The following is a 56,151-nucleotide window of genomic DNA, read 5'->3' on the forward strand; positions in this document are numbered from 1 at the left end:
TTCCGCCGACGCAATCTCGTCGACGCAATCGCAGAGCGGTTCCGGTGAATTATCGTCCGTTCGGCGCGCATGGTTCTGCGCATAGCCCTGGCCCGCGCCTGCTTCCGACAGCAGTCTTGCGAACGCCGTCCCGAACGTCTCGCGCCACCATTCGCGGAATTCGCCGGGACCGACCTTCGGGTTGCGCCGGACCTTCAGAAACAGTTTCCGCCGTTCGCCGCCGAACGGGACAAGCGGATGTTCTTCGGTGAGGACGGCGAAGGCGCGGACCGGGCGGGCGAAGGTTTCCCGTTCGTCGCGCTTGAGGACCGGCCCGGCGCTGCGGTCGGCGATGTGGTTCAGGCGGTGTTCCTCGTCCCTGTACCAGACCGCCGCCACGCCGTCGCACGGGATCGTCGGCATGCGCAGGCCCGGCAGCGCGACGGCGTCGCACTGCACATAGCGGTGGATGTTGCGCCAGCGCGGCATGGACATGCCGAGCCGGGCGTGTTCGCGCCAGCGTGCCCGGAACGCCTCGCGGCTCATCTCCGGCCGGCGCTCGGCGAAATAGATCAGTTTGGGCCGGCCGCTCACCGTGGCGGAAGCGATGCCGCGGCCTTACCGTCGGCGGTCATCGCCGGTGCAGGCGGTTGTCGAGGACCAGCAGGAAACCGTTGATCGAGACGGCGAAGACGCCGATCAGCGCGGTGATCGCGATCATCATCGAGACGTCGTTGACCTCGATCCCGCCCATGATCAGGTGGCCAAGGCCGCGTACCGAGGCGAACATCTCGCCGATCATGACGCCGAGGAACGTGATCGAGAAGCTGAGCCGCGTCGCGGTCACGAGTTCCGGGATCGTGGCGGGAACGTAGATCAGCGGGAAGGTCTGCAGCGGGCCCATCCGCATGCTCTTCGCCGTCCGGAGCAGCGCCGGATTGATCGAGCGCACCGCGTTGTAGGTGATCAGCGTCATCGGAATGATGCCGTGGATCGCGCCGAAGGCGACCTTGGCCGCGAAGCCGAGGCCGAAGAACAGCAGCATGACCGGATAGAGCGTGACCTTGGGCGTCGCCTGGAGCGCGACGAACATGGGCGCGAAAATTTCGCCGGCGCGCCGGTTGAGGCCGAGGATCATGCCGATCAGCGCGCCGCCCACGATGGCGATGACCAGTGCGACGCCGAGGGCCCGCAGCGTCTCCTCGGCGTGTTCCCAGAAGCGGGCGGTCGCGAACATGATCTCCGCCCGCGCCAGGGTTTCGCGCGGCGAGGTCAGTGCCTCGCTGCCGACCAGATAGTGTAGGAACTGCCAGATCGCGAGCAGGGCGACGATCACGATGCAGGCGTCGAACGTCTTGCTCAATGCCCCGCCTTCGATCGTGATCTTCTTCGCGGTCGAGACCGTCCAGGCCGATCCGGCGGTGAATTGCGAGCGGCGCTCAAAGACATGGACGCCGGTCAGCAGGATGGTGACGAGGAGAATGACGAAGAGCAGAAGCCCGTACATCTTCTCGCTCTCGAAGCCGTCGTAGGCGAAGGCGATGGAGAAACCGAGGCCGGAATTGGACAGGATGAACTCCGACCCGATCACCCCGGCCATACCGTAGCCGAGAACCAGCTTGATGCCGGTGAAAATATAGGGCGCCGCCGCCGGCAGCTGGATTTTCACCGCCGTCTCCAGCCGGCCCATCCGGAAGCTCCGGCCCGTCTTGGCCAGCACCGGCGGGATCCGGTCCAGCCCGCTCAGCGTGTTGGTGATCATGGCGACCAGCGCGTAGGCGAAGCCCATCAGGATGATCGAGAAATCGTTCATCCCGACGACGACGATGGCCAGCGGGTAGAGCACGAAGAAGGGCAGCGCGTAATAGCTGGCGATGACCGGCTCCATCGCCCGGCGCAGGCGCGGCAACCGGTAGAGGATAAGCCCGATCAGGAATCCCAGGACCGTCGCCAGGATGATCGCGATGAAGATGTTGCGGATGGTCTTGGTAGTCTGCTGCCAGAAACCGGCCTCGCCCATCAGGCCGGCCAGCGTCGTCGCCATGCGCGAGGGCGCGGTGAGCTGCAGCGGGCTGATCGCGCCGGCCTGGCACAGGATCTCCAGCAGAAGGACCGCCGAGACGAGCAGCCCGATCCGGATGTTGGTCGAACTCCGCCTCACGGGCCGTCGTCTCCCATCGCCTTCATGGATTCGCCGCGCAGCAGCTCCCAGAGATGGGTGGTGACCTGGCCGAATTCGTCCTTGGAGGCCATGCGGCTGTCGCGGTCGACCGGCCAGCCGGTTTCCACGACCTCGATGAAGACGCCGGGCCGGGCCGACATGACGCCGATGCGGTCCGACAGCAGGGCCGCCTCGTCGAGCGAATGGGTGATCAGCAGCACGGTGGCGCCGGTCTCGCGCCACAGGCGCAGCAGTTCGTCGCCCATCAGGATGCGGGTCTGCTGGTCGAGCGAGCCGAAAGGCTCGTCGAGCAGGATCAGCCGCGGCTCCATGACGAAGGTGCGGGCGATGCAGACGCGCTGGCGCATGCCGCCGGACAGTTCCGACGGCCGCGCCTTCGCGAAACCCTGGAGCCCCATGAAGTCGATGGCGAAATCGACCCGGTCGCGGACCTCGGCCCCGGCCATGCCCAGGCGGCGCAGACCGAAGGCGATATTGTCGAACACGGTGAGCCACGGAAAGGAGGCGTCGTCCTGGAAGACGATGCCGACGCCTTCCGGCACCGAACCGCGGACCGGCCTGCCCTCGAAAACGACCTCGCCGCCGGTCGGTTCGGTCAGCCCGGCGACGATATCCATCATGGTGGTCTTGCCGCAGCCCGACGGGCCGATGGTCGCAAAGAATTCGCCCTGGCGCAGAGCCAGGTCGATCGGGCCGAGCGCATGCACGGTACCGCCATAGACATGCTCCACGGCGTCGAGCGTGACGGCCGCCTCAGCTGCTGCAGCGGGCCCCTCGGAATTCGTTTCGGCGTGCGATTCGGGTGACATTGATAGCCGATATGGCGAAAGGCGGCGCCGGGGATGCGGCACCGCCTTTCTCTAACCGGTTACGAAAGCCGGGTTACATGCCTTTCTGGTCGTCCGGCAGGAACGAATCGTCCAGAATATCCTTCCAGTTGATTGGGCCCTTCCAGGCACCCTGGTCGCGCAATCCGTCAAGCATGGCATTGAGCGCCGGGAGATCGAACTTACCGCGGCCCCAATAGTTGATCTTGACCATATTCTTGACTGCGCTGATCGCGACCTCTTCCGAGACCTTCTTGCCATAGGCCTTGGAGACCAGCTTCGCCGCCTTGACCGGTTCGCTGTAGAGATAGTCCACGGCCGCCCGCCGCGCCGCGATGATGTTGCGCAGCTTTTCCGGCTGTTTCTTGGCGAATTCGGCGGTCGTCACGCCGACGGTCTGGGTCATGCGCGGCAGGTTGCTCAGATCGAAGGCGATCTGATACTTGCCTTTCCGGCCGCTCCAGATCGGCTCCAGGATGAGGGCGGCCTGGACATCGCCGCGCTCCAGCGCAGCCAGCCCGGCGCCGACCTTGCCCAGCGAAACCAGCTCGATCTCGTTCGGCTTGATGCCCGCTGCCGCGACCGCCATCTTGGCGAGCGTCTCGCTGGTCGAGCGCGGCCTTGTGTAGGAGACTTTCTTGCCCTTGAGATCGTGGATCGACTTGATGCCGCTGCCCGGCATGGAGACCCAGAACAGGTCCGCCAGGGTCATGACGTTGGCGCTGACGATCTTGACGTCGTGGCCTTCGCGGAATGCTGCGAGCACGGCCGCCGTCCCGACAACGCCGTAGCCGGAGCCAGAGGCGATCTGGTTGCGCATCGTGGTGCCGCCGCCGGACGACGAGATCACCTGGGTGATGTCGATGCCGCGCTTCTTGAACTCGCCCCGTTCGATCGCGACTGCGATCGGCGCGGTATTGAACAGGAAGCCGTAATGCGACGCGACGATCGTCTCGGCCTGGGCCGGGACGGACGCTGCGGCAAAAACGAATGCGATCGCGCCTATGCGTGTATTGCGCCAAAACTTGGACATGGCCGTCTCCTCTTGATACCCCGCGTTTCAAACGGCGGGTATTTCCACTCGGGATGGTGTCGGATCGTTGTGCAGAAGGGGTCGGACTGCCGTCTGATCGTCTTTATTGCGCTACCCTTCCCCCGATCCGCTCCTGTTCGGCGGCGCAGCCGCAGACCGCACCGGCACAGTTGCCCGTCGCTCTGTCGACGACATTAGCGAAAGTCGGTTTTGCACTCCAAACCCGCGGGCAGTATATGAAGCGCCCTCATGCTGTCAACGGAACGGCGGCGGCAGCCGACACCGGCGGAACCCACCAGGTATTCCCGAATTCGACGGAATTCCGCCAATTCTGTCGGTGCGGTTGCACTGAGGCGGTATGCTACGCGTGCATGGCAACCAATCGGGATGATCGAAGGATGTTCGAGAGGCTTGGCGCTCCTTTCGGCGCGGAAACCCGGTCGGTCGATCTTTCCCGGCCGCTCGACCCGGCTACGGCGACAGCGATCCGTTCGGCGTTCCTGGAACACGGCGCGCTGGTCTTTCGCGGCCAGAGGCTCGAGGACGACCATCTCGCCGCGCTGGGCGAACTGTTCGGTCCGCTGGAGCGGCATCTGATCGAGAACAATGACGGCCGCATCATGAGCGCCGTCCACTGCATCACGAACTTCGATGCCGAAGGCCGGCCGTCCAGCCGGCCCTACATCAATACCAACTACTTCTGGCACACCGACAAGTCGTATCTCGCCGTTCCGTCGCTGGCGACGATGTTGCATCCGGTCGAACTGCCGCCGGCCGGCGGCGATACCCAGCTTGCCCATATGGGCCTGGCCTACGCGGCGCTGCCGGACGCAACCAAAGAGAAGATCGCCGGTTGCCGTGCGGTCCACAGCCTGGAATTCATGCGCGAGAGCCTCGACAACCCGCCGCCGACCGAGGCGCAGAAGCGTAATGCGCCGCCGGTCAGCCACCCGATCGTCCGGCCGCATCCGGAAACAGGCCAGCCCTGCCTCTATATCGGCATGTATGCCTCCCATCTCGAAGGCCGCCCGGTCGCCGAGGGCCGCACGATCCTCGCCCGCCTCCAGGAACAGTCGACCCAACCGCCCTTCGTCTATTCCCACCGCTGGCAGCCCGGCGACGTGATGATCTGGGACAACCGCTGCCTGATGCACCGGGGCGTCGCGAATTACGAAATGGAGCGCGAACGCCGGGTCATGAAGCGGGTCTGCGTGCAGGACCCGGCCGGGCCCGCTTCAGACGCGGTCCAGTAACCGGCGCGTTGCCGCCACGGCGCGGGAAACGCGCCCGGCCGCATCCATACGCGTCGCCAGCGCCGTCTGCGGAATTTCCAGCGCCAGCGGGATATTGCCGGGCAAGGCGCGCAGGATGCCGGCAAGGTCGATATCGCCTGCGCCGGGCAGGAGCCGTTCTTTCGTCGCTTCGTGGATGAGCCGGTCTCGCGATGGCGGTGTTCCGTTCGCCGGAGCGTCGCAGATCTGGGCGTAGCGGAACCAACGCTGCGGCAGGAGGGCCAGCGCTGCGATGGAACTGCCCGAGCGATGGAAGTGGAGGGTGTCGACAGCAATGCCGAGGCCTTCGCGGTTGCAGGCCCCGACCATGTCCGCTGCCGCCGCGAGATCGTTGAGCGCCATCCAGGGCACGAATTCGAGATCGACCGTCAGGCCGCGCTCGGCCGCCAGATCGCAGAGACCCGCGATATTGTCGAGCGACCGGTCCCTTTCAGCATCGTCGACAGATGCCATGACGTGCCGGGCCCCGAGCCGGGCGGCGGCATCGAGGAAGGGCATATAGTCGGCCAGCCGCGTTTCGGGGACGATCCGCGCCGTGTTGGCATCCAGCGCGGCTATGCCCGCATCCGCCATCGCCTCCAGCATTTCCGCCTGGAGCGCAGCGTCGAGCAGCAGGGGCATCTCCCCGCCGCCGGGCTGGCCGCCGAGCAGGCGCAGGCCGACATGGCTGCATCCGGCCTGCGCCGCGACTGCGACCGTCTCAAGCGGCGACAATTCGGGCACCGTGTAATAGGAGAGGGAAAGCGGGCGGGTCATCTTGACGGCGGCCGACGGCGATACGGACAGAAGGTGCCGGCACCTAGCATCCGCCTTGCGGCCCGGCAACGCCGCGAATCCCGCCGCGAATTCCGTCGGGGAAGGACGAAGCGAGCGATGACGGCGGCGAAATCCGATGAGCGATGAGCAGGGCCGGCCGGTCGCGGCCGTCATCGGCGGCGGCAACGGCATCGGCGAGGCGGTCTGCCGCCTGATGCACACGCGCGGCTGGAGCGTTGCCGTTGCGGACATGGACGGTGCGGCCGCCCGGCGGGTGGCCGGCGATACCGGCGGCCTTGCTCTGGAACTGGATATCGCCGACGAGGCGGCGGTCGCACGGGCCGCCGGCCGCATCGAGCGCGATGCCGGGCCGGTCGCCGCGCTGGTCGTGGCAGCCGCGGTTTTCCAGGACATCGTGCCGACCGAAGACCTGGCGCTCGCCGAGTGGGAGCGCGTCCTGCGGATCAACCTGACCGGCACGCTGATCGCCGACCGGGCGTTCGGCCGGCGCATGGTTGCGCGCCGGCGAGGCAGCATCGTCAACATCGCGTCAATCGCCGCATTCAGCTCGATGCCCGCGGAGGCCTACGGCGCGAGCAAGGCCGGAGTCGTCCACCTGACCCGGAACCTGGCCGGCGAATGGGGCCGCGCGGGCGTCAGGGTGAATGCCGTTTCGCCGGGCTCGACGCTGGTTCCGCGGGTCGAGGAACGGCTGGATTCCGGGCGCTACGCCGCGCATCCCGGCGAATTCACCGCGCTCGGCCGGATGGTCGAGCCGAACGAGGTCGCCGAGGCCGTGGAATTCCTGGCCTCCGGCCGTTCGTCGGCGATTACCGGACAGAACATCGTCGTCGACGCCGGCTGGGAGGTGGCGTCGACCTGGGCCCAGTTCGGCGGCGTGCGGAAATTCTGAGTCCGTCTTCCGGTCTGCCTTAGCCCTGCCGCAGCAGCCGCCGCGCATTGCCGGCCCAGGCCGGGTCGATCTCGCCGTGCGCGCCGTCCTCCGGCTGGTCCCATCCGGCGAAATTGGTGCCGTAGACGATGCGATCGTTGCCGACCCATTGCCGAAGCAGGGCAAGGGCCGAGGGATCGGTGACATGGGCGTCGTACCACAGCCGGGTAACGGCTTCCTCGAACGCGCCGTCCTTGCGGATGTCCTCGCCGGCCCACGGCCGCTTGCGCGCCGCCTGGGCGAGCCGCCCGGCCAGCATCGGCAGGCCGCCCCCGCCGTGGCTGATCCAGATGTCGAGGTCGGGATGGCGGTCGAGGACGCCGCCGAAGATCAGCGTGGCCACGGCGATCGATTCCTGCGCCGCAAAGCCGATGACGACGTCGAGGTCGAAGCGCTTCAGGTTCGGGTCGCCCGGCGGCCCGTCGATGCCCGAGGGCGCCGGGTGGAAGAACAGCGGCACGTCAAGCGTGACGAAGGTCTCGTAGAGCGGGTCCAGCGCCGGGCTGTGCAGCGGTTCGTTGAATTCCGTGCCAGTCGCCGCGCCCCACAGGCCGAGCTCGCCGACGGCCCGGTGCAGCTCCTCCACGGCGGCGCCGGCATCCTGCATCGGCAGCGAGGCGAGGCCGCCGAGGCGGTCGGGATAGCGGCGCACCAGCTCGGCGCAGGCGTCGTTATGCTTGCGGCAGAAGGCGACCGCTTCAGCGGTTTCGATATGGTGGAAATAGGTCAGCGGGCTGGGCGACAGGACCTGGAAATCCGTCCCGTCCCGGTCCATCCGGTTCAGCCGCAGGTCCGGATCGGTGAACGGGCTCGCCTTGTGCCGCACGCCGACCAGCTTGTAGTTGCCGACCCGGTACCAGAGCGTGCCGTCCGCGTCCTCGCCGAATTCCGGGCCGTGGCGTCCCGCCGCTCCGGTCGTCGAATTGAGCCGGACATGGGCGTGCACGTCGATGACTGAAGCTGTTCCAATTCCCGTCATCGCGTGCTCTGTTCTCAATCGTCCGAAAAGTCCTGCGCATTATGGACGGCGCTGCCGATGGGTCAAATCCTGCGGGGCGTGACCGGACATTCGGAAATTTGCGCCCCAAAACCAACTGTGCCAGCATCGTGACCGACTGTTCATCCCACGGGAAATCCGGATGCCCGCAGGCCTGCCGACGCAGATGACGGTAAGGGAATGCGCCGAAGCGGTGATCGCCGCGCAGCGCAGCCACGGGTCCGCACCGTCGGCCCTGCTGGCCGCCATCGAACGGCCGATTGCCGCCCTGCTCGAACGGGACGATCTGCGCGGCCTGGGCATTCCGCGGCAGGGCAACAATGTCGACTGGTCGCAATATCTTTATTTCGACGGCGACCTGTCCTTCCTGCTGTTCGAGGTGCCCGAGGGCGGCCGGGTCCAGCCCCACGATCACGGGGTCTGGGAGCTGTTCGCCGTCTATCGCGGGCGCATGCGCCATACCGTCTACCGCCGTACCGACGACGGCTCGGTTGCGGGATACGCGAAGCTGGCGGCGACCGACGACAGGGTGATGCACGCCGGCGAGGCGGCCATCGTTGCGCCGCCGGCGGACATTCACGGATTTTGCGCGCTGGACGGCGGCGCGATGGGGCTCACGGTCGTTTCCGGCACATACAAGGCGGACCGGCATTACTACGATCCCGAAGCGAACAGCTATGTCGTCAAACGCGCGGCCAACCTGCGTTAGCGCGGCCAGCGGGGGATCGGCGTGAGCGGAGACGGAGGCAGATCGGCGCTGGTGACCGGCGCGGCCGGCGGGCTCGGCCTCGCCATCGCCCGGCGCCTGGCGGCCGACGGCTGCCGCGTTGGGCTGGCCGATATTGACGGTGATGGCGCGGTGCGCGCCGCTGCGGAGCTGGAGGGCGCCGCCGGCTTCCCCTGCGACGTGACCTCGGAGGATTCGGTCATCGAAACGCTCGGCCGGTTCGAGGCGACGTTCGGCGGGCCGCCGGACATTCTGGTCAACAATGCCGGCATCGTCCGCTTCGGCGACCTGCTGAAACATCCTGTCGAGGACTTCCGGAGAGTTGTCGAGGTCAATCTTGTCGGGGTGTTCCTGATGTCCCGCGAGGCCGGCGCGCGCATGGCGGCGCGCGGCAGCGGCGCCATCGTCAACATCACGTCGCTCAACGCCGTGCAGACCAGCCCGGATGCCGGCGCCTATCCGGCGACCAAGGCCGCGGTCGCGAAGCTGACCGAACAGTTCGCGCTGGTACTCGGCCCCAGGGGCGTGCAGGTCAATGCCGTCGGCCCCGGCTTCATCGACGCCGGCATGTCGGAACCGATCTACCGCGATCCGGAGGTTCGTGCAGAGCGCGGCCGGGCCGTGCCGGCCGGGCGGATCGGAACGGCCGAAGACGTTGCCGCCGCCGTCGCCTTCCTGGCCTCCGACGAGGCCGGTTTCATCCACGGCCAGCATCTGATGGTCGACGGCGGGGTTTCCTTCAGCCTGAAGAACCAGCTATCCCGCAAGGCGCCGAAGGAAGCCGAGAAGTAGCGACGTGCGGAATCTGATTCTCTCCGGCGGAATCCGGCACGACTTCGCCGACAACGCCGCAGCGCTGGCCGCGCAGCTTGCCTTCGACGGGTTCGAGTCGGAGATCGAAACCGATATCGAGGCCGGGCTCGCGCGCCTCGAACGCGGCGGCTATGCCCTGCTCACCGTCATGGCGCTGCGCTGGCGCATGGAGGGCGACCCGAAATATGCACCGGACCGGGCCGAATGGGCGTTCAGCCTGTCGCGGGAGGCGCGCGCCCGGCTCGGCGGCTTCGTCCGCAGCGGCGGCGGCCTGTTCGGATTTCACACCGCATGCCTCTGTTTCGACGATTGGGACGAATGGCGGGACATCCTGGGCGGCGTCTGGGTCTGGGGCCGGTCCTGGCATCCGCCGCTCGGGCCGGCCGCCGTTTCGAAAACAGCTGAAGATCATCCGCTGACAGCCGGCCTCGGCGGGTTCGAGATCGTCGACGAGGTCTACAGCGGCCTCAGCCTCGCGCCCGGCGTCCGCCCATTGCTTGAAGCCAGGTCCGGAATGCTGGAGGGGGCCGAACCCGTCCTCTGGGCGCGGCGCTACGGCGAGGGCAGGGTCGTCTTCGACGCGCTCGGCCATAACCGGGCGTCTATCGAACAACCGACCCATGCGCAAATCGTCCGGCGCGCCGCCCGGTGGGCAGCAGGCGATGCAAGCGTCACACCGGATATGCCGGCCTGACAGGCAGGCAAAGGTCCGAAGCGGGAGATCGGCGCTGCTAGATATTTGCGTTTGCAATCGTTTTGGGGTGATCGCCCGCGGCGATCTCGGATTCTCGGTCCCTCCCGGCATTGCGCGGCCCCTTGAATTACTCTAGGGTAGAAGCAGACTAAGGGTTTCTACCCTAAAGGATTAGGCATGGGCCTCAACATCAAGAACGAAGAAACCTGCGCGCTTGCCCGCGAGCTGGCCGACCTGACCGGCGAGACCATGACCGGCGCGATTACCGCTGCCCTGAGTGAGCGTCTTGAGCGGGAAAAGCGGGAGCGGGACAAGGAAGCGCTGCTTCGGGATGTCCGCGCCATAGCAGAGCGCTGCGCGGCGCTTATGGGGCCGGGGCCGTCTTCCACCGAGATCGGAGACCTGCTCTACGACGAACGCGGACTTCCGAAGTGATCGTAGACAGTTCGGCGATCGTTGCGATCCTCAACCGTGAACCGGACGCGGAACGCTACGAAGAAGCGCTGGCTGCCGCTCCCGAACGTCGCATATCCGTCGCTAATCTGCTGGAAGCATCCATCGTGGTTGAAGGCAGGGGCGGCATTTCGGCCGGATACGAACTCGATCAGCTTCTCAACCGATTCGGCATCGAACCGGAGCCCGTCACGACCGAACAGCTGGAGGCCGCCCGGCGGGCGTGGCGGCGGTTCGGCAGGGGCAACCATCCGGCCGGGCTGAATTTCGGCGACTGCTTCGCCTACGCCCTCGCCGAGACGACCGGCGAACCCCTGCTGTTCAAGGGCGCCGACTTCGCCCTGACCGATGTGGCCGCAGCGGTGGCGGAAGACGGGGCGGGAGGCCCATGAGCATCGACCGGCTCTTTCCGGGCGGTCTCTTCTCCTACGATCGCCCCGGCGAGGCGGTTGCCGAAACGCACGATTGGCAAGCGGTCGACGATGCGGCACCGGATGGGCCGGAAGCATGGCGGTCCGGCCGCGCAGCGCGGCGATTGCGGGGATGCTCCAGGGGATTGGGTAGACCGCCGCAATCCGGGCTACTCGGCCTCGCCAAGGGCTTTGTGAAGCAGGGTTCGAGCAGGCGCCGGGGCGCGGTGTCTGCGGCGGCAAGGCCCAGCCTCCAGCCGGTCGCACGGTGCCATCAATTCATCGACCTTCGGGACCATGCGGCGCTCTTCGGCAATGGGAGGTGGGCCAAGATCAATTTCGGCAGAATCGACTGGCCCTCCCGGGGGCGCTTGACTTGATTGCGAACCGATGCCCACACTCAATTTCCGGTTCCGAAACAACGCAAAATCGGGAGGGATAAGATGTATCGACGATATTTCACCTTCGCCGCGTCCATACTTGCCGCGGGGGCGCTCCTTGTCGCCGGGCTGGTCAATCCGGTCACTGCGCAGGACAAAACCGTTCGCGTCGCGCTGAGCTGGATTCCCAACGTAGAATATGGCGGTCTCTGGCTCGCCATGGACAAGGGCTACTTCAAGCAGGAGGGGCTGAAGATCGAATACCAGCCGGGCGGACCGAATGCGCCGAAGTCGCTGGTCACGCTCGCCGCGGGCAAGGCCGACATCGCCTACGGTGTCTGGCTTCCGTTTCTCGATGCCGTCGGTCGCGGCAACGACTTCGTCATCGTCGCTGCGACGTTTCCGGTGTCGCCGCTCGGTGTGATCTCGCTTGCGGACAACCCGATTCGCCAACCGGCCGATCTTGTCGGCAAGAAAATTCTCGCTCAGGGCGTGGCCGAGCGAACGGCAATCGATGCGGTTCTCACCCTCAACAATCTGCCCAAGAATTGGGAATTCGTTCCAGCAGGGTATTCGCCCGAGCCGCTGCTCGCCAAGCAGGGCCACGGGTACACCGCTTTTGGCACCAATCAGGCGGTGGCCCTCGAGTTGCGCGGCATGAAACGGGGCAAGGACTTCCATTTCGCATCGTTCGATTCGCTTGGGTTCAAGCAGTACGCCAGCGCCGTTTTCACCTCGCGCAAGTTCCTCCAGAACGACAGGGCGACCGTGGTGAAGTTTCTGCGCGCGCTGACTCGTGGCTGGCAGGACAACGAGAAAGACCTGACAGTTGCGCCGAAGCTGGCGGTCAGCAAGTACGGCGCGGATCTCGGCCTGAATCTCAAGCAACAGCTGCGCCAGAACGAGCTCCAGATCAAGATGATGCGCAACCCCGACAAGCCGAAGCAGCCGATCCTCGTGCTCGACCGAGACACCATTGCGAAGATGTATGCGGCGGCCCAGGCGACCGGGCGCAAGAATATTCCGCCGGTCGAGAAGATCGCGGATTTCGGCGTCATGGAAGAGGCGCGCAAAGGCATCAAGTAACCGCGCGGGAAAGTTCGCCGCCATGCCGGAGCAGGGGTCGGCACAGGGGCCGGAAAAGGTCGATCTCTTGATCTCGGGCTGCGAGGTCGTGTGCCTCGACGCCGCCGATACCATCATCCGCAACGGCGCGATCGCGGTGCGCGGCGACCGGATCGCGTGGATCGGCGGTGCCGACGACGCCGCATCCCGGTTCATCCCGTCGTCGCAAATTGGCGGCGACGGGCAGATTGCCATGCCCGGAATGATCGACGGTCACGTCCACACCGGACAGCAATTGCTGCGCGGCAAGATCGCCGAGTTCGCCCGCCGCGGCCAGGTCAAGATTCCGGTTTGGAAGAACTACTACATCCCGTTCGAAGGATTGTTGGACCCGGAAGACGTCTATCTCAGCGGCTTGCTTTGCTATGCTGACATGATCAGCGTCGGCACTACCTGCTTCGCCGAGGCGGGCGGTCCGCACCCCGACGAGATGGGCCGGGCGGCGCTCGAAACCGGCATTCGAGGGTTCATCGCGCTGAGCACCATCGATCATGGCGCCGGTGTGCCGGACTCCATGATGATGACCACGGACCAGGCGCTGTCGCGCAACGTCGATCTTGTGCGCCGATGGAACGGTCAGGACCAGGATCGCGTTCAGGCATGGTTGTCGCTGCGCCAGATTATGGTCTGCACAACCGAACTGGTGCGCTCGATGGCAGACGCGGCGCGGGAGTTGGGCACGCGTATCCATACTCATCTGTGTGAGGGCACCTATGAGATCGACTACGCGCTCGAACATTTCGGCAAGCGCCCGACCGAATATCTTGAGGAGATCGGGGCGCTTGGGCGACATCTCCATTGCGCCCATTCGGTGCTGCTATCGCCGGACGAGACCGACCTCTATGTGACGCACCGGCTGACAGCGTCTCACTGTGCGTTCAACAACTATCACATCGGCCCGCACGCCTTGCTGCACATGTGGCGGCGCGGTATCGACATTGGCCTGGGGACCGACGGCGCCGCAGCGTGGGGTCCGCTCGACATCTTCCAGGTCGCGCACGCCGCCCGGATTGGACAGCAACTCGTCGCCGGCACACCGATTCACTATCGTGACGTAATGTCGGGCGAGGAACTGCTGCGTGTAGCAACCCGGGGCGGCGCGCGATCGCTCGGCATGGAAAACCGGATCGGTAGCCTCGAAGTCGGCAAGAAAGCGGACATCCTTCTCGTCGAATGCCGTGAACTGGACCAGACGCCCCATGTCGATCCGATGTTCGCCGTAGCCAACACGGCGGTCGGCCGCGACGTGCGGACCGTGGTCATCGATGGCCGTGTGGTGATGAAAGACCGCACGTTGTCGACCATAGACGAAGAGGCGTTGCGCCACGACCTGGACCGGCGGCTGCCTCGGATCATGGAAAGGTTCGAACAAGCCCGGCGATGACCGGCGAGGCGCAATTCGACCCTGATGGCCCGGCGATCACCGCCGCAGATGTCACGAAGAAATTTGCCCTCAAAGGCAGCGACGATGGCGTGCTCGCCCTGCAAGAGCTGTCCCTTGCAGTAGCGACCGGTGAGTTCGTGGCGCTGCTGGGCCCGAGCGGCTGCGGCAAGAGCACGTTGTTGCGGCTGATGGCATCGCTCGACCGGCCGACGACAGGGAGCGTCACCGTGCGCGGAGAGCCCCCCGCCGCAATTGCGGCGCGGCACGCCTTCGGTGTCGCGTTCCAGGACCACGCACTGCTGCCGTGGCTAACCGTCTACGAAAATATTGCCTTGCCGTTCAAGCTGGCCGGCCGAACGCCGGATGATGCGGCGATCCGCGAAATGATCGTCCTCGTCGGGCTGGACGAGTTCGTGTCGGCGCGCCCGCGCCAGCTTTCCGGCGGTATGCGCCAGCGGGTCTCTATTGCGCGGGCGCTGATTCTCGACCCGGAGGTGCTGTTGCTCGACGAGCCATTCGGCGCGCTCGACGCGGTGACGCGGCGCCAGATGAACATAGAATTGCAACGCATCTGGTTGCGCGACCAGATTACCACGGTGCTGGTGACGCACTCCGTGGACGAGGCGATTTTCCTGGCCGACCGCGTGTTGGTCTTGAGCGGGCGGCCGGGCCGGATCATTCTCGAAGCGACAGTGCCGTTCGACCGGCCGCGCGATCGTTCGGTCATGCGAAGCAAGGAATTCCACAGCCTGGCGGACGAGTTGTCGCTCGCGCTCGAGCCGTCGGAGGACTGAGCCGGTGGCGACCGGTACGAGCTGGGTCGGCCGCACCCTGTTGGGCGCCGTCGGTCTGTTCATATTCTTCGGCCTGTGGCAGCTGATCGGCCATTACCGGCTGGCCGGCCTGTCATGGCCTCCGCTCACATCGGTGATCGACATGCTGACCGCCGCGAGCCACAGGCCGCTGTTCGGGCGCGCCATCGGTGCGACGCTCAGTTCCACCGGCATGGGTTATCTGTTCGGGGCCTGTCTAGGCCTCGTTCTGGCGTGGGCCACGCACTTGCTGCCGCCGATGCGCCGCGGCGGCGACCGGTTGGCGGCGGTGCTGAACTCGGTGCCGTCGATAGCTCTCGGGCCCATCTTCCTGTTGGTGCTGAGCCGCGATGCGGCGCCGGCCGCGGTCGCCTCGGTCCATGTGTTCTTCATCGTCTACGTGTCGGTGACATCGGGATTGGCGAGTGCGTCGACGGCGCATCAGGACCTTTTCTCGGTGTTCGGCGCGCGCCGGTTCACGCGATTCCGGCGACTGGAGATGCCGTCGGCCCTGCCGGCGCTGGCCAGCGGTCTGCGGCTGTCGTGGCCGGCGGCATTGATCGGCGCCATCATCGGCGAGTGGTTCGGCGCGCCCCGCGGACTGGGGATCCTGATCATCAATGCGATGCAGAATTTCCAGATCGTCCTGTTGTGGTGCGCTGTCTTCCTCGCGGTTATCGCGTCCCTGACGTTCTACGGTCTCCTCACCGGGCTCGAGCGTGGCATCTACGGGCGGTTTCGATGAGGACGGGGCGGCGCCTGATCCAGGACTATTGGGGAATCCTGCTGATTCTCGTGGCATGGCAAGCCTGGGTCATCGTCAATCAGTTCAATCCCATCGTCATGCCGACCCCGATCAGCGTGTTTGACGCGCTGGTCACCGATCCGGTCCTGTTCCTCGAGAACACCGGCATCACGTTCGCGGTGGCGCTGGTCGGCATGACCGGCGGCATGATCATCGGGACGTCGCTTGCGGTCGCGACCTGGCTGTCCCCCCTGCTGAGCGGGCTGGTGAGCCCGCTTGCGGTTCTGTTCAGCTCGGTCCCGGTCGTCGCTTTGATCCCGATCATCGCCCGGCTGCTGGGCTACAACGTGTCGACGGAAATTGCGATTGTCGTGATCATCACCTTCTTTCCGTCCTTCGTCTTCGCCTCGTCGGGACTCCGCGCCCTGCCGCCGGGAAGCGACGATCTGTTTCGCGTGCTCGGCGCCTCGCGGCGCGCGACGCTGTTTCGCCTCGCGTTACCCGCTGCGATGCCGAATTTGGCAATTGCGCTCAGGCTCGCCGCGGCGCACGCTATCCTCGCCGCAATGATCGCCGAATTTCTGATGGGCACCTCGGGCCTCGGATATCTGTTTGCCAAGACCAACGACGAGTTCCAGACCGAGCAAGCGTTTGGAACAAGTATCGTCGCGACCGCGATCTCGGTCGCTGCATTTTTGCTCGCGAGCTTCGTCGAACGCCGCGTGCGCGCCCACTTCAGCTGAACTTGCGCCATCGTGCCCCATCCCGACATCATCGTCGTCGGCGCCGGCAACGCCGCCTTTTGCGCGGCCCTGGCGGCGCGCGAGGCCGGCGCGTCGGTGCTGATGCTCGAACGCGCGCCGGAGGCCGAGAACGGCGGCAACTCCCGCTTCACTGCCGGCGCCTTCCGCTTCGCTTACGGTGGCGTGGACGATATCCGCGCCCTGTGCCCGGACCTTTCCGAAGAGCAGATCGCCATCACCGATTTCGGCGACTATCCCGAGGATCGCTTCTACGACGACATGTTCCGCCTGACCCGCTACCGCACCGACGCGGACCTGTGCGAGCGGCTGGTTACGGAATCGCGCGGGACGATGCGGTGGCTGCACGGCAAGGGCATCCGCTTCATGCCGATCTACGGCCGCCAGGCCTTCAAGGCGGCGGACGGCCGCTTCCGCTTCTGGGGCGGGCTGACGCTGGAGGCCTGGGGCGGCGGCCCCGGCCTGGTCGACGGCCACACGCGGATCGCCCGTGCGGCCGGAATCGACCTCCGCTACGGCGCGCGGGTGCTCGGCCTGATCCATGACGGCCACAGGGTCGAGGGCGTCCGGCTCAAGCACGATGGCAGGATCGAGACCGTGCGCGCCGGGGCGGTGGTGCTCGCCGCGGGCGGCTTCCAGGCCAACCCGGAATGGCGCACCCGCTATCTCGGCCCCGGCTGGGAGCTGGCGAAGGTGCGCGGCAGCCGCTTCAACACCGGCGATGGCATCCGCATGGCCCTGGAGGCCGGCGCGGCGTCCTGTGGCAACTGGTCGGGCGGCCACGCCGTCGCCTGGGACTACAACGCGCCGGAATTCGGCGACCTCGCGGTCGGCGACGGCTTCCAGAAGCACAGCTATCCCTGGGGCGTGATGGTCAACGCCCGGGGCCGGCGCTTCGTCGACGAGGGCGCGGACTTCCGCAACTACACCTACGCCCGCTACGGCCGGGTCATCCTGGAGCAGCCGGACGGCTTTGCCTGGCAGGTCTTCGACGCAAGGGTGGCGCACCTGCTGCGCGACGAATACCGCATCCGGCAGGTCACCAGGGCGAAGGCCGATACGCTGGAGGCCCTGGCGGACCGGCTGGAAGGCGTGGATCCGGAAGGTTTCCTCGCCGAGATCGCGGCCTACAACGAAGCGGTCGATACCGATACGCCGTTCGACGCGACGGTCAGGGACGGGCGCGGCACGCGCGGCCTGGCCGTGAACAAGACCAACTGGGCGAACCCGATTGCCGAGCCGCCCTTCGAGGCCTACCGCGTCGGCTGCGGCCTCACCTTCACCTTCGGCGGGCTGCGCATCGACCCGGCGAGCGCGCAGGTGCTCGACAGCGACCTCGCGCCGATCCCCGGCCTTTACGCCGCCGGCGAACTGGTCGGCGGCCTGTTCTGGTTCAATTATCCGGGCGGCACGGGGCTCACCAGCGGCGCCGTCTTCGGCCGCCTTGCGGGGCGTTCGGCGGCGGCCGCAGCCGGTTAAGTCAGCCGGTCTGGTCGTTCAACAGCCGGCGCACCGCCTCGCCCGGATCGGCCGTGCCGGCCCGGACCCGCTCGACAAGCGCGCGCCGTTCGTCGTCGGGCAGCGCGTTCAGCGCATCGCGCACCAATGCGCCGGCCATGGTGGCGAGACGGTCGATCGCCTGCCGTTCAGCCCGGGCGCTGCGCGCTTCGGGCGTCACGGCCGCACTGAGCTCCAGGGCTGCTTCGACCAGTTCGGCGACGCCGTCGCCGGTCGTGGCGACCGTGCTGATGACCGGTGTCTCCCGGCGAGCGGCGCTGCGCAGTCCCAGCATCGCTTCCAGCTGCCGGGCGGTCTCGTCGGCGCCGGGCAGGTCGGCCTTGTTGACGACGAGGATGTCGGCGACTTCGAGGATGCCGGCCTTGATTGCCTGCAAATCGTCGCCCAGGCCCGGCGCGCCGACCACGACGGTCACATCCGCGACCTGCGCGACCTCGATCTCGGACTGGCCGGCGCCGACGGTTTCCAGCAGGACGATGTCGAAGCCCGCGGCGTTCACCACGTCGATCGAGGCCTGGATGTTGAGGGCGAGGCCGCCGAGATGGCCCCGCGCCGCGATCGAGCGGATGAAGACATGCGGGTCCGAGCCATGCTCGCCCATGCGCGCCCGGTCGCCCAGGATCGCGCCGCCGCTCTTCGGGCTCGACGGATCGACGGCGAGCGCCGCCACCCGCATGTCCCGTTCGCGCAGCGTCCGGATCATGGCGCTGATCAGCGTGGACTTGCCCGAGCCGGGTGGGCCGGTCATGCCGACGACCGGGGTCTCGCGGCGGTCCCTGTCCAACGCCTGCAACAGCGCACGGGCTTCCTCGCCGCCGATATCGGCGACCGTCAGCGCCTTGGCGAGCGCGCGGGTCTCGCCCTTGCGCAGCCGGGCGGCCAGGCCGGCGGTATCGGTCCGGCGCGGATCGGTTTGCGGACTCACCAGCCCGGCATCCCTTCCGGCCCGACCGCCTCGACCAGCGCGCCGGCGCGGGCGAGATCGACGGCGGCCTCGATGTCCGGCGCCATGTAGCGGTCCTCTTCGAGCGGCGGCACGACGGCGCGCAACCGCGCGATCGCGCTGCCGAGGCGCACGCTGGTCTTCAGGGGCGCGCGGAAGCCGATGCCCTGGGCGGCGGCGAGCCATTCGACGGCGACGATCTTGGCCAGATTGTCGTTCATCTCGGCGAGGCGCCGCGCGCCGTGGGTCGCCATGGAAACATGGTCCTCCTGATTGGCGCAGGTGGTCAGGCTGTCGATGCTGGCCGGTGTGGCGCGCTGCTTGTTCTCCGCCGCCAGCGCCGCGGCGGTGATCTCGGCCGCCATGAAGCCGCTGTTGACGCCCGGCTCGGGCGTCAGGAAGGCCGGCAGTTCGCTCATCGCCGGGTCGACCAGCAGGGCGATACGCCTCTCGGTCAGGGCGCCGATCTCGCTCACGGCAAGCGCGATCTGGTCGGCGGCGAAGGCGACCGGTTCGGCATGGAAATTGCCGCCCGACAGAATCTCGCCGCGCTCCGCCAGCACCAGCGGATTGTCGGTCGCCGCCGCCGCTTCGATGGCCAGAACAGAACCGGCCTGGCGCAGCAGGGTGAGGCAGGCGCCCATCACCTGCGGCTGGCAGCGCACGGAATAGGGGTCCTGCACCCGGGTGCAATCGATATGGGAGGCGCGGATTTCGCTGCCCGCGAGCAGCGCCCGCAAGGCCGCCGCCACGTCGATCTGGCCGGGGTGGCCGCGCAGCGCGTTGATCGCCGGATCGAACGGCGTGTCGGAGCCCAGCGTGGCGTCGACCGAGAGCGCGCCGGTGACGAGCGCCGCGCGCAGCAGCCGCTTGGCGTCGAACAGGCCGGCCAGCGCCAGCGCGGTCGAGCACTGGGTGCCGTTGATCATCGCGAGGCCTTCCTTGGCCCGCAACGCGACCGGTTCGATCCCGGCCGCCTGCAACGCTGCGCCGCCGGGCAGGCGCTCGCCCCGGTAGTGGGCTCTGCCTTCGCCGATCATCACGGCGGTCAGATGGGCGAGCGGCGCCAGATCGCCGGAGGCGCCGACAGAGCCCTGCGCCGGCACCGACGGCGTCACGCCCGCCGCCAGCATCCGCTCCAGGGCCTCGACGATGGCCCATTGCGCGCCGGAGGCGCCGCGGCCGAGGCTGAGCAGCTTCAGGGCCATCATCAGCCGGACGATGCGTTCCGGCAAATCGGGCCCGACCCCGGCGTTGTGGGAGAGGATCAGGTTGCGCTGCAGGCGCGCGGTTTCTTCCGGCGAAATGCGAGTGCTGGCCAGCTTGCCGAAACCGGTATTGACGCCGTAGACAGCCGCGTCGCCCGCCGCGGCCTGCTCGACGACCGCCTCCGCGCGTGCCATGTCCGCCCGGCAGGCCCGGTCCAGGACAACCGGTGGGCTATCGCGATACAGCGCTTCCAGGGCCGGCAGGCTTATCGATCCCGGCGTCAGCGTGACCGCTTCGGACGTCATAGCTCTTGGACCAGTTCTGTCATGGTTTCCCGGTATCGCGCACGGATTGCGTTCTCGCCCGGATGGCGGCCGTCCTCGACAACACGCCGCCCGGCGACCCGGACCTCCCTAAGCGCCGAACCGGCGTTTGTGAAGACCCAGGCATCGAGCAGCGTGTCCGGGCCGTGCGCCGCCAGCGTCGGATGATCCGGGTCGAGCACGAGCAGGTCGGCCGCCCGGCCTTCGGCGAGTGCGCCGCAAGGCTGTCCGAGCGCCTGCGCGCCGCCGGCCGCTGCGCCGAGCCACAGAGCCGCGCCGAGGGAGAGCGGCGATGCCGCTGCACCCGCGGCACCGGTCGGCGCTGCATCGCCGGCAACGAGCCGGCGCTTCAGGATCAGCCGCTGGGCATATTCGAGCCAGCGCAGTTCCTCGCGCGGGTCGAGCGAGACGTTGCTGTCGCTGCCGACGCCGAAAGCGCCTGCCGCGGCGAGCCAGCCGGGCAGGTCGAAGATGCCGTCGCCCAGGTTGGCCTCGGTGGTCGGGCACAGGCCGGCAACCGCGCCGCTCGCGGCGGCGCGCCGGGTCTCCTCTTCCGTCATGTGGGTGGCGTGGACCAGTGTCCAGCGGCGGTCGACCGGCACGCCGTCGAGCAGCCATTCGACCGGCCGCAGCCCCGACCAGGCGCGGCATTCGGCGACCTCCTTTTCCTGCTCGGCAATGTGGATGTGAACCGGGCCGTCGGGGCTTATGGCGTCATAGGCCGCCAGCGCGTCCGCCATGTCCGCCGGCAGGATGGCGCGCAGGCTGTGCAGGGCGGCGCCGGCAGTCTGCGTCGGGGATGCCCCTGACAGGGCCGATATGACCCCGGCCCATTCGTCGATCTCCAGCCGGAAGCGTTGCTGGGCCGGCGCAAGTGGCCCGCCGCCGAAGCCGCCTTCGCGGTACAGCACCGGCAGCAGCGTCAGGCGGATGCCGGCCGCTTCTGCCCCTGCCGCTACACGACGCGCCAGTTCCGCCGTGTCGCCGTAGCGGCCGCCGCCGGGCGGATTGTGCAGATAATGGAACTCGGCGACACCGGTATAGCCGGCCTTGAGCATCTCGACATAGAGATGGGCCGCAATCGCTTCGACCTGCTCTGGCGTCAGGCGGCCGACGAAGCTGTACATGGTGCGGCGCCACGACCAGAAATCCGACCTCTCCTCGCCGCCCGCCCGTTCGGTCAGACCCGCCATGGCGCGCTGGAAAGCATGGCTGTGCAGGTTCGGCATCCCGGGGATGACCGCGCCCGGAAGCTGCGTATTCCCTGCTGCCGGTGCGCCGGTCTCGATGCGCCGGATCGTACCCGTGTCGTCTACGTCCAGCAGCACGCCTTCCGCCCAGCCGGACGGCAACAGGCAGAGCGGGCACCAGAGGCGGTCGGCGGCGGCGGTCATCGCCGTGGCACCTGCGGGGGACCGGCGAATGTGGCAGCATCTTCGCCCGTTCGGCGGTACAGTTCCGCTGCGTGCTGTATTGCGACGAACCGCGAGACAAGATCATGACCGCCTGGGACCGCCTGTGGACCAACGCCCGGATCGCGACTATGGCGCCGGCAGGTTACGATTCTTCCGGCGACGACCCCTACGGCGCGATCGGGGAGGGCGCGATCGCCGTGGCGGGGGGCAACATCGCCTGGATCGGCCTGGCGGCAGAGCTGGACCGGGTTCAGGCTCAGGGCGTGCCGGTCCACGACGCCGGCGGCGCCTGGATCACGCCAGGGCTGATCGATTGCCACACCCATATCGTCTACGGCGGCAACCGGGCCGCGGAGTTCGAGCAGCGGCTCAACGGTGCGACCTACGAAGAGGTCGCAAGGGCCGGCGGCGGCATCGTCTCGACCGTGCGGGCGACCCGGCAGGCTTCCGTTGACGAACTGGTCGAAAGCGCCCTGCCGCGCGTCCGCGCGATCCTGGGCGAGGGCGTGACGACCATCGAGATCAAGTCCGGCTACGGCCTCGACACGGCGACCGAGCGCCGGATGCTGCAGGCGGCGCGGCGGATTCCCGACCATCTTCCGGTCGATGTCGAAACGACTTTTCTCGGCGCTCATGCCCTGCCGCCGGACTATGCCGGCGACGCCGACGGCTACATCGACCTGGTGTGCCGCGAGATGATCCCGGCGGTGGCCGAAGCCGGCGAGGCCGATGCCGTGGATGCCTTCTGCGAATCGATTGGCTTCACCCGCGGCCAGACCGAGCGCGTGTTCCGGGCGGCGCACGACTGCGGCCTGCCGGTCAAGCTCCACGCGGAGCAGTTGAGCGACCTGGGCGGCGCCGCGCTGGTCGCCGAATATGGCGGCCTGTCGGCCGACCATCTGGAATATGTCGGCGACGCCGGCGTGCGTGCGCTGGCGGAGGCCGGGACGGTGGCGGTGCTGCTGCCCGGCGCCTTCTACTATCTGCGCGAAACGCAGGTGCCCCCCGTCGACCTGTTCCGAGAACACGGCGTCAGCATGGCGCTGTCGACCGACTGCAACCCGGGCAGTTCGCCGGTCACCTCGCCGCTGCTGATGCTCAACATGGCGTGCACCCTGTTCCGCCTGACGCCGGCGGAAGCGCTCGCCGCCGTGACCCGCGAAGCGGCGCGCGCGCTCGGCCTGCAAGACCGGATCGGCACCCTGGAAGCGGGCAAGGCGGCGGATTTCGCCCTGTGGGATATCGGCAGCCCCGGCGAACTGGCCTATCCGGCGGGCTTCAACCCGTGCCGCGCGGTTGTGAAGAACGGGGTAACGGTGGCCGGCTAAGCCCGTCGCACAGCGTCTGTACGGCGTCTTCAATAATTCCGCCTTAAATCTTCCGGTGTCACCCCGGACCGGGCGACGCAGCGTCCGGCCGGCTTTGTAGGGGAGGGTTTGAAACCCTCCCCTACGGCCCGGTATCCGCAAATTGCGGCCGCACAAAAATTTGCGCAACGCATTCCGAAAAATACACGCAGTGCTACCCCAGACGGAGCGCAGCGACGATCCGGGGTCCAGAGCCGACCCGAAGACCTGTACCTCTGACTTTGGACTCCGGCTCTCCCTCCGGTCGGACGGGGTGACAAATTGGGCGATGTGGAGCAACGCAGACCTTGGCCGGGCCGGCAGAACGTGGATGGCGGTCGACATGATCCCGAACCGCCTCAATTGTGCTCCCGGGCCCAGGCCAGCGCGGCTTCGAGCATGGCGCGCAGGGCGGGGCGGACCTCGGCGGCCTTGTCCGGCAAATAGCTCCACGGCGCGGCCTCTTCGCAATAGGTCGCCATGGAAAGTTCGAGCTGGAAGGCGTGGATGCGGTTGTCGGGGTCGCCGTACTGGCGGGTAATGAAGCCGCCCTTGAAGCGGCCGTCGACAACCAGCCGGTCCTCGCCGAAGTCGCCCAGCGCCTCGGCCAGATGCAGGCGCAGACCGGCATCGCAGGCGCCGCCGGCCGCGCTGCCCAGGTTGAAGTCCGGCAGCCTGCCCTCGAACAGGCGCGGCACCTCGGAGAGAATCGAATGGCAGTCGAACAGGATCGCAATGCCGTGTTTGCGGTGTATCGAGGCGAGTTCCCGTTCCAGCCGCTGATGGTAGGGCAGCCAGCAGGTCTTCAAGCGCTCAACCTTCTCTTCGTCGTCCGGCTGTGCGCCGGAAAGGTAGAGCGGATTGCCGGCAAAATCCTGCACGGGGACGAGGCCGGTCGAGACCTGGCCCGGATAGAGCGGGGCGTCATCCGGCGGCCTGTTCAGGTCGACGACATAGCGCGACCACACCGCCTGGAGCGTCGGGATGCCGAGTTCGTTGGCGAAATCGTACAGCCGGTCGAGATGCCAGTCGGTATCCGGCCGCATCAGCGCGCGTTCGGTCAGCCGCGCTTCGACCGCTGCGGGGATGGCTGTCCCGACATGGGGAATGCTCATCAGCAGCGGCGCGTCCCCCGGCGTAAAGCGGTAGGGGTTCATGCGCTCCACAGCAGGGGAAAATCGTCGCCGGCCAGCGGCTCGCCCACTTCGAGGCCGAGATCCGGGAAGGGCGGCGAATGCACGCCCTTTTCGGCATAGACGGCGTCGTCGCCGACGAAGCGGATCGAGAAGGCGCGCCGCCGCTCGGCCGAGTTGTTGGCCGGTGCGCCGTGTACTGTCCGGTAGGTAAAGGCGACGGCATCACCGGGCTCCATCGCCCAGCCGCGGATGTCGTAGTCGCTGCGGTTCGCGGAAATATCGGGTATCCGCTCGCGGGTGTCGCCCGGAGTGAGCGACGTGCCGTTGAACCGTTCGGGCCGGAACTCGCGGCCCCACCGGTGGGAGCCGGCGACATATTCGATCACGCAGTCGCGCGCCACCGGATCGAGCGTGATCCACAGGCTGCAGTTCATCCTGCCCTCGACGCAGTAGTAGGGCATGTCGTGATGCCAGGGTGTGACGACCGACGAACCCGGCTCCTTGACCAGGATGTGCTCGTGGAACAGGCGCGCCGTCTTCGATCGCATCAGCCGGGCGGCGGTTTCAGCGGCTGGCGACTCCTTCACGAATCGGTTGTATTCCGGAATCTTGTCCCAGTTGCAGAAGTCCTGGAAGAAGGGCGCGCTGCCGTCGTCCGGCTCGATGCTGCGCTCGCGCCAGCTCGGCGCGGCCATATTGGTTTCCATGCCGCGGCGCAGGTCGTCGACCCAGTCGGCGAAGGCACCCCGGAGCAGCAGGACGCCGTCCCGCTGGAACTCGTCCACCTGCCGGTCGGTGATGGTCGGGCGGCCGGCGGCCATCTCGTCCTCCTCGTCGCGCCTGCTCCGGCGGGCCCTGCCGCCGGTTTCCGGATCCGCCGAATGTATGTCAAATCGGGCGGAATTGCATGGCCCTTGACTTGTATATATAACTTGATTTCCATTGCCAAGACGCCCCGGCGCGGGGTCGGTGGCGCGACGTGGTGATAATCGGGTGCGGGATCGCCTGCGCTCGCCCAAGGGAGGAGTACCATGACGTCCTGGAAGTTCAGCATCGCCGCCGCTGCGGCCGTCGCGCTGGCGGCATCTGCGGCCTCGGCGGAGACCATCAAAATCGGCTTCAACACACCCCAGACGGGCTTTGCGGCGGCTGACGGCAAGTCGGTCCTGACCGGTGCGCAGATCGCCATCGATACGGTGAACGCGGCCGGCGGCGTCAACGGCAAGAAACTCGAACTCATCGTCTACGACGACCAGGCCAAGCCGAAATTCGCGGTGCCGATCGCGACCAAGCTGATCCAGCAGGACAAGGTCGCGATGAGCATCTCGGGCAGCTATTCGGCGCCGACCCGCGCCTCGGCCGGCGTCTACCAGAATGCCAAGGTGCCCTACATCTCGGCCTTCGCCGTTCACCCGGACATCACCCGGGCCGGAAACTATGTGTTCCGGACCGGAATCCTGGGCAGCGTGCTCGGCAGGGCAGCGGCCAAGCTGGTCGGCGACAAGCTGGGCAAGAAGCGCGTCGTCATCACCATCATGAAAAACGACTACGGCAAGGCGCTTGCCGCCGGCTTCAAGTCCGTGATGGCCAATTACGGCATCGAGGTCGTCAACGAATACCAGTATTCCCTGCGCGACCGGCAGTTCGGCCCGATCGTGTCGTCGATCAAGGGCGACAACCCCGACGCCATATTCGACACGGGCTACTGGTTCGTCGCCGCGCCTTTCGTCAGCCAGCTTCGCGCCGGCGGTGTCACGGCGGTGGTTGTCGCCCAGGAAGGCTATGACGGCGTCAAGTTCATCGAGATCGCCAAGAAGGCGGCCGAAGGCGTGATCATCGTTACGGCGCTCGATCGCGACAGCAAGGAGCCGGCAGTCGTCGACTTCATGACCGAGTTCAAGAAGCGTGCCGGCTACGGCGCGGACATGGTCGGCGCTTCCGGCCACGCCGCGGTGATGGTCGCCGCGGCGGCGCTGAAGAAAGCGGGTTCGACCGACCGGGCCGCGATCCGCGACGCGCTCGCCTCGATCAAGGTCGACGCGATCACCGGCACGCTGTCGTTCAACAAGCTGGGCGAGGTCCAGAAGTCGCTCAAGGTCCAGGAGGTCCGGGGCGGCGGCTGGCATTATCATTCGGAAATCACGGATGCCAAGCTGCTGACGCCGCCTGAAAAGTAAGGCCTGCATCGGCTGCGGGCCGGGCGGCGCCCCGTTTTGCGCGGGCGCCGCCCGGTCGCGTGCGGCCCGATTTTTCGTCACGATAATCCCGCGCCCAACAGCAACCGGGGCTTCCCGCGTTGAGCTATTCCGATCTTCTGGTCCAGGGGCTGGTCGAAGGCTGCATCTATGCCCTGATCGCCGTCGGCCTGACGCTGGTCTACGGGCTGCTGCGCATCCTGCATATCGCCCATGCCGGCATTTTCACGCTGGGCGCCTATGTCGGCCTGCTGCTGACCAACGAAACCGGCAGCTTCGCCGCCGCCTTCGTCATCACCGTCGTGGCGGTCGGCTTCTTCGGCATGGCCTTCTACCGGCTGTTCTACGAGCCGATCCTCAACAAGCCGCCCCATGTCGCGCTGATCGCCTCGATCGGCCTGTTCGTGGCGATGGAGGAGATCTACCGGCTGATCTTCGGCGCGACGAGCATCTCCTTCCTGGCGCCGCCGTTGAAGGACACCGTCGAGGTCGCCGGCGTCCGGCTGGAGGAAGGCCGCATCGTGGTCGTCGTACTGGCGGTTGTATTGATCGGCGGGCTTGCCGTGCTGGCCGGCCGGACCCGCATCGGGGTTGCCTGGAGGGCGACGGTCTCGGACGCCGCGATGGCCGAATCCTTCGGCATCAACCTGGAGAGGGTGCGCTACATCAACTTCTTCGTCGCCTCGGCGCTTGCCGCCGCTGCCGGCGTGATGGTCGCCCTGCTGCTCAACCAGGTGATCCCGACCATGGGCGGCGTGCCGGCGTACAAGGCGCTCGCCATCATCGTGCTGGGCGGACTGGGCAACGTGAAGGGAACCCTGATCGCGGCCCTGGCGCTGGGCGTCATCGAATCCTTCGGCACCATCTATCTCGACCGGGTGCTGGACCGTGACGCCATCGCCTTCGCCTTCCTCATCGCCGTCCTGATGATCCGGCCCCAGGGCCTGTTCGCCCGGCGATAGGGACCGAGGAGCGCCGGCATGTACGAAATTTCGCTTCTGACCGTGATGAGCTTCAGCGTGATCTTCGCGTTGAGCCTGAACCTGATTACCGGATTCTGCGGCCAGATCAGCCTCGGCCACGCCGCCTTCTACGGCATCGGCGCCTATTCGGCTGCCCTGTTCACGACCGATGGCGGCTCCTTCTGGCTCGCCCTGCCCCTCGCCATGGCGATTGCGGGTTTCTTCGGCTTCATCGTCGGCTTCGCCTCGCTCAGGGTGCGCCACGATTTCCTGGCGATCACCACGATGGGGGTCGGATTCCTGTTTACGGGCTTCGTCCGCCAGCAGGAGTTTCTGGGCGGCGAGGAGGGCATCGCCGGCATCCCGGACCCCGGCATCGGCCAGATCCCCTACATGCTGCTGTGCGCCGCCTTCGCCGCCGCGGTCATCGCCTTCAGCCTCTACATCAAGCGGTCGTGGATGGGCCACGCCTTCGACGCGATCGCGACCGACGAGGACACGGCCCGGACGCTGGGTATCGACGTCGCGCGCTACAAGCTGACGGCCTTCGTGTTCGGGACGGCGCTCGCCGGGCTCGCCGGCGCCCTGTTCGCCCACTATGTCAAGTTCGTCGAGGTCGAGAGCTTCGATTTCATCGAATCGATTTCCGTTCTCGCCATGGTGATCGTCGGCGGAATCGGATCGGTCTGGGGCGTCGTCGTGGCGGCGGCCTTCCTGAGCGTGCTGCCGCTGCTGCTCCAGGTCTTCGCCGACTACAAGTTGCTGATTTACGGCGTTCTGCTCTTCACCGTCATGTATTTCGCACCCGGCGGCATCGACAGCCTGATGCGGATGTTGTGGCGGCGGATTTCGGGCCGGCGGACGGCGGGGTAGGGCGAAGGCGATGGATGCCCTGCTCTCCATTACCGGCGTCTCGGTGCGTTTCGGCGGCGTCGACGCGCTCACCGATGTCGGATTCGAGGTTCCGCAGGGCGCCCTGCTCGGCCTGATCGGCCCGAACGGTGCCGGCAAGACCACCATGATGCGCGCGATCACCGGCATGGTCCGGCCGCAGGCCGGCAGCATCGTGCTCGACGGCGCCGAGATTTCCCGCCTGTCGACCCATCGGCGGGTCAGGCTCGGCCTCGGCCTGTCGCAACAGATCGTCCGGCCGTTCGCCGGGATGACCGCGATCGACAATGTCGCGCTCGCCGCCGGCTACGCCAAGACGGCGGACCCGCTCAAGGCGCTCGCTACGGCCTCGCGCCAGGCGGAACGCGAGCGGGCGCGCGACCTGCTCGATCTGGTCGGCGTCGCCGACGCCGCCGATTCCCTGCCGGCCGAACTGCCGCTCGGCACCCTCAAGCGGGTGGAGGTGGCTCGGGCCCTGGCCCTCGATCCGAAGCTGCTGCTGCTCGACGAGCCGCTGGCCGGCCTCAATACCAGCGAGGCCACACGGTTGGCCGAAACGGTCGTGGACCTGAACCGCCAGGGCACGACCGTGGTGTTGATCGAACACAATCTGAGCGAAGTCATGCGCGTCTGCCGGCATCTCGTGGTGCTGGACAACGGCCGGAAGATCGGCGACGGCGACCCGGCGGAAGTCATGGCCGATCCGGCGGTGCGCGCCGCCTATCTCGGCGCGGCGGGGAATGAGCATGCTGCAGCTTGACCGCCTGACCTGCGGCTACGGACCCTTCCGGGCGGTCACCGACCTCAGCCTGGAGGTCCCGGACGGCAGCGTGCTGGCGCTGATCGGCGCCAACGGCGCGGGCAAGTCCTCGACCCTGATGGCGGTCGCCGGCCATGTCGCCGCGATGGACGGCCGGATACTATTCGATGGCGCGGACATCACAGGCGAGCCGGCGCGGGCCCGGGTCCGCCGGGGCATCGCGCTGGCGCCGGAAGGCCGCCGCCTGTTCCCGGATCTGACGGTGCAGGAAAACCTGACCGTCGGCGGCTACAGCCGGTCGCGCCGCGCCGAGGCGCAGAATGTCGAGCGGGTCATGGCGCTGTTCCCGCGGCTGGAAGGGCGACTGAAGCAACTGGCCGGTTCGATGTCCGGCGGCGAGCAGCAGATGCTGGCGATCGGCCGCGCGTTGATGGCGGAGCCGAAGCTCCTGATGATCGACGAGGTTTCCCTCGGCCTGATGCCGGCGGTGATCGACGTGTGCTACGAGGCGCTCGACCGGCTGCGCGACGACGGGCTCGCCATCCTGCTGGTCGAGCAGAGCACACAGCGCGCGTTCGATATCGCCGATGCCGTGTGTGTCCTCGAGTCCGGCAAGGCGGTCTGGACCGGCAGCGCCGAAGCCGCGCGCGAGGATCCGGCCCTGGTCGAAGCCTATCTGGGACTGGCGGGATGAGCGGTCAGGCGCCCGCAGCGGCCTTCGATGCGGCCGGCCCGACGCCGCTCTATCAGCAGGTCAAGGACTATGTCCGCCGTTCGATCCTGACCGGCGCCTGGCCGGTCGACCACCGCATCCCGTCGGAGAACGAACTGGTCCGCCTGTCCGGCGCCAGCCGGATGACGGTGCACCGCGCCCTGCGCGAACTCAAGGACGACGGCTGGCTGCACCGGGTCCAGGGGCAGGGGACATTCGTCGCCGACCGGCGCGCCCGGCTCGACCTGCTCGAAATCCGCAATATCGCCGACGTCATCCGCCGCCGCGGCGCCTACGGCTGCGACGTGATCCTGCACGAACGCGCCCGGCCGGCGGCGGAAATCGCGGAAGAGCTGGAAACGGCGCCGCAGGCCGACCTGTTCCACAGCCGGCTGGTCCACCGGCTCGACGGCGCGCCGTTCCAGCTCGAGGACCGCTGGGTCAACCCGGCCGCCGCGCCGGACTATCTCGGCGTCGACCTGACGCGCCAGACGCCGAACGAATATCTCATGCGCGCCGCGCCGCTGAGCGAGGTCGAGCACCGGCTGGAAGCTGTCCTGCCCGGCCCGGTGGAGCAGAAACTACTGGGGATCGGCCGGCATCAGCCCTGCCTGCTGCTGCACCGGCGCACCTGGTCCGGCGGCCGGGTCGCCTCGCGCGCCTGGCTGACCCATCCGGGCGACCGCTTCTACCTTTCGACACGCTTCGCCCATGACGAAGGCCTGCCGCGATCCCCCCAACCGGAGCACGTGCCGTGAGCGACCGCCCGACCGAGACCAGCCGCCTCGACAACACGCGCGAGATCCGCGCGCCGCACGGCGACGAACTGAGCTGCAAGAGCTGGCTCACCGAAGCGCCGATGCGCATGCTGATGAACAATCTGGACGCCCAGGTCGCGGAGAAGCCGCAGGAACTCGTGGTCTACGGCGGGATCGGCCGGGCGGCGCGCAACTGGGAGAGCTACGACCGGATGGTGGCGGCGCTGCGGGCGCTGGAAGACGACGAAACCCTGCTGGTCCAGTCGGGCAAGCCGGTCGGCGTCTTCCGCACCCACGCCGACGCGCCGCGGGTTCTGATCGCCAATTCCAACATCGTTCCCCATTGGGCGACGCTGGAGAAATTCAACGAGCTCGACCGGCTCGGCCTGATGATGTTCGGCCAGATGACGGCGGGCTCGTGGATCTATATCGGCAGCCAGGGCATCGTCCAGGGCACCTACGAAACCTTCGTCGAGGTCGGCCGGCAGCATTACGGCGGGGATCTCTCGGGCCGCTGGATCCTGACCGGCGGACTGGGCGGCATGGGCGGCGCCCAGCCGATGGCGGCGACCATGGCCGGGGCGTCGCTGCTCTCGGTCGAGTGCCAGCCGAGCCGGATCGAGATGCGCCTGAAGACCGGCTATCTCGACCGGCAGACGACCGACCTGGACGAGGCGCTGGCGATCGTCCGGGACGCCTGCGCGCGCAAGAAGGCAATCTCGGTCGGCCTGCTCGGCAACGCCGCGGAGATCTACCCGGAACTGGTCCGGCGCGGCGTGCGGCCGGACGCGGTGACCGACCAGACCAGCGCCCACGATCCGCTGAACGGCTACCTGCCGGCCGGCTGGACCCTTGCCGAATGGGAAGAGCGGCGCGAGCGCGACCCGGCGAGCACCATGAGGGCGGCGAAGGAATCGATGGCCGTGCAGGTCCGCGCCATGCTGGACTTCTGGGCGCAGGGCGTGCCGACCCTCGATTACGGTAACAACATCCGCCAGATGGCGCAGGAAATGGGCGTCGAGAACGCCTTCGACTTTCCCGGCTTCGTGCCGGCCTATATCCGGCCGCTGTTCTGCCGCGGCGTCGGGCCGTTCCGCTGGGCGGCGCTCTCCGGCGATCCGGAGGACATTTACCGCACCGACGCCAGGGTGAAGGAGTTGATGCCGGACAATCCGCACCTCCACAACTGGCTCGACATGGCGCGCAAGCGCATCCGCTTTCAGGGTCTGCCCTCGCGCATCTGCTGGGTCGGCCTGGGCGACCGGCACCGGCTCGGCCTCGCCTTCAACGAGATGGTCGCGACGGGCGAGCTGTCGGCGCCGGTGGTGATCGGCCGGGACCATCTGGACAGCGGCTCGGTTGCCAGCCCGAACCGCGAGACCGAAGGCATGATCGACGGCTCGGACGCGGTGTCCGACTGGCCGATGCTCAACGCGATGCTCAACACGGCCTCGGGCGCGACCTGGGTCAGCCTGCATCATGGCGGCGGCGTCGGCATCGGCTTTTCCCAGCATGCCGGCATGGTGATCGTGTGCGACGGCACGGAGGCGGCCGCGGCGCGCATCGGGCGGGTGCTGTGGAACGATCCGGCCAGCGGCGTCATGCGCCACGCCGACGCCGGCTACGACGACGCCATCGCCTGCGCCCGCGAGCACGGGCTGAATTTGCCGTTTCTGGAGGGGTGAATCTTTGCATCCGTCGCAGGCCAGGCTCCTGGGAGGAGTTCAGGCTTGCCGGCCGCCGGGTCGCTCGTTTTTAAATGATTGTTTAAAATCGAGTCTGCCAAGTCTTTGAAATTGCTTGATTTATGAAATAGACAGACCGGTCTATACATCGTGTTTTTTTGCACTCCGCCAGTCCTAACCCTTTGGAATCGTTGGAAACACGCTTTCCGGAGGCGCGCAAAAAAAATCCAGATAGGAAATTTTCCAGTCTCCCGGCCGGGCGGGAGCGCCGGTCGACACCGGGGGCGGCATCGCCGGGCAGGATCGGGCCAGCACGGCCCGGCGGAATCGGAGGGTCGAACCGGAGGGTCGAAACGAATGGGGTCCGGCCGTCAAGCCCAATGGCGCACGGGTCGAGAGTCAGTTTGAATTTCAGTGTCGACCGGCGCCAATCCCCTGTCCGTCATTTCGACCGAAGCCCCGGATTCATCCGGGGCGGAGCGGAGAAATCTTTCGCCTGCGGAGCCCGGTCCAAAGCACTGTTCCGGAAAGATTTCTCCACTGCGCGGCTACGCCGCTCCGGTCGAAATGACGGGGAGGGCGGAACGGTCCCGCACGGTCCTCCGCCTGTTTCTTCGTTTGCTTCTTTTCGGGAGGGGCGTCGGCCGGCCGCTGCAGGCGCACTTCGGGCGTTGACGGGGCCGATATAGGGCATCGGATCGACCGTGTCAAGGCAAATTATCGTAAAAAAGGAAATAATTTTGAAAGGCCGGCCCTGCGGAGCCCGCCGTGCGGGGGTGCAGGGCGGCAAGGATGGAAGGGCACGCAGGATTGCGTTGCCCGCTGTAAATTATTTCCGGACGGCGTTTCACAAAGGACTCCTCGGGAGAGATACCTGAGAAGGGGGGCCGGATTGAAGGAATACCGGTTGCCTCAAACCGCTTTGCCGCCGAGAGCCGGTTCGCACCCGACTGCCAAATCCGAGCCTGCCGTTTCTTGACAGCTGGAACCCGTGCCGCAACACTCCCGGCGCTGCGGAAGGAAGATCGCCATGCCCGATTCGATGGACCTGACCGGCCTCGATATTTCCCCGTCCGGCGGCGGGGTCGGGGCGTTTGTCAACGATATCGACCTGCGGACGATCGGCGCCGGGGAGGCGGCGGCGATCCGGGCGACGCTGGGGCGCCACGGCGTGCTGTTCTTCCGCGATCAGAACCTCGATCCCGACGCTCACATCGCCTTCGCCCGCAAGATCGGCGCGATCAACATCAACCGCTTCTTCAAGCCGACCGACACCCATCCCGAGGTCGCGACCGTGCTGAAAGAGCCGGACCAGAAACACAATATCGGCGGCGGCTGGCACGCCGACCACAGCTATGACGAGGCGCCGGCACTCGGCTCGATCCTGGTCGCGGTCGAGATTCCGCCCTTCGGCGGCGATACCCTGTTCGCCGGCGCTTCAGCCGCCTGGGAGACGCTTTCCGGCGGCATGAAGACAATGCTGTCCGGCCTGCGCGCCGTGCATTCCAGCCGCCATACCTTCGGCAAGGAGGCAGGCGCAAGGAACGCGGAGATCCAGGCCGAGCACTTCGGCAACGCCGAACTGGCGACGCAGGATTCGGTGCATCCGGTCGTCATCCGTCATCCGATCAGCGGCCGGCCCGCGCTTTACGTCAATCCGGGATTTACGCTGCGCTTCGACGGCTGGACCGACGCCGAGAGCAAGCCGCTGCTCGACTTTCTCTACGCCCATGTCGTCAAGCCGGAGCACACCTACCGCTTCCGCTGGGAGCCGGGCTCGGTCGCCTTCTGGGACAACCGGGCGACCTGGCACTATGCGCTCAACGACTATCACGGCCACCGCCGGCTGATGCACAGGATCACGCTGGAAGGCGAGACGCTGGACGGTGCGCCGGAGGTCGCGCCGGCGGCGTAGCGCCGGTTTATCTGGTGCTGAGCCGCGCGCCTCGGGTCGGCGATCGGGATCCCGCGCGCAATCCCGCTCAACGCGCTCACGACGCGCGCGCCGGTTGACGATGCGGGTATCCGGGGCTACCTGCTGGATATAGGCACGGAGTTCGCGATGAGAGTCATCCTCGCCCAGCCGCGCGGCTTTTGCGCCGGTGTCGAACGCGCGATCGAAATTGTGGAGAAGGCGCTGGATCGTTACGGGCCGCCGGTCTATGTGCGCCACGAGATCGTGCACAACAAGCGGGTCGTGCAGGAACTCACCGTCAAGGGCGCCCGGTTCGTGGAGGAGCTGGACGAAATCCCCGACGGCGCGATCACCGTTTTCAGCGCCCACGGCGTCGCCCAGTCGGTCGAGGATACCGCCTCCGACCGGTCCCTGCCGGTGCTCGATGCGACCTGCCCGCTGGTCGCCAAGGTGCACAAGGAAGGCCAGCGCTATGCCGAAAAGGGCTTCGAGGTCGTCCTGATCGGCCACGAAGGCCATCCGGAAGTCGTCGGCACGATGGGCCGGATTCCGGGTATCGTGCATCTGGTGCAGGATACCGGCGATGTCGAAACGCTCTCTCCGGCCAATCCCGACAAGCTGGCCTATGTGACGCAGACGACGCTTTCCGTCGACGACACCCGCGAGGTCATCGAGGCGCTCAAGGCCCGGTTCCCGGGCATCGCCGGTCCTGACGTCAAGGACATCTGCTACGCCACCCAGAACCGGCAGGCGGCCGTGCGGAAATTGTCGGAGACGGTCGATCTGATCCTGGTCGTCGGGGCGCAGAACAGCTCAAACTCGAACCGGCTGCGCGAGCTCGGCGGCGAAGAGGGCACGCCCAGTTACCTTGTCGAGGAGGTCGATGCTGTCGATCCGGACTGGTTCGGCAGCGTGGCGGCGGTCGGCGTGACCGCCGGCGCCTCGACCCCGGAGCGTCTGGTCGACGAGGTGATCGACCGGCTGCGCGAGATCGCCCCGGTCGAGCTGTCCATCATGGACGGCATCGAAGAGCACATCCGCTTCAAGCTGCCGGAGCAGCTGCGCGCGGCCTGAGGCCGTTCTTTGGTACGCCGCGATACCGGCGCTCTGCGTTCGGACGGGCCGGCGGATTGCCGGCCCGTGGGCTCGACCGCCGTCGAAAGCGAACAACTGCCACGATATTGGCTCCCGCTCGGTCAATTTACATCCCGCGGTTCGTGTTTCGTATCGTCGCTGCCCGACCCTTCCTGAAGAAACACGTCAAGGGATTGGATTGTTCCAAGAGTGCGGCGGTCGCGATCAGGAAGATCGAAGTGGCGATCAGCGACGGAGCGAAGCTCGCCGTCGCGTCGTAGAGCGCGCCGGCGAAAACCGGCCCAATCGTCTGGCCGGTTGCGAACGCCGCCGTCATCGCTACGACGTGGCGCACGGCATCGGTCGAGCCCGCGATACGGTGCGCCTCCCGGAGCCCGGCCATGGTAATGACCATGAAGGTGCCGCCCACGCACAGCCCGGCGGCGACGATCGAGAGAATGTGGGGAAACAGAACGGGCAACGGCAGTCCGGCGCCCATGACCACCTGGCTGACACTCCATATCCTCCGGTTGGAGAAACGCCGGTGCAACGCCGCCGAGGCTAGGGTCGAGAGGAAAGCGGCGGCACCGAAAACCGGCCATCCCCAGCCGAAGATCAACGGCGAAGGCACGATCTCCCGCGCCATTGCAGGCAGATATGTGCCGGGCACGATGTAGCCGAGCCCGGCCGCGCCGTAAACCACGACGACGGTCCAGGCGATCGGCGTCCGTTCGGCGACGGGCGCGCTCCGCGACGGCCGCGCCGCGGGAACCTCGGGGCCGAGCTTTGTCCAAAGCGCAGCCGCGATCAGGAGCGCCACGGCGCCGAAGACAAGCCAGGCGGCCTCATTGGCCACACTAAAAGCCATCATCGCGAAACAGCCCAAACCGGCCAGCGCGACCCCCGCGCCGACGCCGGAAAACACCCATCCCTGACGATCGGGCCGACCTTGCTCTGCCAGCGCATTGACGCAATGGGTCCCGACCAGAACAAGGACCCAGGCGCTGGCGACGCCGGCGATCCAGCGAAGCGCCAGCCAGAGCCAGAACTCCCCGGTAAGCCCCATCGCTAGCGTCGCGAGGCCGATCGCGATGAGCGACGCCGGCAGCAGCGCGCGCGGAGACATAGGGACGCGGGCGGCGGTCAGCGCGCCCATCAGATATCCGACGAAGTGGGCCGTGGTGAGCAGGCCGCCGCCGGGGATCGTTACGACCCCGTCCGCCAGCATCATGGGGAGAAGCGGCGTGAACGCGAACCGGCCGATCCCGATCGCGACCGCCAGCCCGGCGAAACCGATGAGGGCAATACGGAGCGTCGGGTCTTTCGCTGGCATCTCGAACCGGCTGTGCCGAGGGCGTTGCCGGTGACGATAGGGCTTGTCTTCTATCTAAAATAATGAATTATAAAGAATATGAATTTCATAATTCGTGATAGCAATGGCGGACTTTGATCTCCGCGCGCTGGAAATCTTCCGCACCGTCGCGCACGAAGGCAGCGTGTCGTGCGCCGCGCAGAAGCTGAACCGGGTGCAGTCCAACGTCTCGACACGGATCAAGCAGCTTGAAGAGCATCTCGGCAAGGCGCTGTTCCTACGCCACAACCGTGGCCTCACGCTGACGCCGGACGGCGAAGTCCTGCTCGCCTATGCCGACCGGTTGCTTCAACTTTCGACCGAGGCGTCCGAGGCGATGAAGAAGGGCGTCCCGCGGGGTGTTTTTCGCATCGGCACGATGGAAAGCACCGCGGCGGCGCGGCTGCCGGCAATCCTGTCGCGCTACCACGCGCTCTACCCGGAGGTCCGGATCGAGATCGAGACCGACGTCGCACGCGGGCTGACCCGGCGTCTGCTCAATCACGACATCGAGGTCGCGTTCGTCGCCGAGCCGGTCGCGTTCGACCGGCTGCGGACCCGCGGCGTGTTCGAGGAGAGCCTGGTTCTGGTCGCGCCGCCTTCCCTCCCGCCGCTCGATCAGCCGAGCGAGATCAGCGGAAAAACGATCGTCGCCTTCGAAGCGGGCTGCGCCTACCGGCGCTATCTGGAGGACTGGATCCTTGAAGCCGGCATCGTGCCGGGGAACATCCTGTCGGTCGGCTCCTACCTCGGCATCCTGTCCTGCGTGGCGGCCGGCGCCGGATACGCTGTGGTGCCGCAGTCCGTGCTCGATACGGTCTCGCTGACGGGCGCCATTCGGTGCTATCCCCTGCCCGGCAGGTTTTCCCGCATCACCACCCTGGTCGCCTGGCGCGACGACTATCGCTCGGTCAATTTCGATGCGCTGCTCGATCTGCTACCGGAACATGATCCGGGCCGTCTTCCTCTCGTTAAGAATGACACCGCAGAGCCCTAGTATTGGCCGCGTCAGCGACCGCCGCCGATCGTCGCTGCCGGCCGGAGCGAAAACGGAGAGTCGGGGCGTTGCGGAGAAATCCGTCCGCTGACGTGCTTCGGGTCCAGCGCTCGGCGGGGAAGATATCTCCGCGCCACGGTCCTGCGGACCGTTCCGGTCGATATGACGGGGAGAAGGGTCGGGGAACTCTGGGCCCTGCACGCCGCAGCGGGGCTCGCTCTACAGGAACGGCAGTTCGTCCCGCGTGTAGAAGAACGCGCGGAAGACCATGTTGACGTCGAAGCCCATCACGGTTTCGCCGAAGACCGGGTTGATGAATTCCCATACGGTCTCGCCCTCGGGCGTCACCTGGAAGATGCGGCCGCGCACGCCCTCGCAGATCAGCGTGTTGCCGCCGGGCAGCCGGACCGCGCCGGAAATCTGCTGGCTGTAGAAGTTGAACGGCGGCGTATCGACGTATTCCCAGACGATCTCGTCGGTCCGCGGGTCGATCTCGAACACCCGGCTGTACGGCAGCGTGCCCATCCAGCGCCGCTGGGTGCCGTTGTCGTAGACCAGCAGGTTGCCGTTGGGCAGCGGCCGCGGATCGTGCTGGCCGCCCATCTGGGGCACCCGGTAGCGCCAGATCACCCTGCCGCTCGCCTTGTCGATAATGCCGATGGTCGAGGTCGCGCGCATCGAGAACACCACGCGGTCGTCGCCGAGCGGGGCCACGGTGTTGCCATGAGTCCATTCCCAGCGCGGCTCGCTGTCCGACAGGCGCTCCAGCTCCGGGTCGAGATGCTCGATCGCGCGCCAGCGCCAGATTTCCGCGCCGGCGGCATCGACCTCGATAATCATGTCGGCATACATGCCCTTGCCGTCGGGCGGCGGGTGGCCGCCGTGGATGCGCTTCTCCAGCTCGTCCGGCATCTTTTCCAGCGACAGGTAAAGCGTCGTGCCGGCTTCGGTGCGGCGCTGGTCGTGGTGGTGCATCGGGTCGACATGGCGCCACAGGACAGTGCCGTCCGGCTCGACCTCGCGGATTTCGCCGCCCTTGAACGCCTTCCACAAGGTGAAGATGTCCCAGGTCGCATCCTCGATCTTGGCGCCGTAGAGCAGGTTGCTGTTGGGCAGCAGGTCGCCGTAGAGGCCGGGCCGCCGGTCGTGGGTCCATTCGTGGACGGTCTCGCCGTCCATGTCGATCAGCAGGGTGCGGCCCGGCCCGCCGAGCGGCGTGTAGAGCACATAGCCCTGTTCGGCCTTGTCCCGGTTGTGGCCGGTGACGCCGGTGCGCATGGTCCGGCGGACGACCTGCTGGTCGAAGGAAGGCGGCATGGAATTCTCTCCTGCTCGGCCGGGTCCGGTTCGGGCTGTGCTCGCCGGGTAATGCTCTTGCAAACGATAATCAAGCGGTTTACCCGGCGGCGTATCGCAGTTAAGCGCCGGAAGAAGAGGGAACGATGGCTGGAAACGGGTTGCTGGACGGAAAGGTGGCACTGGTCACGGGCGCCGGGCGCGGCGTCGGGCGCGACATCGCACTGCAAATGGCGGCACAGGGCGCCGCGGTCCTGGTCAACGATCTGGGCGGATCGGCAACCGGCGAAGGCGCCTCCGGCTCGCCGGCGATGGAAGTCGTCCGGGAGATCGAGGCTGTCGGCGGCCGGGCCGCCGCCAACACGGACAGCGTCGCCAGTTTCGCCGCGGCGCAGGGAATGGTCGACCAGGCCTACGAGGAGCTCGGCGGGCTCGACATCGTGGTCAACAACGCCGGCATCCTGCGCGACGCCATCTTCCACAAGATGACGGAGGACGACTGGGACAGCGTCATCTCCGTGCATCTCAAGGGCAGCTTCAACGTCGCCCGGGCCGCCGCCACCGTGTTCCGCGGCCAGGAAAGCGGCGCGATGGTCCACATGACGTCGACAACCGGCCTGGTCGGAAATTTCGGGCAGGCCAACTATGCGGCGGCCAAGCTCGGCATCGTCGGTCTCTCGAAATCGGTGGCGCTCGACATGCGCCGCTTCAACGTCCGCTCCAACTGTATCTCGCCCTTTGCCTGGAGCCGGCTGATCGGCACAATCCCGACCGATACGGCCGAACAGCAGGCCCGGGTGGCGAAGATCAAACAGATGGTCCCGGCCAAGATTGCGCCGGTTGCCGTGGCGCTCGCGTCCGACCGGGCGAAGGACGTCACCGGCCAGGTGATCGCCGTGCGCAACAACGAGATTTTCCTGATGAGCCAGTCGCGGCCCCTGCGCTCGGTCCAGCGCGGCGAGGGCTGGACCGCCGAGGCGGTGCTGGACCACGCCTTCCCGGCGATGCAGGCGCATTTCTATCCGCTCGAGCGCACCGCCGACGTGTTCAGCTGGGACCCGGTGTAGAGGCCCGGCGATGGTTCTCGACCCGCAGAAAATCCTCAACTGGCCGTTCGAGCCGGTCGAGCAGACCTATACGGAGCGGGATACGATCCTCTACGCGCTGGGCTGCGGGCTGGGTATCGATCCGCTGGACGAGGACCAGCTGCGCTTCGTGTTCGAGGAGCCGGAACTGCTGACGCTGCCGTCGATGGCGGCGGTGCTGTCGCCGCCCGGCTTCTGGGCGCGCCACCCGGACGCGGGAATCGACTGGGTGCGCATCCTGCACGGCGAGCAGGCGATGGAGATCCACAGGCCGCTGCCGGCCGCGGCGACGGTGGCGGCGACGGCGAAGGTCACCGATATCGTCGACAAGGGCCCGGACAAGGGCGCGCTGCTGTTCGTCGAGCGGACGGTGCGGGACGTGGAAAGCGGCGACGACCTTGCGACCCTGCGTTCGACGACCTTTGCGCGCGGCGACGGCGGCTGCGGCGGCACTACGGAGACCGCGCCGCCGCCCCATCCGGTGCCGGACCGCGCGCCGGACCTGGTCTGCGACCTGGCGACGGCGCCCAACAGCGCCCTGATCTACCGCCTGTCCGGCGATCCCAACCCGCTGCACGCCAGCCCGTCGGTCGCACGTGCCGCCGGCTTCGACCGGCCGATCCTGCACGGCCTGTGCAGCTGGGGCGTGGCCGGCCACGCCATCCTCAAGTCTTGCTGCGGCTACGACCCGGAACGCATCCGGTCGATGGCGCTGCGCTTCTCGGCGCCGGTCTATCCGGGCGAGACGATCCGCACGGAGATGTGGCGCGACGGCAATATCGTCTCCTTCCGGGCCCGGGTTGCGGAAAGGGATGCGGTGGTGCTGAACAACGGCCGGGCGGAGATCGCCGCCTGACGGACAGTTTCGAGCGCCGCCGCGACGTGTGCCTCTGTCCGGCTCACACAGCGACCGGCAGGGTGGCGAGACCGCGGAAGCGGGCGCGGCCGTGGAAGCGGCTCGGCCCGTCGCGCCGCAAGTCGGGGAAGCGCGAGACCAGCTTGCCGATCGCGACCCGGCCCTCAATCCGGCCCAGCGTGTTGCCCATGCAGACATGCTTGCCGGTGCCGAAGGCGATCTGCGGGTTGGGATTGCGGCCGATATCGACATTTTCCGGATCGTCGAAGACCTCGGGATCGCGGTTGGCGGCGGCGACGCCGCAGTGGATGAAGGTGCCGGCCGGCAGGGCGATACGCCGGCCGAGCGGTCCGAACTCGACATCCTCCATCGCCTTGCGGTTGCCGATCTGCAGCGGGCTCTGGTAGCGCAGCGCTTCCTCGACCGTTGTTGAGATCAGGTCCGGATCGTCGCGCAGCCGCTGCATCTCGCCGGGATTGTCGAGCAGCATGTCGATGCAGTTGCCGACGAGGTTGGCAGTCGTTTCGTGGCCGGCGTTGAGCAGGAAGATGCAGTTCTGCACCAGTTCGACCGGCGACAGCTTCTCGCCGTCAACCTCGCCGAATATCAGCGCTGCCAATACTTCGCCCTGGGCGCCCGATGCGGGCTCGATCCGCCGGTCGGCGATCAGCGCCTCCAGCATGGCGCCGAATTCCCCGACCGCGTCGTGGCCGGCCTGCATCTTCTCCGGCGACACCACCGGGTCGAGCGCACCGAGGATCAGCGTGGAGAAATTGTGCAGCCGGTGGCGGTGCTCTTCCGGGATGCCGAGCATGAAGGAGATGATCGCCGTCGGCAGGGCGAGCGCGTAATCCCCGATCACGTCGAAACGGCCCTGCGCCGCCACGCGCTCCAGCAGGTCGTCGATCACCTCGTGGATCAGCGGCTCCAGCTCGCCGATCTTGCGCGGCGTGAAGGCCGCCGCCAGTAGCCGGCGCACCCGGGTGTGGATCGGCGGGTCGTTGAAGACCAGGCTGGTGGTGTGATGGGTGTAGAGCGGCCCGTCGCCGAACCTCGGCTTGAAATCGACCTTCTTGTCCGAACTCATCGCCGGATGCTTGAACGACTGCACCACGTCTTCATAGCGGGTCAGCAGCCAGGTGCCGTCCGGGTTGCGGTGGACCGGATCGTGCGCGCGCAGCGCCCGGTACATCGGAAACGGATCGTCCAGGAAATCCTGGCCGATGGCGCTGAGATCGAAGGATTGCGCAGCGGCGCGATCGGGCATGGCAGCGGTCATCCCGCCGCGTCGCAGGTCTTCGTCGGCAGGCCCGGCCCGCCGGCGCGCGGGCTGCGGCGCTCGAACAGCACGACGTCGTGCCACACGCCATCGAGATGGCCGTAACGCTCCCGGTAGCCGACTTCGCGGAAGCCGCATTTCCGGTGCAGCGCGATGCTGGGCAGGTTCTCGGCCATGATCTGCGCCTGCAGGGTCCAGTAGCCGTCCGATTCGGAGGCCTCGATCAGGCCTTCCAGCAGGGCGGTTCCCGCGCCCGCTCGTTGCGCGTTTTCGCTGACATAGACGCTGACCTCAGCGACCCCGGCCGCGCCTCATGTGTCGGGCGCCGGCATGAGCGCCGCCCAGCCGACCGTGCGGCCGTCGCCGTCCCGGGCGACGAGCCTGCCAACGCGCAGGTGGCCCTTGTTCCAGGCCTTCCAGCTCGGCGGGTTCTTCATGAAGGCGGCAATGCCGGTCTTCAGCCCCGCGCGATAGATGGCCCGGACCTCCGGCCAGTCGCCGTCCTGCATCGCGTCGACCGCGATCATCGGACTAACCGCCGGTCACGCTCATATGGCGGCTGACGGCCGGGGCGGTGCGGCGGCGGTCGATGACGAAATCGTGGCCCCTGGGCTTGCGGGTTATCGCCTCGCGGATCGCGGCGTCCAGCAGATCGTCGCCGCCGCTCGCCCGCAACGGCGCGCGCAGGTCGGCGGCGTCCTCCTGCCCCAGGCACATATAGAGCGTGCCGGTGCAGGTCAGCCGGACCCGGTTGCAGGATTCGCAGAAATTATGGGTCAGCGGCGTGATAAAGCCGAGCCGCCGGCCGGTCTCGCGGACCGTCCAGTAGCGCGCCGGGCCGCCGGTGGCATAGTCGCTCTCGTCCAGCGTCCAGCGTTCCTTCAGCCGCGCGCGCACCATCGAGAGCGGGAAGAACTGGTCGACCCGGTTGGCGGTGCCGACATCGGCGCCGATCTCGCCCAGCGGCATGACCTCGATGAAGGTGAGGTCGAAGCCCTCGTCTCCCGCCCATTCGACGAGCCGGTGCAGTTCGTCTTCGTTCACCCCCTTGAGCGCAACCGTGTTGATCTTGACGGCGAGGCCCGCGGCCTTCGCTGCGGCCAGCCCCTCCAGCACCTTCTCCAGCCTGCCCCAGCGCGTGATCGCGGTGAACTTCTCCGGATCCAGCGTATCGAGCGAGACATTGACCCGGCGCACCCCGGCGCGCACCAGCGCCTCGCTGTGTTTGGCCAACTGGCTGCCGTTGGTCGTGAGCGTCAGTTCGTCGAGCGCGCCCCCGTTGCGACCGTCCGGATCCAGCAGCGTGCCGAGCCGCTCGATCAGCGTCATGACCCCGCGGCGGACCAGCGGCTCGCCGCCGGTCAGGCGCAATTTGCGCACGCCGAGGCGCACGAACGCCCGGCACAGCCGCTCCAGCTCCTCGATCGACAGGACCTCCGATTTCGGCAGGAAGGTCATGTCTTCGGCCATGCAGTAGACGCAGCGGAAATCGCACCGGTCGGTGACCGAGACGCGCAGATAGGTGATCGCCCGGGCGAACGGGTCGATCAGCGGCGCGGACTGGGGAAGGGTGCGAACGTCGTCCGGCATCGGCCTTGGTGGCAGTCGGGGCAGCGGTAAGGGGCAGCGGTCGGGATACCCGATTGCGATGTAGACCGTCCGGCCGCGCGCGGCAACCGCGGGACGGATGCTGCGCAAGGTTTTGCAACCGTGCCCCGGGCCGGTCGGATTGCCCGCCCGGCTTGCCTGCCGCGCGCCGGGTGCGCATGTTTGCGCCATGACGCCCGAACACCGCGCGCAGCCATGAACCGCCCCGCACCGGCCAGGCCGGCCGAAGCGGCCGGAGACACGGGCCGCATCGTCCTGCCGGACCCGGGCGATCCCGCGCTCTCGGAGGCCGTTGCCGGCATCGACGAGACCGGTACGCCGGTCGAAACGCGGGTCGCGGTGGAGCGCCCGCTCACCCTGTTCCTGAACCGGCAGGAAATCGTCACCGTAATGACGATCGGCGACCGGCCGGACTGGCTGGCGGTCGGCTACCTGAAGAACCAGCACATGCTGCGTGACGACGACCGTATCGTCGCCATCGAGCATGACGCGGATCTCGGCGCCGTCGTGGTCCGGACCGAACGGGAAACCGACTACGAGGAAAAGCTGCAGAAGAAGGTCCGGACCTCGGGCTGCGCCCAGGGCACCGTGTTCGGCGACCTGATGGAGAATTTCGAAGGCATCGCGCTGTCGCGGAGCGCGCGCATCCGGACGTCCTGGCTCTACACCCTGATGAAGGCGATCAACACCACGCCCAGCCTCTATCTCGCCGCCGGCGCGATCCACGGCTGCGTATTGTGCCGCGAGGACCGGGTGCTGCTCTACATGGAGGATGTCGGGCGCCACAACGCGGTCGACAAGATCGCCGGCTACATGGCGCTGCACGGCATCGAACCCGACGACAAGATTTTCTATACGACCGGCCGGCTGACCAGCGAGATGGTTATCAAATGCGTCCAGATGCGCATCCCCATCCTGGTTTCGCGCTCCGGCTTCTCGGCCTGGGGCGTCGACCTCGCCCGCGAGGCCGGTCTCACCCTGATCGGCCGGGCCCGCGGCAAACGCTTCGTGGCGCTTTCGGGCCAGGAGCGGATCGTCTTCGATTCGGACGATTGAGCGCATTGGCGGCCGGATTGTCCGGGCGCAGCATCCGCTCTCGATTTGCTTGAAACGATTGAGGATCGGAATTCCAGATGAAACCGGTTTGCCTCATTATCGGCGCCGGCGCGGGCATCGGCGGCAACGTCGGCATCCGCTTTGCCCGCGCCGGATACCATTCCGTTCTGTGCCGCCGCAGCGATGCGGTGGGCTTGGAAAAACTGGTCGACACCATCGAGAGCGAGGGCGGCAGCGCCTCGGGCTTCCTGCTGAACGCCGTGGAACCCGGCAGCATCGAGGAGCGTATTGCCGCCGTCGAGGCCGACATCGGCCCGATCCAGGTCGCGATCTACAATCTGGGCGCCCAGATCGGCGACCGTTCGCTCGCCGACACCAGCGAGAAGGCCTTCGAGATGGGCTGGCGCCTCGCCACCTTCGGCCTGTTCCGCACCGCGCGCGCCGTCTGTCCCCTGATGGCGGACCGGGGCTCCGGCACGCTTCTCGCGACGTCGGCCACAGCCTCCGTGCGCGGCAACAAGGGCCAGCACAGCCATGCGGCGGCGATGGGCGGCCGGCGCATGCTCTGCCAGTCGCTCAACGCCGAGTTCGGCCCCAAGGGCATTCACGTCGCGCATATCGTGATCGACGGCGCGGTCGATGCGCCCGATACGCTGGGGCGGATGCTCGGCCCCGAAGCGTTTCAGAAGCTGCGCGAAACCCGCGGCATGGAACACGACGGGCTGCTGCTGCCGGCCGAAGTCGCCGAGACCTACTATCACCTGTCGCAGCAGCACCGGTCCGCCTGGACGCACGAAATCGACCTCCGGCCGTTCTCGGCGCTGCCCTGGTGGAACCATTAGCGAGGGGCACGGCGATGAAACTGTATATGGTGCCGCTGGCGCCCAACCCGACCAAGGTCATGCTCTACATCGCCGAGCGCGCTGCGGCGGGCGCGGAGTTGCCGATCGAGCAGGTTATGGTGAACACGCTCAAGGGCCGCCACAAGGAGCCCGAGCATCTGGCGCGCAACCCGTTCGGCACCCTGCCGGTGCTGGAGCGCGAGGACGGCTCGCACCTGATCGAATCGCTTGCCATTATCGAATATCTGGAAGACCGGTTTCCCGACGGTGCGCTGCGCGAGCGGGATGTCGAACGCCGCGCGCGGTCCCGCGAAATGGAACGCGTCGTCGATCTGCGCATCGCCGCGCCGATGTCGAACTATGTCCACGCAGCCAAATCGCCGCTCGGGCTGCCGCCGGATCCGGAGGCGGCTGCGGCAATCGAAAAGGGCCTTCAAGCTCCTCTCGATTATCTCGAAACGTCGCTGGAGGACGGGCGCCCATTGCTGACCGGAGCACGCGCCGCCATCGCCGACTGCACGATGCAGGCTGCGCTCCAGTTCCTCCGTTTCATCGACGCCGACCTGCTCGGCGACCGCCCGAACCTGCGCGCCTGGGACGCCCGCTACCGGGAGCGGCCGGCTGCGCAGGCGGTTCTGAAGTGGTGACCGAGGCCGGATCGTTTACAATTCATACGGGAAAATTGCTTGTTTTCCACATAATATGACGCTATTCTCCGTTAGAATTTGCAGCAAATCGGAAATGTCATGGCACTCGCGCAATATGCGGAAAACGGTTTGTTCGCGCCCAGGAAAATCGCGGTAGCGCTGCGCACCACGAGCGACGAACTGGCACGTACCGTCGGTCTCGGCCGGGATGCCGTCCAGCGTAAAGATCGGATTCCCTCGGCCAGGACCCAGCGGCGCCTCCGCGAGATGGTCGAAATCGTCAACAAGGTCGAGCCGCGCTTCGGATCGGCGCTAATCGCCTACGCCTGGTTCCGTTCCGAACCGCTGGCCGGTTTCGGCGGTCAGACGGCCATGCAACTCGTCCGCGCCGGCCAGGCGGACCGGGTTCTCGACTATATCGACGCCGTCGACGCCGGCGTCTACGCGTGACGGAATACCGCCACCGCGGCCTCCTGTATCGCGCACTCAACCCCGTTTTCGCCGGCGAGCCGCTGTCGGGCCGCGGGGCGGAATTGTATGGCGGGCGGTTCAACCGGAAGGGAACGGCAGCCCTCTATACCGCCCTTTCGCCCGAGACGGCGATCCGCGAAGCGAATCAGGTCGGACACCTCCAGCCCACGCTGCTGCTGGCCTACGACGCCGATATCTCTCCGATATTCGATACGCTCGATGGAGCCGCCCTGGCTGGGTGGTCGATGACAGCCGACGCCTTGGCCGATCCGGACTGGCGGCGCAAGATGGCCGACGGGGAAAAAGTGCCGACTCAGGAGTTCGCAGTGCAGCTTGCCGAAGACGGCTATGTCGGCCTGCTCGTTCGCAGTTTCGCGCCGGGCACGACGCCCGATCACCTCAATGCGGTGCTCTGGCGTTGGAATACTGGCGGAAGCGACCGGCTGTCGCTGATCGACGACGAGAAACGCCTTCTCTCCTGAGAAAAAAGGGCCCGGCGGTGAGCCGGGCCCTTCTCGTGTCGCTCGGGAGCGGGGCGCTTATTTCGGCAACGAGCCCTCGACGCCCTGGACGTAGAAATTCATGCCGGCGAGCAAGCCGTCAGACGCTTTCTCACCCGCTTTCAGGAACGGCTTGCCGTCCTGTTTGTTCAGCGGTCCGGTGAAGGGATGGAACTTGCCGCTGGCGATGTCGGCCCGGACTTTCTCGGCCTGCTTCCGGACGTCGGCCGGAATACGCTCGTTCACGCTGGCGATGTTCAGCATGCCGGCCCCGATGCCGCCCCAGGTGTCGGTCGACTTCCAGGTGCCGTCCATCACCGCCTTGACCCGCGCGACAACGTACGGGCCCCAGTTGTTGACCGCGGCAGCCAGCTGGGCCTTGGGCCCGAAGGCCTTCATGTTCGAGGCCTGGCCGATGGCGCTGATGCCGCGCTGTTCGGCCAGCTTCATGGCGGCCGGCGAATCCGTGTGCTGGAAGATCACGTCGGCGCCCTGGTCGGCCAGCGCCTTGGCGGCGTCGGCTTCCTTGCCGGGATCGAACCAAGTGCTGACCCAGACGATCTTGAACTTGACGTTCGGGTTGACCGACTTTGCACCGAGGTAGGCGGCGTTGATACCCCTCACGACTTCCGGAATCGGGAAGGAGGCGATGTAGCCGATCGTGTTCGACTTGGTCATCTTGCCGGCGATCACGCCGTTGACGTAGCGGCCTTCGTAGTAGCGGATGTTGTAGGTCGCGACATTCTTCGCCCGCTTGAAGCCGGAACAGTGTTCGAATTTGACCTTCGGGAACTGTTTGGCGACCTTGATCGTCGGGTTCATGAAACCGAAGGAGGTCGTGAAGATGATACTGTGGCCCTGCTGGGCGAGTTGGCGGGTCACGCGCTCGGCGTCCGGGCCCTCGGGCACGTTCTCGACATGGGTGGTTTCCACCTTGTCGCCGAAGGCCTTTTTCACCGCCAGCAGGCCCTGATGGTGCTGGTAGCTCCAGCCGTGATCGCCGATCGGGCCGACATAGACGAAACCGACCTTCATTTTCTTGGCCTGGACGGCGGCCGGCGCTGCAACGAACGCAGCGGCAGCCAAAGCGGCCACGGCGAGCCTGGTGAACGATTGATACCTCATCGGGAGCCTCCCTTTATCTGGTTGAAACGTTTGAGGTTGCGGATCGGCGGCTCAGGTCGCCGCGCGGAAGGGCTGGGTCAGACAGGCCGGTGCATTCAACTTCACCTTCAGCCGGTCGCTGGAAATGATCACGAGGACCGCGATGGTCGCCAGATAGGGGAGCATCGATAGATACTGCGCTTCCACCTCGACCCCGAACCCCTGGCTGTGCAGCTGCAGAATCGTGATCCCGCCGAACAGATACGCGCCGAGCAGGGCCCGGCCCGGTCGCCATGCGGCGAAGACGACAAGCGCCAGCGCGATCCAGCCACGCCCGGCGGTCATCCCCTCCGCCCAGAACGGCGTTTGTACCACAGACAGATAGGCCCCGCCCAGACCTGCGCAGGCGCCGCCGAACAGCAGGGCGAGATAACGGTAGAACACCACCGGATAGCCGATGGCGTGGGCGGCGTCGTGGTTTTCCCCGATCGCGCGGATAATCAGCCCGCCGCGCGTCTTACGGAAAAACCAGGAGACGCCGACGACAAGCAGGATCGAGAGGTAGACGAGATAATCCTGGCCGAACAGCAGCTTGCCGATCAGCGGCAGGTCGCTCAGCACCGGCAGGTCGAGCCGCGGGAAATTGCCGGCGGCCTTGCCCGAATAATCCTGCCCCCACAGGGCGGCGAGGCCGAGGCCGAACATGGTGAGCGCCAGCCCGGTCGCGACCTGGTTGGCGAACAGGGTCTGGGTGAGGAAACCGAACAGCAGCGCCATCATCGCGCCGGCGGCGAGCGCGGCGACCACGCCGGCAAGGTAGTTTCCGCTTTCGATCGTCACCGAGAACCCGGCAATCGCGCCGACGATCATCATGCCCTCGACGCCGAGGTTCAACACGCCGGACTTCTCGACCACCAGTTCGCCGATCGCGGCGAACACCAGCGGCGTCGCCGCGATGATAATGCCGAGCAGGATGTTGACGACCAGTTCCATGCCACCCTCAGCCGTGAACCGTGCGCGGGATCCAGCGCACCCGCGAGCCGACCAGCACGTCCATCGCCAGCAGGAAGAACAGCAGCATGCCCTGGAACACCCGGGTCGTCGCGCTCGGCAGGCTCATGGCGATCTGCGCCGCCTCGCCGCCGATGTAGGTGAGCGCCATCAGGAGGCCGCCGAGCAGGATTCCGAACGGATGCAGGCGGCCGAGAAACGCCACGATGATCGCGGTGAAGCCGTAGCCGATCGGCAATGCCGGCACGAGCTGCCCGACCGGCCCGGCCGCCTCGGTCGTGCCGGCCAGACCGGCGAGCGCGCCCGAAGTCAGCAGGCAAATCCAGACGATGCGCTTTTCCGAATAGCCGGCGAAACGCGCCGCCAGCGGCGCCTGGCCCTGCACCTTGATCTGGAAGCCCAACAGGTGCCGTTCCATGAACAGCCAGGCGACGGCGACGGCCAGCAATGCCAGGATGAAGCCGACATTGGCGCGGGTGCCCTCGACCAGGACCGGCAGGATCATCGACTCGCTGAACAGGCGGCTCTCCGGGAAATTCAGCCCTTCCGGATCGCGCAACGGCCCGTGCACCAGCGCGCTCAACAGCAGGATCGCGACATAGACCAGCATCAGGCTGGTGAGAATTTCGTTGGCGTTGAACCGGGTGCGCAGGAAGGCCGGGATTGCCGCCCAGGCCATCCCGCCCAGCATGCCGGCGATGCACATCAGCGGCATGATCCAGAGGCCGGCCGTTTCGTGCAGCGCCAGGGCGACGCTGCCGCTGGCCAGCGCGCCGATGACGAACTGGCCTTCGGCGCCGATATTCCACACGCCGGCCCGGAAGCCCATAGCCAGCCCGGCGCCGATCAGGATCAGCGGCGTCGCCTTCACCGTGAGTTCGGCCAGCGCATAGGTCTGCGTCAGAGGTTCGAAAAAGATCAGCCAGATCGCCCGGAACGGGTCCTTGCCGAGGATGGCGAACAGGACGAGGCCGGCCAGGATGGTGAGGACGACGGCAAAGACCGGCGTCAGCACCTGCATTGCCCTCGATGGCTCGCGCCGCGGCTCCAGCCTAAGCATGAGCCGGCTCCGCCGATCCCGCTGCATCTGTCCGGCCGCGCGGCTGTCCGCCCATGCGCAGGCCGATCTGCTCGATCGTCAGGTCGTCGACCGGATCGGCTGCCGACAGCCGGCCGTTGGCGATCACGGCGATGCGGTCGCTGATCGCGAACAATTCGTCGAGGTCCTGGGAGATGACGAGGACCGCGGCCCCGTCGCGAGCAAGCTGGATCAGCGCCTCCTGGATGAAGGCGGCGGCGCCGGCATCGACCCCCCAGGTCGGCTGCGAGGCGACCAGCACGCCCGGCTCCTGCATGATCTCCCGGCCGACGACGAATTTCTGCAGATTGCCGCCGGACAGGCTGCGCGCGGCGTGATCGATGCCTGCCGTCTTGACGCCGAACCGGTCAACGACATCGCCGGCGTAGCGGGCGGCGCGTGGCAGATTGAGAAAACTGTTGCGCGACAGGTCCTTGCGGACCCGGGCGGACAGGATGACGTTTTCGGTCAGCGACATGTCCGGCACGGCGGCGTGACCCAGCCGTTCCTCCGGCACGAAACAGATGCCCGCCTTGCGCCGGCCGTGCGGCGGGAGGTGGCCGATCGGCCGACCGTCCAGCTCGATCGCATCGGGCCGCCCGGCGAGCGTTTCGCCGATCAGGGCCGACATCAGCAGGGTCTGTCCGTTACCGGCCACACCGGCGATCCCGACGATTTCGCCCGCCCGCACCTCCAGCGCAATGTCGTCCAGGTCCGTGCCGAATGGCGTGTCCGACGCCACCGACAGGTTGTTCAGTCTGAGCCGTGTATCGCCGGGCGTCCGGCGCTCGGCCGCCGGCGCGCTGAGCGTCTCGCCGAGCATCATCTCGGCCAGGCTGCGGGCGGTCTCCTCGCCCGGCGTGCAGGTCGCGACGACCTTGCCGCCGCGCAGGATGGTGGCGTGGTCGCACAGGGCGCGGATTTCCTCCAGCTTGTGCGAAATATAGAGGATCGAACAGCCCTCTCCGGCGAGCCGGCGCAGGGTCTCGAACAGGACCTCGACTTCCTGCGGCGTCAGGACGGAGGTGGGCTCGTCCATGATGATGAGGCGCGGGTTCTGCAGCAGGCAGCGCACGATCTCGACGCGTTGGCGCTGGCCGACCGAAAGATCGCCGACCATGAGATCCGGGTCGAGCCGCAGGCCGTAGCGGGTCGAAACCTCGACGATCCGGCCGCGCAGATCGCCCTTCGCCAGCTCCGGCGCCATGCCGAGCGCGATGTTCTCGGCGACCGTCAATGCCTCGAACAGCGAAAAGTGCTGGAAGATCATGCCGATGCCTTCGGCGCGCGCCTCCGACGGACGGTGCGGTGCAAAGGGCTTGCCGCGCAATGTCATGGCGCCGGCGTCGGGCCGCAGCACGCCGTAGATGATCTTCACCAGGGTCGACTTGCCGGCGCCGTTTTCGCCGAGCAGCGCATGGATTTCGCCTTCGCTCACGCTGAACGAGATGGCGTCGTTCGCCAGGACGCCGGGAAACGCTCTGGTGATGCCGTCGAGTTGGAGAAGAGGCTCAGGCACGCCGTTCATCCGCCCCGCTTACGGCGTCCGCCGAGACGAGTCGATGCAGAAGCTGTGCGGCGACCGTGACGGCAATGGTCGCAGGGTCTTTGCCCGGAATGCCGGAAATGCCGATCGGGCAGGTCAGCCGGGCCAGCGCCGGCTCCGCGATTCCCGCGTCGCGGAATCGTTTGAAGAAGCGCGCCCGCTTGGTCTCTGAGCCGATCAGCCCGGCGAAGCCGAAGCGGTTGCCGGCGAGCAGCGCGTGGCAGATGTCGTGGTCCATGGCGTGGGAATAGGTCAGGACCAGATGGAACGCATCGTCCGGCGCCGCCGCGGCGATTTCGGCCGGCTCGCGCGACACCAGGCGCCGGACCCCGGCCGGAACGTCCCGCGGAAAGCGCGCCTCGTCCGTGTCCACCCAGGTGACGGCGAAGGGCAGCCCGTCCAGCGCCCGTACGACGGCGCGGCCGACATGGCCGGCGCCATACAGGAAAAGCGGCTTCCCCGACGGCTCGACGGGATGGAGCAGCCAGCGGTCTTTCTCTGGCGGGGTCAGCACGGTCGCGCGGGGCGCCTGGCCCGACAGGATCTCCGCGGCGGGTTTCGCGGCCGGGAAAGGCAATGACTTCGCCGCCCGCCGGTCGGCAACGATCTCGACGGGCGAACCGCTCGACACCGGATGCAGGACGATGCTGCCGGCCGGCGCCGGCGCCGGAATTAGCGCAAGTTCCGCCGCGCCGATTCGTTCGTAGAGCAGCCGTACGAAACCGCCGCAGCACTGTTCCAGGTCCGGCCCCAGGGGATAGTCGCGCAGGTCCCGCAGCCACAGCGCGCGCGGCGCGGCCAGAATTTCGCGGGCCCTCTGCGTGGCCTCCCATTCGAGACGGCCGCCGCCGATGGTGCCGGACTGTCCGTCGCCGTCCACGAGCATCCAGGCGCCGGGCTCCCGGGGCGCGGAGCCCTCGGCGGTCGCGACGATCACCGAGACCAGGCCGCCGCCGGCCCCGATCCGCTCGCGGACGGCATCGAGCCAGGCCGCGGTCACGCCGCCGCCTCCGACACGCCGACAGGGGCGTTCGCGCGCACCCGCTCCACGGCGAACAACACCCGCTCCGGCGTCGCCGGCGCGTCGAGGAACGGATATATCTCGTATCCGCCGACGCTTGCCACGGCATCCGACAGGGCCATCAGCGCCGAAATTCCGAGCATCAGCGGCGGCTCGCCGACCGCCTTGGAGCGGTAGATTGTGTCCTCGACATTCTCGCCGCGGTCGAACAGGCGGATGTTCATGACCGGCGCCCGGTCGGAACAGGCCGGGATCTTGTAGGTCGACGGCGCATGGGTCATCAGCCGGCCCCGGTCGTCCCACACCAGTTCCTCGGTTGTGAGCCAGCCGGCGCCCTGCACGAAACCGCCCTCGATCTGGCCGAGGTCGATGGCCGGGTTCAGGGACTTGCCGACATCGTGCAGGATATCGACTCGCAGTAGCCGGTTCTCCCCTGTCAGCGTGTCGATCGCGACCTCGGTGACCGCCGCGCCGTAGGCGCAATAGAAAAACGGCCGGCCCTGGGCCGTCGCCTTGTCCCAGCGGATTTTCGGCGTGGCGTAGAAGCCGGTGGCCGACAGCGACACCCGGGCGGCATAGGCCTTGCCGATCGCCTCGTCGAACGGCAGGGATTCGCCGCCGATATGAATGCGGCCGGCCTCGAAGCGGACGTCGGCCGGTTTTGCCTGGTACTGCCCGGCCAGAAATTCGGCGAGCCGGCGCTTGATCTTGCCGACCGCCTCCCGGGCGGCCATGCCGTTGAGGTCGGAGCCGGAGGAGGCCGCAGTCGCCGAGGTGTTCGGCACCTTGCCGGTCGTCGTCGCGGTGATCTTGACCCGGTCGAGATCGACCTGGAATTCCGAGGCCACGACCTGGGCGACCTTGACGAACAGGCCCTGGCCCATTTCCGTGCCGCCGTGGTTCAGGTGGATCGAGCCGTCATTGTAGACATGGACCAGGGCGCCGGCCTGGTTCAGCGTCGTGTTGGTGAAGGAGATGCCGAACTTGACCGGGGTCATCGCGATGCCGCGTTTCAAGACGGGGCTCCCGGCATTCCACTCGCGGATTTTCGCGCGCCGTGCCGCATAGTCCGAGGTGCCGGAGAGTTCGGACCAGATGTCCGAAATGATGCAGTCTTCCACTAGCATGCCGTAGGGCGCGATTTTGCCTTCGTCGCCCGCCTGATCCTTGTGCGGATAGAAATTGACCGCCCGGACCTCGGCCGGGTCCATGCCCAGGGCCGCGGCGATGTGGTCGATGACCCGTTCCATGCCGATCATGCCCTGCGGCCCGCCGAAGCCGCGGAAGGCCGTGTTGGACTGGGTGTGCGTCTTGCAGCGGTACGAGGTGATCCGCGCGTTCGGCAGGCTATAGCAGTTGTCGGCGTGGAACATCGCCCGGTCGGCGATCGGCCCCGAAAGGTCCCAGGACATGCCGCAGCGCAGCGCCTGGTCGAATTCGATGCCCAGAATGCGGCCCGTACCGTCGAAGCCGGCGCGGTAGTCGATCCGGAAATCGTGGCGCTTGCCGGTGAGGATCATGTCGTCGTCGCGGTCGTAGACGCATTTCGCCGGCCGGCCGGTCAGCCGCGCGGCCAGCGCCGCCGCCGCGGCAGGCAGGTTGCCCTGGCTCTCCTTGCCGCCGAAGCCGCCGCCCATCCGGCGCACCTCGACCGTCACCGAATGGTTCGGCACGTCCAGCACCTTGGCGATCGTGTGCTGGATTTCGCTCGGATGCTGGCTCGAACAATGGACGGTCATGTCCTCGTCCTCGCCCGGCACGGCGAGCGCCGCCTGGCCTTCGAGATAGAAATGCTCCTGGCCGCCGATCTCGATCCGGCCCTCGACGACGTGCGGCGCGCTGGCGATTGCTGCCGCCGCATCGCCCTTCGCCATCGTATAGGGCGGTTCGAGCAGGCTCTCCGCCGCCATCGCATCCTCGATGGTGAGCAGCGCCGGCAGGTCGTCGTAGTCGATTTCGGCCTGCGCCGCGGCGGCCCGCGCCTGTTCGACCGTCTCCGCGGCGACGCCGAACAGGGACTGGCCGAAATATTCGACAACGGCGGCCGGGAAGAGCGGATCGTCGCCGGCCATCGGGCTGACATCGTTGGCGCCGGGGATGTCGCCGGCGGTCATCACCGCCGCGACGCCGTCGCCCGCCCGAACCGCCGCCAGGTCCATCGAGACGATCCGGGCGTGGGCCCGTTCGCTGCGCGCGAGATAGACCTGGAGCGTGCCCGGCGGCTCCGGGATGTCGTCGGTGTAGATCGCCGTGCCCGAGACATGTTTGACCGCGCTGTCGTGGACGCGCGCCGCCCGCACGCCACCCTCGATGGCCGGTGCGGCCCTGGTCGCGTCCCCGACAGCTTCTGGGGTCGGGAGTTCGGTCATGCGAAGGCCGCCTCCCGGCCGGCCAGCCGGGTTTCCCTCAGGGGGCGCCCGCTCTCGTGAAAATAGCGCCGCAGCAGGTTCTGCGCCGCCAGCAGCCGGTAGCCGGCGGAGGCGCGCATATCGTCGATCGGCGTGAAATCCTCCGCGAAGGCCGGCAGCACCGCCGCCACAGTTTGTTCGGTCCACGGCCGGCCCAGCAATGCGGCCTCGACCGCGGCCGCCCGCTTCGGCGTCGCCGCCATGCCGCCATAGGCGATGCGGACCCGCGTGACCGCGCCGTCTTCGATGCGCAGGTTGAAACAGCCGCAAAGCGCAGAAATATCCTGATCGAAGCGCTTCGAAATCTTGTAGCACTTCAGCTCTTCCGGGCCGGTATCGAGCGGAATCTCGACGGCCTCGACGAACTCGCTCGGCTGCCGGTCCTGCTTGCCGTAGTCGAGAAAGAAGGCATCCAGCGGCAGGCGCCGCCGGGTGTCGCCCTTGCGCAGGACCAGCGTTGCGCCGAGGGCGATCAGGGCGGGCGGGCTGTCGCCGATCGGCGAACCGTTGGCGATATTGCCGCCGATGGTCCCGGCATTGCGGACCTGGCGCCCGCCGAAGCGGCGCAGCAGTTCGCCGAAATCCGGCCAGCGTTCGGCGATCGCTTCGTAGGCGCCCGTACAGGTGACGCCGGCGCCGATGCGCAGGGTGTCGCCGGTCACGGTCAGTTCGTTCAGCGCGCCGACCCGTCCGATATCGATCACCGTGTCGAGCCGCCGGTGCTGCTTGGTCACCCACAGGCCGACATCGGTCGCGCCGGCGACGATGGTCGCGTCCGGATGCGCCGCGCAGAGCGCCGACAATTCATCGAGCGTGGTCGGCCCGTACCAG

54 protein-coding genes and 1 pseudogene (2 of these 55 only partly in view) are annotated in these 56,151 nt (G+C 67.2%); 31 read left to right on the plus strand and 24 right to left on the minus strand.

Annotated features, from left to right (window positions below; genetic code table 11):
- The 4 genes from OXM58_18275 to OXM58_18290 all read right to left on the minus strand — a co-directional run.
- Nucleotides 1-573 carry the 5' portion of an EthD domain-containing protein gene (locus OXM58_18275; GenBank protein MDE0150308.1) on the minus strand. It extends 120 nt beyond the left edge of the window, so 573 of the gene's 693 nt are visible here — the first part of the coding sequence; it begins with the start codon at nucleotides 571-573; its stop codon lies beyond the left edge, outside the window.
- A 37-nt stretch (nucleotides 574-610) separates the two neighbouring features.
- Nucleotides 611-2,140 carry an ABC transporter permease subunit gene (locus OXM58_18280; GenBank protein ID MDE0150309.1) on the minus strand — a complete coding sequence of 510 codons (1,530 nt, stop codon included), beginning with the start codon at nucleotides 2,138-2,140 and terminating at the stop codon, nucleotides 611-613.
- Nucleotides 2,137-2,970 carry an ABC transporter ATP-binding protein gene (locus tag OXM58_18285; GenBank protein ID MDE0150310.1) on the minus strand — a complete coding sequence of 278 codons (834 nt, stop codon included), beginning with the start codon at nucleotides 2,968-2,970 and terminating at the stop codon, nucleotides 2,137-2,139. The genes OXM58_18280 and OXM58_18285 overlap by 4 nt, the downstream gene beginning before the upstream one ends.
- A 73-nt stretch (nucleotides 2,971-3,043) precedes the next feature.
- Nucleotides 3,044-4,021: an ABC transporter substrate-binding protein gene (locus OXM58_18290; GenBank protein ID MDE0150311.1), complete on the minus strand. Its 978-nt coding sequence runs from the start codon at nucleotides 4,019-4,021 to the stop codon at nucleotides 3,044-3,046.
- Between the two features lie 398 nt (nucleotides 4,022-4,419).
- Between OXM58_18290 and OXM58_18295 the strand changes: the two genes are divergently transcribed.
- Nucleotides 4,420-5,274: a TauD/TfdA family dioxygenase gene (locus OXM58_18295; GenBank protein ID MDE0150312.1), complete on the plus strand. Its 855-nt coding sequence runs from the start codon at nucleotides 4,420-4,422 to the stop codon at nucleotides 5,272-5,274.
- On the opposite strand, the gene OXM58_18300 is transcribed toward OXM58_18295, so the two are convergent.
- Nucleotides 5,257-6,069: a sugar phosphate isomerase/epimerase gene (locus OXM58_18300; GenBank protein ID MDE0150313.1), complete on the minus strand. Its 813-nt coding sequence runs from the start codon at nucleotides 6,067-6,069 to the stop codon at nucleotides 5,257-5,259. The two genes, OXM58_18295 and OXM58_18300, sit on opposite strands and share 18 nt — an antisense overlap.
- A 136-nt stretch (nucleotides 6,070-6,205) precedes the next feature.
- Between OXM58_18300 and OXM58_18305 the strand changes: the two genes are divergently transcribed.
- Complete coding sequence (locus tag OXM58_18305) at nucleotides 6,206-6,982, plus strand: SDR family NAD(P)-dependent oxidoreductase (GenBank protein ID MDE0150314.1); 777 nt, start codon at nucleotides 6,206-6,208, stop codon at nucleotides 6,980-6,982.
- A 19-nt stretch (nucleotides 6,983-7,001) separates the two neighbouring features.
- Here OXM58_18305 and OXM58_18310 read toward each other — a convergent pair whose 3' ends face one another.
- On the minus strand, nucleotides 7,002-8,000 hold the full coding sequence (locus OXM58_18310) for an amidohydrolase family protein (GenBank protein ID MDE0150315.1): 999 nt from the start codon (nucleotides 7,998-8,000) through the stop codon (nucleotides 7,002-7,004).
- A gap of 160 nt (nucleotides 8,001-8,160) precedes the next feature.
- Here OXM58_18310 and OXM58_18315 point away from each other — a divergent pair, with 160 nt between their 5' ends.
- From OXM58_18315 to tcuA, 11 genes are all read left to right on the plus strand, one after another.
- Entirely contained in the window at nucleotides 8,161-8,727 is a 567-nt protein-coding gene (locus tag OXM58_18315; protein MDE0150316.1) for a hypothetical protein, read from the plus strand.
- Nucleotides 8,728-8,748: 21 nt separating this feature from the next.
- Complete coding sequence (locus tag OXM58_18320) at nucleotides 8,749-9,537, plus strand: SDR family NAD(P)-dependent oxidoreductase (GenBank protein ID MDE0150317.1); 789 nt, start codon at nucleotides 8,749-8,751, stop codon at nucleotides 9,535-9,537.
- A 4-nt stretch (nucleotides 9,538-9,541) separates the two neighbouring features.
- Nucleotides 9,542-10,252: a ThuA domain-containing protein gene (locus OXM58_18325; protein MDE0150318.1), complete on the plus strand. Its 711-nt coding sequence runs from the start codon at nucleotides 9,542-9,544 to the stop codon at nucleotides 10,250-10,252.
- 177 nt (nucleotides 10,253-10,429) lie between these two features.
- A complete protein-coding gene (locus tag OXM58_18330) occupies nucleotides 10,430-10,687 on the plus strand; it encodes a type II toxin-antitoxin system VapB family antitoxin (GenBank protein ID MDE0150319.1) in 258 nt (85 codons plus the stop codon).
- Nucleotides 10,684-11,097, plus strand: a complete 414-nt coding sequence (locus OXM58_18335; protein ID MDE0150320.1) for a type II toxin-antitoxin system VapC family toxin — start codon at nucleotides 10,684-10,686, stop codon at nucleotides 11,095-11,097. Before OXM58_18330 ends, OXM58_18335 begins: the two co-directional genes overlap by 4 nt.
- A gap of 461 nt (nucleotides 11,098-11,558) precedes the next feature.
- The gene (locus tag OXM58_18340; GenBank protein MDE0150321.1) at nucleotides 11,559-12,581 is read left to right on the plus strand and encodes an ABC transporter substrate-binding protein; all 1,023 of its coding nucleotides are present in this window, start codon (nucleotides 11,559-11,561) and stop codon (nucleotides 12,579-12,581) included.
- Nucleotides 12,582-12,603: 22 nt separating this feature from the next.
- Nucleotides 12,604-14,004, plus strand: coding sequence for an amidohydrolase family protein (locus tag OXM58_18345; protein MDE0150322.1), 1,401 nt, complete (start codon nucleotides 12,604-12,606; stop codon nucleotides 14,002-14,004).
- On the plus strand, nucleotides 14,001-14,798 hold the full coding sequence (locus OXM58_18350; protein ID MDE0150323.1) for an ABC transporter ATP-binding protein: 798 nt from the start codon (nucleotides 14,001-14,003) through the stop codon (nucleotides 14,796-14,798). Before OXM58_18345 ends, OXM58_18350 begins: the two co-directional genes overlap by 4 nt.
- A gap of 4 nt (nucleotides 14,799-14,802) precedes the next feature.
- Nucleotides 14,803-15,561, plus strand: a complete 759-nt coding sequence (locus OXM58_18355) for an ABC transporter permease subunit (GenBank protein ID MDE0150324.1) — start codon at nucleotides 14,803-14,805, stop codon at nucleotides 15,559-15,561.
- The gene (locus tag OXM58_18360; protein ID MDE0150325.1) at nucleotides 15,558-16,304 is read left to right on the plus strand and encodes an ABC transporter permease subunit; all 747 of its coding nucleotides are present in this window, start codon (nucleotides 15,558-15,560) and stop codon (nucleotides 16,302-16,304) included. Before OXM58_18355 ends, OXM58_18360 begins: the two co-directional genes overlap by 4 nt.
- A gap of 12 nt (nucleotides 16,305-16,316) precedes the next feature.
- Nucleotides 16,317-17,801: an FAD-dependent tricarballylate dehydrogenase TcuA gene (tcuA, locus tag OXM58_18365; protein ID MDE0150326.1), complete on the plus strand. Its 1,485-nt coding sequence runs from the start codon at nucleotides 16,317-16,319 to the stop codon at nucleotides 17,799-17,801.
- A 1-nt stretch (nucleotide 17,802) separates the two neighbouring features.
- Here the strand turns inward: tcuA and meaB are convergent, their stop codons facing one another.
- From meaB to OXM58_18380, 3 genes are read right to left on the minus strand one after another with little or no spacing between them, the layout of a single operon-like run.
- Complete coding sequence (gene meaB / locus OXM58_18370; GenBank protein ID MDE0150327.1) at nucleotides 17,803-18,765, minus strand: methylmalonyl Co-A mutase-associated GTPase MeaB; 963 nt, start codon at nucleotides 18,763-18,765, stop codon at nucleotides 17,803-17,805.
- Nucleotides 18,762-20,297 carry a histidine ammonia-lyase gene (gene hutH, locus OXM58_18375; protein MDE0150328.1) on the minus strand — a complete coding sequence of 512 codons (1,536 nt, stop codon included), beginning with the start codon at nucleotides 20,295-20,297 and terminating at the stop codon, nucleotides 18,762-18,764. Before hutH ends, meaB begins: the two co-directional genes overlap by 4 nt.
- Complete coding sequence (locus OXM58_18380; GenBank protein MDE0150329.1) at nucleotides 20,294-21,709, minus strand: formimidoylglutamate deiminase; 1,416 nt, start codon at nucleotides 21,707-21,709, stop codon at nucleotides 20,294-20,296. The genes hutH and OXM58_18380 overlap by 4 nt, the downstream gene beginning before the upstream one ends.
- 104 nt (nucleotides 21,710-21,813) lie before the next feature.
- Here OXM58_18380 and hutI point away from each other — a divergent pair, with 104 nt between their 5' ends.
- Entirely contained in the window at nucleotides 21,814-23,058 is a 1,245-nt protein-coding gene (hutI, locus tag OXM58_18385; protein MDE0150330.1) for an imidazolonepropionase, read from the plus strand.
- A 377-nt stretch (nucleotides 23,059-23,435) separates the two neighbouring features.
- Here the strand turns inward: hutI and hutG are convergent, their stop codons facing one another.
- Nucleotides 23,436-24,233, minus strand: coding sequence for an N-formylglutamate deformylase (gene hutG / locus OXM58_18390; GenBank protein ID MDE0150331.1), 798 nt, complete (start codon nucleotides 24,231-24,233; stop codon nucleotides 23,436-23,438).
- Nucleotides 24,230-25,033, minus strand: a complete 804-nt coding sequence (locus OXM58_18395; protein MDE0150332.1) for a phytanoyl-CoA dioxygenase family protein — start codon at nucleotides 25,031-25,033, stop codon at nucleotides 24,230-24,232. The genes hutG and OXM58_18395 overlap by 4 nt, the downstream gene beginning before the upstream one ends.
- 210 nt (nucleotides 25,034-25,243) lie before the next feature.
- On the opposite strand from OXM58_18395, the gene OXM58_18400 reads away from it, so the two are divergent.
- The 9 genes from OXM58_18400 to ispH all read left to right on the plus strand — a co-directional run bounded on the left by OXM58_18400 (nucleotide 25,244) and on the right by ispH (nucleotide 35,164).
- Complete coding sequence (locus tag OXM58_18400) at nucleotides 25,244-26,389, plus strand: ABC transporter substrate-binding protein (protein ID MDE0150333.1); 1,146 nt, start codon at nucleotides 25,244-25,246, stop codon at nucleotides 26,387-26,389.
- A gap of 119 nt (nucleotides 26,390-26,508) precedes the next feature.
- Nucleotides 26,509-27,369, plus strand: a complete 861-nt coding sequence (locus OXM58_18405) for a branched-chain amino acid ABC transporter permease (GenBank protein ID MDE0150334.1) — start codon at nucleotides 26,509-26,511, stop codon at nucleotides 27,367-27,369.
- Nucleotides 27,370-27,387: 18 nt separating this feature from the next.
- Nucleotides 27,388-28,242, plus strand: coding sequence for a branched-chain amino acid ABC transporter permease (locus OXM58_18410; protein ID MDE0150335.1), 855 nt, complete (start codon nucleotides 27,388-27,390; stop codon nucleotides 28,240-28,242).
- Nucleotides 28,243-28,252: 10 nt separating this feature from the next.
- The gene (locus OXM58_18415; GenBank protein MDE0150336.1) at nucleotides 28,253-29,020 is read left to right on the plus strand and encodes an ATP-binding cassette domain-containing protein; all 768 of its coding nucleotides are present in this window, start codon (nucleotides 28,253-28,255) and stop codon (nucleotides 29,018-29,020) included.
- Nucleotides 29,007-29,714, plus strand: a complete 708-nt coding sequence (locus OXM58_18420) for an ABC transporter ATP-binding protein (GenBank protein MDE0150337.1) — start codon at nucleotides 29,007-29,009, stop codon at nucleotides 29,712-29,714. Before OXM58_18415 ends, OXM58_18420 begins: the two co-directional genes overlap by 14 nt.
- A complete protein-coding gene (gene hutC / locus OXM58_18425; protein ID MDE0150338.1) occupies nucleotides 29,711-30,490 on the plus strand; it encodes a histidine utilization repressor in 780 nt (259 codons plus the stop codon). The genes OXM58_18420 and hutC overlap by 4 nt, the downstream gene beginning before the upstream one ends.
- Entirely contained in the window at nucleotides 30,487-32,175 is a 1,689-nt protein-coding gene (locus OXM58_18430) for a urocanate hydratase (protein MDE0150339.1), read from the plus strand. Before hutC ends, OXM58_18430 begins: the two co-directional genes overlap by 4 nt.
- A gap of 1,030 nt (nucleotides 32,176-33,205) precedes the next feature.
- The gene (locus tag OXM58_18435) at nucleotides 33,206-34,090 is read left to right on the plus strand and encodes a TauD/TfdA family dioxygenase (protein ID MDE0150340.1); all 885 of its coding nucleotides are present in this window, start codon (nucleotides 33,206-33,208) and stop codon (nucleotides 34,088-34,090) included.
- Nucleotides 34,091-34,237: 147 nt separating this feature from the next.
- The gene (gene ispH / locus OXM58_18440) at nucleotides 34,238-35,164 is read left to right on the plus strand and encodes a 4-hydroxy-3-methylbut-2-enyl diphosphate reductase (GenBank protein MDE0150341.1); all 927 of its coding nucleotides are present in this window, start codon (nucleotides 34,238-34,240) and stop codon (nucleotides 35,162-35,164) included.
- Nucleotides 35,165-35,291: 127 nt separating this feature from the next.
- On the opposite strand, the gene OXM58_18445 is transcribed toward ispH, so the two are convergent.
- Entirely contained in the window at nucleotides 35,292-36,497 is a 1,206-nt protein-coding gene (locus OXM58_18445; GenBank protein ID MDE0150342.1) for a YbfB/YjiJ family MFS transporter, read from the minus strand.
- A gap of 103 nt (nucleotides 36,498-36,600) precedes the next feature.
- Here OXM58_18445 and OXM58_18450 point away from each other — a divergent pair, with 103 nt between their 5' ends.
- Nucleotides 36,601-37,512, plus strand: a complete 912-nt coding sequence (locus OXM58_18450) for a LysR substrate-binding domain-containing protein (GenBank protein MDE0150343.1) — start codon at nucleotides 36,601-36,603, stop codon at nucleotides 37,510-37,512.
- A 219-nt stretch (nucleotides 37,513-37,731) separates the two neighbouring features.
- Here the strand turns inward: OXM58_18450 and OXM58_18455 are convergent, their stop codons facing one another.
- On the minus strand, nucleotides 37,732-38,829 hold the full coding sequence (locus OXM58_18455; protein MDE0150344.1) for an aryl-sulfate sulfotransferase: 1,098 nt from the start codon (nucleotides 38,827-38,829) through the stop codon (nucleotides 37,732-37,734).
- Nucleotides 38,830-38,954: 125 nt separating this feature from the next.
- Here OXM58_18455 and OXM58_18460 point away from each other — a divergent pair, with 125 nt between their 5' ends.
- Both OXM58_18460 and OXM58_18465 read left to right on the plus strand, forming a co-directional pair.
- The gene (locus OXM58_18460; protein MDE0150345.1) at nucleotides 38,955-39,875 is read left to right on the plus strand and encodes an SDR family oxidoreductase; all 921 of its coding nucleotides are present in this window, start codon (nucleotides 38,955-38,957) and stop codon (nucleotides 39,873-39,875) included.
- A gap of 10 nt (nucleotides 39,876-39,885) precedes the next feature.
- A complete protein-coding gene (locus OXM58_18465; GenBank protein ID MDE0150346.1) occupies nucleotides 39,886-40,749 on the plus strand; it encodes a MaoC/PaaZ C-terminal domain-containing protein in 864 nt (287 codons plus the stop codon).
- A gap of 43 nt (nucleotides 40,750-40,792) precedes the next feature.
- Here the strand turns inward: OXM58_18465 and OXM58_18470 are convergent, their stop codons facing one another.
- The 4 genes and pseudogenes from OXM58_18470 to moaA all read right to left on the minus strand — a co-directional run bounded on the left by OXM58_18470 (nucleotide 40,793) and on the right by moaA (nucleotide 43,618).
- Complete coding sequence (locus OXM58_18470; GenBank protein MDE0150347.1) at nucleotides 40,793-42,016, minus strand: cytochrome P450; 1,224 nt, start codon at nucleotides 42,014-42,016, stop codon at nucleotides 40,793-40,795.
- Nucleotides 42,017-42,024: 8 nt separating this feature from the next.
- A pseudogene (locus OXM58_18475) lies at nucleotides 42,025-42,312 on the minus strand (GNAT family N-acetyltransferase).
- A 27-nt stretch (nucleotides 42,313-42,339) separates the two neighbouring features.
- Nucleotides 42,340-42,555: a hypothetical protein gene (locus tag OXM58_18480; protein MDE0150348.1), complete on the minus strand. Its 216-nt coding sequence runs from the start codon at nucleotides 42,553-42,555 to the stop codon at nucleotides 42,340-42,342.
- A gap of 4 nt (nucleotides 42,556-42,559) precedes the next feature.
- On the minus strand, nucleotides 42,560-43,618 hold the full coding sequence (gene moaA / locus OXM58_18485; protein MDE0150349.1) for a GTP 3',8-cyclase MoaA: 1,059 nt from the start codon (nucleotides 43,616-43,618) through the stop codon (nucleotides 42,560-42,562).
- Between the two features lie 213 nt (nucleotides 43,619-43,831).
- On the opposite strand from moaA, the gene OXM58_18490 reads away from it, so the two are divergent.
- From OXM58_18490 to OXM58_18510, 5 genes are all read left to right on the plus strand, one after another.
- Entirely contained in the window at nucleotides 43,832-44,692 is an 861-nt protein-coding gene (locus OXM58_18490; GenBank protein ID MDE0150350.1) for a formate dehydrogenase accessory sulfurtransferase FdhD, read from the plus strand.
- Between the two features lie 77 nt (nucleotides 44,693-44,769).
- Nucleotides 44,770-45,534 (plus strand): SDR family NAD(P)-dependent oxidoreductase, encoded by a 765-nt coding sequence (locus OXM58_18495; protein MDE0150351.1) that lies wholly within the window; start codon nucleotides 44,770-44,772, stop codon nucleotides 45,532-45,534.
- A gap of 14 nt (nucleotides 45,535-45,548) precedes the next feature.
- The gene (locus OXM58_18500; protein MDE0150352.1) at nucleotides 45,549-46,181 is read left to right on the plus strand and encodes a glutathione S-transferase family protein; all 633 of its coding nucleotides are present in this window, start codon (nucleotides 45,549-45,551) and stop codon (nucleotides 46,179-46,181) included.
- A 99-nt stretch (nucleotides 46,182-46,280) separates the two neighbouring features.
- Nucleotides 46,281-46,631 (plus strand): MbcA/ParS/Xre antitoxin family protein, encoded by a 351-nt coding sequence (locus OXM58_18505; protein MDE0150353.1) that lies wholly within the window; start codon nucleotides 46,281-46,283, stop codon nucleotides 46,629-46,631.
- The gene (locus OXM58_18510) at nucleotides 46,628-47,134 is read left to right on the plus strand and encodes an RES family NAD+ phosphorylase (protein MDE0150354.1); all 507 of its coding nucleotides are present in this window, start codon (nucleotides 46,628-46,630) and stop codon (nucleotides 47,132-47,134) included. The genes OXM58_18505 and OXM58_18510 overlap by 4 nt, the downstream gene beginning before the upstream one ends.
- 57 nt (nucleotides 47,135-47,191) lie before the next feature.
- On the opposite strand, the gene OXM58_18515 is transcribed toward OXM58_18510, so the two are convergent.
- The 7 genes in view from OXM58_18515 to xdhA are tightly spaced (at most 51 nt apart) and all read right to left on the minus strand, a layout consistent with a single transcriptional unit that may run on beyond the window.
- Nucleotides 47,192-48,277, minus strand: a complete 1,086-nt coding sequence (locus OXM58_18515; GenBank protein MDE0150355.1) for a BMP family ABC transporter substrate-binding protein — start codon at nucleotides 48,275-48,277, stop codon at nucleotides 47,192-47,194.
- A gap of 51 nt (nucleotides 48,278-48,328) precedes the next feature.
- Nucleotides 48,329-49,249, minus strand: a complete 921-nt coding sequence (locus tag OXM58_18520) for an ABC transporter permease (protein ID MDE0150356.1) — start codon at nucleotides 49,247-49,249, stop codon at nucleotides 48,329-48,331.
- Nucleotides 49,250-49,256: 7 nt separating this feature from the next.
- Entirely contained in the window at nucleotides 49,257-50,327 is a 1,071-nt protein-coding gene (locus OXM58_18525) for an ABC transporter permease (GenBank protein MDE0150357.1), read from the minus strand.
- A complete protein-coding gene (locus tag OXM58_18530) occupies nucleotides 50,320-51,873 on the minus strand; it encodes an ABC transporter ATP-binding protein (protein ID MDE0150358.1) in 1,554 nt (517 codons plus the stop codon). The genes OXM58_18525 and OXM58_18530 overlap by 8 nt, the downstream gene beginning before the upstream one ends.
- Nucleotides 51,857-52,891, minus strand: coding sequence for a xanthine dehydrogenase accessory protein XdhC (gene xdhC, locus OXM58_18535; GenBank protein ID MDE0150359.1), 1,035 nt, complete (start codon nucleotides 52,889-52,891; stop codon nucleotides 51,857-51,859). Before xdhC ends, OXM58_18530 begins: the two co-directional genes overlap by 17 nt.
- Nucleotides 52,888-55,281 (minus strand): xanthine dehydrogenase molybdopterin binding subunit, encoded by a 2,394-nt coding sequence (xdhB, locus tag OXM58_18540; protein MDE0150360.1) that lies wholly within the window; start codon nucleotides 55,279-55,281, stop codon nucleotides 52,888-52,890. Before xdhB ends, xdhC begins: the two co-directional genes overlap by 4 nt.
- Nucleotides 55,278-56,151 carry the 3' portion of a xanthine dehydrogenase small subunit gene (gene xdhA, locus OXM58_18545; GenBank protein MDE0150361.1) on the minus strand. The gene runs 623 nt beyond the window's last position, so 874 of the gene's 1,497 nt are visible here — the last part of the coding sequence; the start codon falls outside the window, past its right edge; the stop codon is at nucleotides 55,278-55,280. The genes xdhB and xdhA overlap by 4 nt, the downstream gene beginning before the upstream one ends.

It is taken from the genome of Rhodospirillaceae bacterium, from assembly GCA_028819475.1.
Lineage (GTDB): Bacteria > Pseudomonadota > Alphaproteobacteria > Bin65 > Bin65 > Bin65.

Excerpts from the sequence above, each read along its gene's own strand:
- OXM58_18285 (MDE0150310.1), bottom strand. The coding sequence starts at position 2,970 with ATGTCACCCGAATCGCACGCCGAAACGAATTCCGAGGGGCCCGCTGCA.
- OXM58_18290 (MDE0150311.1), bottom strand. The coding sequence starts at position 4,021 with ATGTCCAAGTTTTGGCGCAATACACGCATAGGCGCGATCGCATTCGTT.
- OXM58_18295 (MDE0150312.1), top strand. The coding sequence starts at position 4,420 with ATGTTCGAGAGGCTTGGCGCTCCTTTCGGCGCGGAAACCCGGTCGGTC.
- OXM58_18300 (MDE0150313.1), bottom strand. The coding sequence starts at position 6,069 with ATGACCCGCCCGCTTTCCCTCTCCTATTACACGGTGCCCGAATTGTCG.
- OXM58_18305 (MDE0150314.1), top strand. The coding sequence starts at position 6,206 with ATGAGCGATGAGCAGGGCCGGCCGGTCGCGGCCGTCATCGGCGGCGGC.
- OXM58_18310 (MDE0150315.1), bottom strand. The coding sequence starts at position 8,000 with ATGACGGGAATTGGAACAGCTTCAGTCATCGACGTGCACGCCCATGTC.
- OXM58_18315 (MDE0150316.1), top strand. The coding sequence starts at position 8,161 with ATGCCCGCAGGCCTGCCGACGCAGATGACGGTAAGGGAATGCGCCGAA.
- OXM58_18330 (MDE0150319.1), top strand. The coding sequence starts at position 10,430 with ATGGGCCTCAACATCAAGAACGAAGAAACCTGCGCGCTTGCCCGCGAG.
- OXM58_18340 (MDE0150321.1), top strand. The coding sequence starts at position 11,559 with ATGTATCGACGATATTTCACCTTCGCCGCGTCCATACTTGCCGCGGGG.
- OXM58_18345 (MDE0150322.1), top strand. The coding sequence starts at position 12,604 with ATGCCGGAGCAGGGGTCGGCACAGGGGCCGGAAAAGGTCGATCTCTTG.
- OXM58_18350 (MDE0150323.1), top strand. The coding sequence starts at position 14,001 with ATGACCGGCGAGGCGCAATTCGACCCTGATGGCCCGGCGATCACCGCC.
- OXM58_18360 (MDE0150325.1), top strand. The coding sequence starts at position 15,558 with ATGAGGACGGGGCGGCGCCTGATCCAGGACTATTGGGGAATCCTGCTG.
- hutH (MDE0150328.1), bottom strand. The coding sequence starts at position 20,297 with ATGACGTCCGAAGCGGTCACGCTGACGCCGGGATCGATAAGCCTGCCG.
- OXM58_18380 (MDE0150329.1), bottom strand. The coding sequence starts at position 21,709 with ATGACCGCCGCCGCCGACCGCCTCTGGTGCCCGCTCTGCCTGTTGCCG.
- hutI (MDE0150330.1), top strand. The coding sequence starts at position 21,814 with ATGACCGCCTGGGACCGCCTGTGGACCAACGCCCGGATCGCGACTATG.
- hutG (MDE0150331.1), bottom strand. The coding sequence starts at position 24,233 with ATGAACCCCTACCGCTTTACGCCGGGGGACGCGCCGCTGCTGATGAGC.
- OXM58_18395 (MDE0150332.1), bottom strand. The coding sequence starts at position 25,033 with ATGGCCGCCGGCCGCCCGACCATCACCGACCGGCAGGTGGACGAGTTC.
- OXM58_18400 (MDE0150333.1), top strand. The coding sequence starts at position 25,244 with ATGACGTCCTGGAAGTTCAGCATCGCCGCCGCTGCGGCCGTCGCGCTG.
- OXM58_18410 (MDE0150335.1), top strand. The coding sequence starts at position 27,388 with ATGTACGAAATTTCGCTTCTGACCGTGATGAGCTTCAGCGTGATCTTC.
- OXM58_18415 (MDE0150336.1), top strand. The coding sequence starts at position 28,253 with ATGGATGCCCTGCTCTCCATTACCGGCGTCTCGGTGCGTTTCGGCGGC.
- OXM58_18420 (MDE0150337.1), top strand. The coding sequence starts at position 29,007 with ATGCTGCAGCTTGACCGCCTGACCTGCGGCTACGGACCCTTCCGGGCG.
- hutC (MDE0150338.1), top strand. The coding sequence starts at position 29,711 with ATGAGCGGTCAGGCGCCCGCAGCGGCCTTCGATGCGGCCGGCCCGACG.
- OXM58_18435 (MDE0150340.1), top strand. The coding sequence starts at position 33,206 with ATGCCCGATTCGATGGACCTGACCGGCCTCGATATTTCCCCGTCCGGC.
- ispH (MDE0150341.1), top strand. The coding sequence starts at position 34,238 with ATGAGAGTCATCCTCGCCCAGCCGCGCGGCTTTTGCGCCGGTGTCGAA.
- OXM58_18445 (MDE0150342.1), bottom strand. The coding sequence starts at position 36,497 with ATGCCAGCGAAAGACCCGACGCTCCGTATTGCCCTCATCGGTTTCGCC.
- OXM58_18450 (MDE0150343.1), top strand. The coding sequence starts at position 36,601 with ATGGCGGACTTTGATCTCCGCGCGCTGGAAATCTTCCGCACCGTCGCG.
- OXM58_18455 (MDE0150344.1), bottom strand. The coding sequence starts at position 38,829 with ATGCCGCCTTCCTTCGACCAGCAGGTCGTCCGCCGGACCATGCGCACC.
- OXM58_18460 (MDE0150345.1), top strand. The coding sequence starts at position 38,955 with ATGGCTGGAAACGGGTTGCTGGACGGAAAGGTGGCACTGGTCACGGGC.
- OXM58_18465 (MDE0150346.1), top strand. The coding sequence starts at position 39,886 with ATGGTTCTCGACCCGCAGAAAATCCTCAACTGGCCGTTCGAGCCGGTC.
- OXM58_18470 (MDE0150347.1), bottom strand. The coding sequence starts at position 42,016 with ATGCCCGATCGCGCCGCTGCGCAATCCTTCGATCTCAGCGCCATCGGC.
- OXM58_18480 (MDE0150348.1), bottom strand. The coding sequence starts at position 42,555 with ATGATCGCGGTCGACGCGATGCAGGACGGCGACTGGCCGGAGGTCCGG.
- moaA (MDE0150349.1), bottom strand. The coding sequence starts at position 43,618 with ATGCCGGACGACGTTCGCACCCTTCCCCAGTCCGCGCCGCTGATCGAC.
- OXM58_18490 (MDE0150350.1), top strand. The coding sequence starts at position 43,832 with ATGAACCGCCCCGCACCGGCCAGGCCGGCCGAAGCGGCCGGAGACACG.
- OXM58_18495 (MDE0150351.1), top strand. The coding sequence starts at position 44,770 with ATGAAACCGGTTTGCCTCATTATCGGCGCCGGCGCGGGCATCGGCGGC.
- OXM58_18500 (MDE0150352.1), top strand. The coding sequence starts at position 45,549 with ATGAAACTGTATATGGTGCCGCTGGCGCCCAACCCGACCAAGGTCATG.
- OXM58_18505 (MDE0150353.1), top strand. The coding sequence starts at position 46,281 with ATGGCACTCGCGCAATATGCGGAAAACGGTTTGTTCGCGCCCAGGAAA.
- OXM58_18515 (MDE0150355.1), bottom strand. The coding sequence starts at position 48,277 with ATGAGGTATCAATCGTTCACCAGGCTCGCCGTGGCCGCTTTGGCTGCC.
- OXM58_18520 (MDE0150356.1), bottom strand. The coding sequence starts at position 49,249 with ATGGAACTGGTCGTCAACATCCTGCTCGGCATTATCATCGCGGCGACG.
- OXM58_18525 (MDE0150357.1), bottom strand. The coding sequence starts at position 50,327 with ATGCTTAGGCTGGAGCCGCGGCGCGAGCCATCGAGGGCAATGCAGGTG.
- OXM58_18530 (MDE0150358.1), bottom strand. The coding sequence starts at position 51,873 with ATGAACGGCGTGCCTGAGCCTCTTCTCCAACTCGACGGCATCACCAGA.
- xdhB (MDE0150360.1), bottom strand. The coding sequence starts at position 55,281 with ATGACCGAACTCCCGACCCCAGAAGCTGTCGGGGACGCGACCAGGGCC.